43 protein-coding genes (1 of these 43 running past the window's edge) are annotated in these 57671 nt (G+C 40.3%); 27 read left to right on the top strand and 16 right to left on the bottom strand.

Annotation, left to right across the window (positions count from 1 at the left end):
• Positions 1-701: the 3' portion of a DMT family transporter gene (locus tag GPLA_RS04020; RefSeq protein ID WP_007103549.1), read on the top strand. 190 nt of this gene lie to the left of the window's left edge; 701 of the gene's 891 nt are visible here — the last part of the coding sequence; its start codon lies off the left edge, out of view; its stop codon occupies positions 699-701.
• Between the two features lie 13 nt (positions 702-714).
• On the opposite strand, the gene GPLA_RS04015 is transcribed toward GPLA_RS04020, so the two are convergent.
• The gene (locus tag GPLA_RS04015) at positions 715-2139 is read right to left on the bottom strand and encodes a sensor domain-containing diguanylate cyclase (RefSeq protein ID WP_007103548.1); all 1425 of its coding nucleotides are present in this window, start codon (positions 2137-2139) and stop codon (positions 715-717) included.
• 391 nt (positions 2140-2530) lie between these two features.
• On the opposite strand from GPLA_RS04015, the gene glmU reads away from it, so the two are divergent.
• From glmU to GPLA_RS03985, 6 genes are all read left to right on the top strand, one after another.
• On the top strand, positions 2531-3889 hold the full coding sequence (gene glmU, locus GPLA_RS04010; RefSeq protein ID WP_007103547.1) for a bifunctional UDP-N-acetylglucosamine diphosphorylase/glucosamine-1-phosphate N-acetyltransferase GlmU: 1359 nt from the start codon (positions 2531-2533) through the stop codon (positions 3887-3889).
• Positions 3890-4089: 200 nt separating this feature from the next.
• Positions 4090-4869, top strand: coding sequence for a DeoR/GlpR family DNA-binding transcription regulator (locus GPLA_RS04005; protein ID WP_040513875.1), 780 nt, complete (start codon positions 4090-4092; stop codon positions 4867-4869).
• Between the two features lie 3 nt (positions 4870-4872).
• On the top strand, positions 4873-6705 hold the full coding sequence (gene glmS / locus GPLA_RS04000; RefSeq protein WP_007103544.1) for a glutamine--fructose-6-phosphate transaminase (isomerizing): 1833 nt from the start codon (positions 4873-4875) through the stop codon (positions 6703-6705).
• Positions 6706-6880: 175 nt separating this feature from the next.
• A complete protein-coding gene (locus GPLA_RS03995; protein ID WP_007103543.1) occupies positions 6881-7699 on the top strand; it encodes a heteromeric transposase endonuclease subunit TnsA in 819 nt (272 codons plus the stop codon).
• Entirely contained in the window at positions 7686-9764 is a 2079-nt protein-coding gene (locus GPLA_RS03990) for a Mu transposase C-terminal domain-containing protein (RefSeq protein ID WP_007103542.1), read from the top strand. Before GPLA_RS03995 ends, GPLA_RS03990 begins: the two co-directional genes overlap by 14 nt.
• Before the next feature lie 2 nt (positions 9765-9766).
• A complete protein-coding gene (locus GPLA_RS03985) occupies positions 9767-11401 on the top strand; it encodes an AAA family ATPase (protein ID WP_007103541.1) in 1635 nt (544 codons plus the stop codon).
• A 32-nt stretch (positions 11402-11433) separates the two neighbouring features.
• Here GPLA_RS03985 and GPLA_RS03980 read toward each other — a convergent pair whose 3' ends face one another.
• From GPLA_RS03980 to GPLA_RS03935, 10 genes are all read right to left on the bottom strand, one after another.
• Entirely contained in the window at positions 11434-12234 is an 801-nt protein-coding gene (locus GPLA_RS03980; protein WP_007103540.1) for an AbiJ-NTD4 domain-containing protein, read from the bottom strand.
• A complete protein-coding gene (locus tag GPLA_RS03975; protein WP_007103539.1) occupies positions 12235-13410 on the bottom strand; it encodes a GIY-YIG nuclease family protein in 1176 nt (391 codons plus the stop codon).
• 9 nt (positions 13411-13419) lie between these two features.
• Positions 13420-15429: a DEAD/DEAH box helicase gene (locus GPLA_RS03970; RefSeq protein WP_007103538.1), complete on the bottom strand. Its 2010-nt coding sequence runs from the start codon at positions 15427-15429 to the stop codon at positions 13420-13422.
• A complete protein-coding gene (locus GPLA_RS03965) occupies positions 15426-18113 on the bottom strand; it encodes a DNA methyltransferase (protein WP_007103537.1) in 2688 nt (895 codons plus the stop codon). Before GPLA_RS03965 ends, GPLA_RS03970 begins: the two co-directional genes overlap by 4 nt.
• Positions 18114-18127: 14 nt before the next feature.
• Positions 18128-18691, bottom strand: coding sequence for a DUF6933 domain-containing protein (locus GPLA_RS03960; RefSeq protein WP_007103536.1), 564 nt, complete (start codon positions 18689-18691; stop codon positions 18128-18130).
• Complete coding sequence (locus GPLA_RS03955; protein ID WP_007103535.1) at positions 18688-22158, bottom strand: SNF2-related protein; 3471 nt, start codon at positions 22156-22158, stop codon at positions 18688-18690. Before GPLA_RS03955 ends, GPLA_RS03960 begins: the two co-directional genes overlap by 4 nt.
• Positions 22158-23585, bottom strand: coding sequence for an EH signature domain-containing protein (locus GPLA_RS03950; protein ID WP_007103534.1), 1428 nt, complete (start codon positions 23583-23585; stop codon positions 22158-22160). The genes GPLA_RS03955 and GPLA_RS03950 overlap by 1 nt, the downstream gene beginning before the upstream one ends.
• Positions 23586-23612: 27 nt before the next feature.
• Positions 23613-24344 carry an OmpA/MotB family protein gene (locus GPLA_RS03945; protein WP_007103533.1) on the bottom strand — a complete coding sequence of 244 codons (732 nt, stop codon included), beginning with the start codon at positions 24342-24344 and terminating at the stop codon, positions 23613-23615.
• Between the two features lie 3 nt (positions 24345-24347).
• Positions 24348-26426, bottom strand: a complete 2079-nt coding sequence (zorA, locus tag GPLA_RS03940; RefSeq protein ID WP_007103532.1) for an anti-phage ZorAB system protein ZorA — start codon at positions 26424-26426, stop codon at positions 24348-24350.
• Positions 26427-26682: 256 nt separating this feature from the next.
• Positions 26683-27549, bottom strand: coding sequence for a WYL domain-containing protein (locus GPLA_RS03935; protein ID WP_007103531.1), 867 nt, complete (start codon positions 27547-27549; stop codon positions 26683-26685).
• Positions 27550-27719: 170 nt separating this feature from the next.
• Between GPLA_RS03935 and GPLA_RS03930 the strand changes: the two genes are divergently transcribed.
• Positions 27720-28046 carry a hypothetical protein gene (locus tag GPLA_RS03930; RefSeq protein ID WP_007103530.1) on the top strand — a complete coding sequence of 109 codons (327 nt, stop codon included), beginning with the start codon at positions 27720-27722 and terminating at the stop codon, positions 28044-28046.
• A complete protein-coding gene (locus GPLA_RS03925) occupies positions 28039-28254 on the top strand; it encodes a hypothetical protein (RefSeq protein WP_007103529.1) in 216 nt (71 codons plus the stop codon). The genes GPLA_RS03930 and GPLA_RS03925 overlap by 8 nt, the downstream gene beginning before the upstream one ends.
• Positions 28255-28384: 130 nt before the next feature.
• On the opposite strand, the gene GPLA_RS03920 is transcribed toward GPLA_RS03925, so the two are convergent.
• The 4 genes from GPLA_RS03920 to GPLA_RS03905 form a co-directional block, all read right to left on the bottom strand.
• Complete coding sequence (locus GPLA_RS03920; RefSeq protein WP_007103528.1) at positions 28385-29128, bottom strand: hypothetical protein; 744 nt, start codon at positions 29126-29128, stop codon at positions 28385-28387.
• A gap of 10 nt (positions 29129-29138) precedes the next feature.
• The gene (locus GPLA_RS03915) at positions 29139-29390 is read right to left on the bottom strand and encodes a hypothetical protein (RefSeq protein WP_040513874.1); all 252 of its coding nucleotides are present in this window, start codon (positions 29388-29390) and stop codon (positions 29139-29141) included.
• Positions 29391-29767: 377 nt separating this feature from the next.
• Entirely contained in the window at positions 29768-31393 is a 1626-nt protein-coding gene (locus GPLA_RS03910) for a Tn7-like element transposition protein TnsE (RefSeq protein ID WP_040513873.1), read from the bottom strand.
• Entirely contained in the window at positions 31369-32922 is a 1554-nt protein-coding gene (locus GPLA_RS03905) for a TnsD family Tn7-like transposition protein (RefSeq protein WP_007103526.1), read from the bottom strand. Before GPLA_RS03905 ends, GPLA_RS03910 begins: the two co-directional genes overlap by 25 nt.
• A gap of 75 nt (positions 32923-32997) precedes the next feature.
• Here GPLA_RS03905 and GPLA_RS03900 point away from each other — a divergent pair, with 75 nt between their 5' ends.
• From GPLA_RS03900 to GPLA_RS03890, 3 genes are all read left to right on the top strand, one after another.
• Positions 32998-33231 carry a helix-turn-helix domain-containing protein gene (locus GPLA_RS03900; protein WP_007103525.1) on the top strand — a complete coding sequence of 78 codons (234 nt, stop codon included), beginning with the start codon at positions 32998-33000 and terminating at the stop codon, positions 33229-33231.
• Between the two features lie 84 nt (positions 33232-33315).
• A complete protein-coding gene (locus GPLA_RS03895; RefSeq protein ID WP_007103524.1) occupies positions 33316-34881 on the top strand; it encodes an ATP-dependent nuclease in 1566 nt (521 codons plus the stop codon).
• Complete coding sequence (locus GPLA_RS03890) at positions 34866-35891, top strand: DEAD/DEAH box helicase family protein (RefSeq protein ID WP_007103523.1); 1026 nt, start codon at positions 34866-34868, stop codon at positions 35889-35891. Before GPLA_RS03895 ends, GPLA_RS03890 begins: the two co-directional genes overlap by 16 nt.
• A gap of 305 nt (positions 35892-36196) precedes the next feature.
• Here GPLA_RS03890 and GPLA_RS03885 read toward each other — a convergent pair whose 3' ends face one another.
• Entirely contained in the window at positions 36197-37060 is an 864-nt protein-coding gene (locus tag GPLA_RS03885; RefSeq protein WP_007103522.1) for a hypothetical protein, read from the bottom strand.
• 602 nt (positions 37061-37662) lie between these two features.
• On the opposite strand from GPLA_RS03885, the gene hsdR reads away from it, so the two are divergent.
• From hsdR to GPLA_RS03815, 15 genes are all read left to right on the top strand, one after another.
• Entirely contained in the window at positions 37663-41178 is a 3516-nt protein-coding gene (gene hsdR / locus GPLA_RS03880) for a type I restriction-modification system endonuclease (RefSeq protein WP_007103521.1), read from the top strand.
• Between the two features lie 276 nt (positions 41179-41454).
• Positions 41455-42561, top strand: coding sequence for a protein adenylyltransferase Fic (gene fic, locus GPLA_RS03875; RefSeq protein ID WP_007103520.1), 1107 nt, complete (start codon positions 41455-41457; stop codon positions 42559-42561).
• A gap of 70 nt (positions 42562-42631) precedes the next feature.
• Complete coding sequence (locus GPLA_RS03870) at positions 42632-44245, top strand: class I SAM-dependent DNA methyltransferase (RefSeq protein ID WP_007103519.1); 1614 nt, start codon at positions 42632-42634, stop codon at positions 44243-44245.
• A complete protein-coding gene (locus tag GPLA_RS23875; protein ID WP_007103518.1) occupies positions 44245-44721 on the top strand; it encodes a restriction endonuclease subunit S in 477 nt (158 codons plus the stop codon). Before GPLA_RS03870 ends, GPLA_RS23875 begins: the two co-directional genes overlap by 1 nt.
• Before the next feature lie 47 nt (positions 44722-44768).
• Positions 44769-45635, top strand: a complete 867-nt coding sequence (locus GPLA_RS23870) for a restriction endonuclease subunit S (protein WP_007103517.1) — start codon at positions 44769-44771, stop codon at positions 45633-45635.
• Positions 45635-47350, top strand: coding sequence for an AAA family ATPase (locus tag GPLA_RS03860; protein ID WP_007103516.1), 1716 nt, complete (start codon positions 45635-45637; stop codon positions 47348-47350). Before GPLA_RS23870 ends, GPLA_RS03860 begins: the two co-directional genes overlap by 1 nt.
• Positions 47350-48450 carry a hypothetical protein gene (locus GPLA_RS03855; protein ID WP_007103515.1) on the top strand — a complete coding sequence of 367 codons (1101 nt, stop codon included), beginning with the start codon at positions 47350-47352 and terminating at the stop codon, positions 48448-48450. Before GPLA_RS03860 ends, GPLA_RS03855 begins: the two co-directional genes overlap by 1 nt.
• Positions 48451-48591: 141 nt before the next feature.
• Positions 48592-48876: a type II toxin-antitoxin system HigB family toxin gene (locus tag GPLA_RS03850; RefSeq protein ID WP_007103514.1), complete on the top strand. Its 285-nt coding sequence runs from the start codon at positions 48592-48594 to the stop codon at positions 48874-48876.
• 9 nt (positions 48877-48885) lie between these two features.
• Entirely contained in the window at positions 48886-50088 is a 1203-nt protein-coding gene (locus GPLA_RS03845) for an ImmA/IrrE family metallo-endopeptidase (RefSeq protein WP_007103513.1), read from the top strand.
• Between the two features lie 420 nt (positions 50089-50508).
• Positions 50509-51402 carry a TnsA endonuclease N-terminal domain-containing protein gene (locus tag GPLA_RS03840; protein ID WP_226993051.1) on the top strand — a complete coding sequence of 298 codons (894 nt, stop codon included), beginning with the start codon at positions 50509-50511 and terminating at the stop codon, positions 51400-51402.
• 16 nt (positions 51403-51418) lie between these two features.
• Positions 51419-53587 (top strand): Mu transposase C-terminal domain-containing protein, encoded by a 2169-nt coding sequence (locus GPLA_RS03835; protein ID WP_007103511.1) that lies wholly within the window; start codon positions 51419-51421, stop codon positions 53585-53587.
• Positions 53559-55151, top strand: coding sequence for an ATP-binding protein (locus GPLA_RS03830; protein ID WP_007103510.1), 1593 nt, complete (start codon positions 53559-53561; stop codon positions 55149-55151). Before GPLA_RS03835 ends, GPLA_RS03830 begins: the two co-directional genes overlap by 29 nt.
• Positions 55148-56725: a TnsD family Tn7-like transposition protein gene (locus GPLA_RS03825; protein WP_007103509.1), complete on the top strand. Its 1578-nt coding sequence runs from the start codon at positions 55148-55150 to the stop codon at positions 56723-56725. The genes GPLA_RS03830 and GPLA_RS03825 overlap by 4 nt, the downstream gene beginning before the upstream one ends.
• Before the next feature lie 37 nt (positions 56726-56762).
• Positions 56763-57128, top strand: a complete 366-nt coding sequence (locus GPLA_RS24295; protein ID WP_040513871.1) for an antitoxin Xre/MbcA/ParS toxin-binding domain-containing protein — start codon at positions 56763-56765, stop codon at positions 57126-57128.
• 158 nt (positions 57129-57286) lie between these two features.
• Complete coding sequence (locus GPLA_RS03815; RefSeq protein WP_040513870.1) at positions 57287-57649, top strand: hypothetical protein; 363 nt, start codon at positions 57287-57289, stop codon at positions 57647-57649.
• The last annotated feature ends 22 nt before the right edge of the window (positions 57650-57671 follow it).

Raw genomic sequence — 57671 nt, 5'->3', positions numbered from 1 at the left:
GGCGTGGCATTTTAGTCGTAGGGTTAACAAATACCGCCATTCCGTTCTGCTTATTTAGCTACGCGCTGCTGCACATAGGTGCGGGTTATGCCTCGGTGATGAACGCCACGGCTCCCATGTTTGCCGCACTGATAGGACTGTTATGGTTAAAGCAGCGTATTTCAAGCATCGCAGTGATAGGTTTGTCGGTTGGTTTCCTTGGCGTTGCCATACTCAGTGTGGCCCAGTCCGCGGCATTCGATGCCCTATCAATATTGCCCACCTTAGCCACACTTGCAGCGACTGCTTTATATGGTTACGCCGGTTGCTTCACTAAACAATATCTTACGGATGTCAGTCCTATGGCGTTGGCTGCTGGCAGTTTATTTGCTGCCACGTTATGTTTATTACCGCTGAACATATGGTTTATGCCAACATCAGTGCCTTCAACAAGTAGTTGGATTGATGCCATCACGCTTGGCGCATTATGTACCGCATTGGCGTATTTACTGTACTTTCGTTTGATCGCCAACGTCGGCCCAAGTAACGCGCTGACAGTAGCGTATCTGATCCCAGCTTTCGGTATCATGTGGGGCATAGTGCTGTTGCACGAAGAGTTCACGACCTCGATGTGGGCTGGCGTGATACTGGTGATAAGCGGTGTGGTGTTAGCCACAGGTGTTGTTGAAAAGCGCAGGTTAAAAATCAAACCTGCCCAGTAAGTTTGACATTCGGTTAGTGCTCTTCAATAAGCTGTAAACGCACTACATTTCGCCCTTCTCGCTTGGCGGCAAACAAGGCGTCATCAGCAGCCGCAATGACTTCGTTAATAGCCCGAGGAATAGCTGTAAACGAGACTCCAAAACTTGCTGTCATTTGAATCGACATACTGCCAGTTGTTATTGTCATATTCGCTAGGCGATTACGCACCGTTTCAGCCACATCCACAGCTTCATGGGGACCCGTGTTAGGCAGAAGCAATAAAAACTCTTCACCGCCCCATCGTCCTAACACATCACGATCTCTTAACTCTAACTGCAACATAGACGCAATCTGGCGCAACACTATGTCACCGGCTTTACGTCCATGGGTTTCATTGATCGATTTAAAATTATCAAGGTTAATTAACACTAAACTCACTGATGACTTCTTGTATATCAATTCATCAAACGTCAAAGACATACTGGCCCGATTAGGCAACTCCGTTAATACGTCAATCTGACGTGTTTTCTGCATGTCTTTTTTGAAGTAATACAACAAGTTATAAATAATCAAAAACAAACCAAAAATAATTACCAACAAAGTAACAACACTAAAAATAAAGCCACGGCTAATTTCAGTCTGGCGAGACTCAAGGGGGGTCATTAAATATAAGGTCCAGTCAAACGGTTGAATGTTTAACTCTGCGATTAGGAAATCAAATCCGTTAATTTTCACCAACAAGTTATTCAACGAACCTTGTTGTTCTTCTTCTGATAAGTCCTTAAACCAAGGTAAGTCAGTCAAATTGGTGAACTGAGAATTCGCAGCAACCAGCTTAGGATCAGACGATAAGGTAATATTTCGGTCTTGATCGGCAAAAATAAAATCATAGCCGTAAGTCTCTTTATAACGAGCAAATATATCTAAAAAGCTGCGTAAACTCTTGCCTACTCCGAAAAAACCGAGAAAGTGTTGGTCTTCATCGAACACCTTCAAATCGATGTAAAAGTGGGTATCTTCCCATTTACCAATATCCGCGATTTCATTCTGCGCGGAGTCTTTATATTTGAAGTACCAACTTACATCACCCTCGACTAGCTCAGTAGTGGTACCGTCGGAATAATATTGGCGGCGATTTTTTTCGCTCGCGATAAAAAAATTCATCCCAAATTCACGGTGTAATCGCTTTAAACTCGCGAACACAGCGGCTTCATCGATGTCCGGAGCGCCCATTAAATCTTGTAACTCCTTGGCTTTAACCAGAGTTTCAGAAATATGCAGCGGTTTCATCAACTGTTGAACGATCAGTTCTAATGCAGGGGAGTGGGATTGTTGCTGAGCGCGACTTTGCTCCGCTACAATTTTAGATACGCTGAAATGCACCAAAGTCACTATGGATATAACGACAACGACAAAGAGCAGCAAGATACTGCGATGTAAGGTTCGAAAAATATTCACAAACTACCCTGTATAAATAAGCTAATAAACTGCATATTAGGCGCCCTGTTATTCATTAACTGTAGCACTACTAACTAATTGCTCACGGTAAACTAATCACATGTGTTTAACCAACTAAATTTAAAAACTAGCCACACATTTAATCAATAAAATATGCTATTTACTCTACAACCTATCGCTCAGATATAATGGTAGGTAAAATTACCAAAATTCAAACATTATATCCAAGTGTCGCAAGTAAACACACTGTACTTTGTGTTATATAACTTGAATTTGGTTGCATAACCAACAGACTATTTTTTACGTCAATAAGGTTAGAAAGGATCAAGCGCTGGTGTATTTTCCTCGCATCAGTAAAATACACTCCAATTTTAATGAATTAGGATACCCCATGGCATTTTCAGTGGTCATACTCGCAGCAGGTAAAGGGACACGTATGAAGTCTTCCATGCCTAAAGTTTTACATCCCATAGGTGCCAAGCCTATGGTGCAACGCATTATAGATACGGTCAATCAACTGGGTGCCAATTCAATTAATTTAGTTTACGGCCACCAAGCAGAGCAGCTACAACAAGCCCTAGGCCACAACGCCTTGAATTGGTGCTTACAAGCCGAACAGCTGGGCACGGGACATGCTGTGCAACAAGCCGTCCCGTATATGAATGACGATGAAGATGTGCTCATTTTAGTCGGTGATGCACCGCTCATCAAAGTTGATACCCTGCATAATTTGCTACGTGTAAAGAGCCAGTCTGACGTGGCCTTGCTGACAGTAAATGTCACTGATCCTACCGGTATGGGCCGCATTGTTCGCCAAGGTGAAAACGTAACCGCCATTGTTGAACATAAGGATGCTAGCGCTGCTCAGCGCCAAATTCGTGAAATTAATACCGGCATGATGGTATTGAACGGCAAAGATTTAAAACGCTGGCTAACAAACTTAAATAGCAACAATGCCCAAGGCGAATTTTATTTAACCGACGTGATTGAAATGGCGGCCAACGAGGGAAAAGTAATAAAAGCGGCCCAACCCACCAGTGAAATTGAAGTAGAAGGCATTAATAACCGTAAGCAACTGGCCGCTATTGAACGTGCTTTTCAATTTGAACAAGCTGAAGAATTAATGATGAAAGGCGTGAGCTTATTGGACCCCCATCGTTTTGACTTGCGCGGCGACGTGATCGTGGGTCAAGACATCACTATTGATGTGAACGTGGTGATCGAAGGTACCGTCAAAATAGGCTCCAACGTTAAAATTGGCCCCAACTGTATCTTAAAAGACACTGAAATTGCTGATGGCGCAGTGATTGAAGCCAACAGTATGTTAGACCAAGCTGTAGTCGGTGAAAATTGCTCGGTTGGACCATACGCGCGTTTGCGCCCTGGCGCAGTCATGCATGAAAGTGCCCGAGTGGGTAACTTCGTTGAAATGAAAAAAACCGTACTCGGTAAAGGCTCAAAAGCAAATCACTTAACCTATTTAGGAGATACAACTGTCGGTATCGGTGCCAACATTGGCGCTGGCACAATTACCTGTAACTACGACGGTGTAAACAAATCGAAAACGGTTATTGGTGATGGCGCTTTTATTGGTTCCAACAGTGCTTTGGTCGCACCGGTAGTAATAGGTAATATGGCGACGGTCGGCGCAGGTTCGGTGGTAACGAAAACGGTCGCTGATGAAGAACTGGCTATCGCTCGAGCAAAACAACGTAATGTCAGCGGTTGGCAGCGACCTACCAAGCCTTAAACACGGCTTAGCCACTGGCACCCAATCTAGTCACAATGTAATTTAATAAAAACCTCTACCCACAAAGTAGAGGTTTTTTTGTGGTTTAGCTATTGACTGATTCAGCCCCTTTTATTTTATATATTTTGTGGAATAGCTCAGTACACAGGGGATAAAATAATCCCTTTATCTTTCGTTTCGAAACATATATATTTCGAGTTATGCAAAAACGAAACACTCAACAACGTCGCCGCGCCATTATTGATCGCCTTCATGAACACCGTGAAGTCATGGTTGATGAGCTTGCTAAATTATTTTCGACTTCGGAGGTCACGATCCGTAAAGATCTGACCGAGCTTGAAAATAATGGCCTATTACTGCGTAAATTTGGTGGTGCAGTACCCTTACCGCAAGATTCTTCAGAGCTTTCCAGTGAAAAACTCTCGGCGCGAAAAATTGCCATAGCCCAAGCGGCGGCGACACTGATCAAAGATCATAACCGCATTATTATTGACAGTGGCAGTACCACAGCGGCACTTATTCCTGAGCTGGCGAGCAAAATAGGCTTAGTGGTCATGACGAATTCATTGCATGTAGCCAATTCACTGCTAGAGCAAGAAAATGAACAAAAAGTGCTAATGACGGGCGGCACATGGGATCCGCAATCCCATGCGTTTCAGGGAAAAATGGCGGAGCAAGTCCTACGCGCCTACAATTTTGACCAAGCATTTATTGGCGCTGCAGGACTCGACCTCTATAAAGGTACCACCACCTTCAATGAACTCACTCAACTGAGCCAAGTAATGGCAGAGGTTTCTGGTGAGGTGGTCGTCATGGCAGAATCTGAAAAATTACAACGTAAAATTCCCAATATTGAATTGCCCTGGTTGGCCATATCCATATTGGTTACCGATGATTTGATCGCGGATAGCGATAAACAACATATTGAAAAACAGGGCGTAAAGGTCATTTGCGCACAAACTAAAAAAATTGGAGCATAACCTATGTGTGGGATAGTCGGCGCGATTGCAGAGCGCAACGTAGTAGAAATATTGCTAGAAGGCCTGAAACGCTTAGAATACCGTGGATACGATTCCGCAGGCGTGGCATTGCTGGATAGCGACGGCAATTTAACCCGTATCCGTCGCACAGGTAAAGTGAAAGAACTTGCCGATGCCCTGCACAAAGAACCAGTCAAAGGCAGTGTAGGGATTGCCCATACTCGCTGGGCAACTCACGGTGGTGTAACCGAAGCAAATGCACACCCGCATTTCTCCAGTGAACGAGTGGCCGTTGTTCACAACGGCATCATCGAAAATTACCAGCATCTTCGCGCTGAGCTTTCAGCAAAAGGCTACGGTTTTAGCTCTGATACCGATACGGAATCAATCGCTCATCAGGTGCATTACGAGTTAGATCAAGGCGCAGATTTACTGCAAGCCGTACAAACAGCGGTAAGCAAGTTTGAAGGTGCCTATGGAACCGTGATTATCGACAAGCTTGAGCCAGAGCGCATGATAGTTGCACGCTCTGGTAGCCCCTTGGTGATCGGGTTTGGTATTGGCGAGAACTTTATTGCCTCTGACCAAATGGCGCTATTACCCGTCACCCGTCGCTTTATGTACCTTGAAGAAGGCGATGTGGCTGAAGTAACACGCACCAGTGTGATCGTATACGACCAAAGCGGCCAAGTTGTTGAGCGCGACATTATCGAATCGGATATCGAACACGATGCAGGCGACAAAGCCGGTTATCGCCACTACATGCTCAAGGAAATCCACGAGCAACCAAGTGTGGTGCGCAATTGTCTGCAAGGACGCTTAGGTGAACACGACATCAGCCCTAATATCTTTGGTCAAGGTGCCGATGAGGTGCTAGCTAACATCAAGCACGTACAGATCGTCGCTTGCGGTACCAGTTACCATTCAGGCATGACGGCAAAATATTGGTTAGAACAATACGCCAACGTTTCGTGTAACGTTGAAATTGCCTCTGAATTTCGTTATCGCAAATCCTTTGTTCACCCTAATAGTTTATTGGTTACCATTTCTCAATCGGGTGAAACCGCCGATACTCTTGCCGCCTTACGCCTGGCGAAAAGTTTAGGATATAGCTCAAGCTTAACCATTTGCAATGTGCCTGGCTCCTCTTTGGTACGCGAGTCAGATCTTGCATTTATGACCCTTGCAGGTGCTGAAATTGGCGTGGCTTCAACCAAAGCGTTCACTACTCAGCTCACAGGTTTTTTAATGCTAACCTTGGCTTTGGGTAAACATAATGGAATGAGTGACGTAGATCATAAAGCCATAGTAGATGGCTTGCACAGCTTACCCAGTAAATTAGAAGAAACCTTAAGCCTGACACAAGGCATAAAGGATTTAGCAGAAGAATTTGCCGACAAGCATCACAGCCTATTTTTAGGCCGCGGCGATCAATACCCTATCGCAATGGAAGGCGCCTTAAAGCTTAAAGAGATTTCCTATATTCACGCGGAAGCCTATGCTTCAGGCGAGCTTAAACATGGACCGTTAGCGCTGATTGATGATGAGATGCCCGTAATTGTAGTGGCACCTAATAACGAGTTACTCGAAAAGCTAAAATCTAACGTTGAAGAAGTGCGTGCCCGAGGCGGTATCATGTATGTGTTTGCCGATAAAGAAGCTCACTTCCAAAGCGATAAAACCATGCGCGTAATCAATGTGCCCCATTGCGCAGCCGCAATAGCGCCGATTATCTATACCCTACCGTTACAGTTGCTGTCTTATTATGTGGCTATCATCAAAGGAACTGATGTAGACCAACCTAGAAACCTAGCAAAAAGCGTAACGGTTGAATAAGCACACGTTAAATAATATGGGCCATTGTAAGAGCATATTAATATTGGTACCAAGTATATTATATTTGGTACCAACAATATTAATATTGGTACCAAATTTACAAAGTATCGATTAAATTTGGTACCAATTAAAAGTTCCGTTATGCTTACCTATATAGCAAGTAACGAGAACACTTATGTCGCAACAATTCTGGTTCACAAAGGAAGAGATCAAAAAGCGTCAGGAAAGCGGCAGAGGAACAGGGCGCAAACAAGGCTACAAACCATGGATTTACATCCAAGAAATATCCAGCAAAGGAACCAGTTATAGGGTCTTATCACACCGAACTGGACGTGTGGTTCACCTTTTATCCAAGCTCGAATTCTTAACCTTTAGTCTGTTCGATTGGGATGAATCTATTTGTGACATTCGAGAACAGTATCCAATCGATATCGAAACAACCCTAGAAGTCGCTGAAAAAGCAGGTATTAAACACCCGAAGAAGGGCAATAAATATCACGTTTTCACAACAGATATCCTTCTTGATTACGACAATATCCAAAGCAAGCAAAAGGCAATTCAAGTAAAGTACATAAAAGATCTTATGGACAAAAATACTATTCAAAAACTTGAAATTGAGCGGCGCAGTTTTCTTGCTAAAGATATTGAATGGCAATTAATGACAGAGTTAGATATACCTCACACGCAACAGGTAAATATAGAATGGATCTTGGGCGGTAAAGACCTTGAGATAAGCGACGAAATTCATGAGCGAGTTTTTGACTTATGGGACGAAATAGAACACTTACCCAACATAAAGCTAACTAAAGCATGTTCCGATTTTGACAAACGCCATGGACTGATGCCGGGGGAGTCATTGAAAGTAGCTCGAAACTCTTTTAGCTATCGAATTCTCGCGTTTGACATCAAAAAACCATATACAACTCTTCAGTGTAAAGATATTCAATGTATCTCTCGTCAAATAAATACTGGGGGGCTTTATGCTGTTGGTTAACAGCGTTGTTGAATATCAACAACGTTCGCTCCGAGTATTGGCGATAACCCCCGACTATGCTATCTGGATAGATATTCATGCACTTCTAGCAGATCCAGAAGATTTTAACTTTAACGAAATAACTAATGCTTTAAGAAGTAATCAGGCACAACAAATAGAAGATCCGTATCTTTTAGACATCTCTAGAAAGGCAAATAAAAAGGAATTAGCTTGCAGAGACAATCGATGGGAATCCATGAAGTGTGTAGCAAACAACCCATTGCGCTTGTTTAAAAATGAGTGGAGTAACCTCTTTCGTCAGGTAATAAAAAAGTCTAAGTACAAGCCTAGCCGCAAGCATTTTTATAAACTAATGCGCCAATATTTACAACGTGGTCAATGTAAAAATGCACTACTACCTGATTTTCAAAGGATGGGAGCACCAAACCAAACGAGAATTATCACTACGAATAAAGTAGGGCCAAAACGCATTACTTCAGTCGGTATTGGAGTGCCTATAACGGATGATTTAAAACAAATATTTAGACAAGCCATAGACACTTTCTATATGAAAGCCAATCGCATGCCTTGGGTAAAAGTGCACGACAAAGTGACCAAAGCCGTGAGGGAACAGTACCCCAACATATCTAAATACGATATGCCGACCCTACTTCAATTAAAACATTTATTTACAAAAGAGTACAAACCTGAAGAAACGTCAAAAGCACGCAATGCAGATATCACGTTTGAAAAAGACAAAAGGCAATTAACAAGCACTGCCACTGCACAAGTTTTGGGGCCGGGGGATAGATTTGAATTTGATGCCACTATTATCGATTTATATTTGGTAAGTGAAAATGATGCTCAAGCTATTATTGGTCGACCCACACTATTAATTGCCATCGACGTATTTTCTCGTCTTGTGTCGGGGTACTACCTCACTTTCGAACCTCCATCGTATGTAGTAGCAATGATGGCGCTAGCTAACTGCCTAGAAAACAAAGTCGACATTTGTGCATCACTAGGATTAACTATTAAACATGACTCTTGGCCAGCCATAGGCCTACCATCAGCGGTTCTTGCCGACAAAGGGGAGTTATTATCAAATCAAAGTAACACGTTAGTCGATTCTGCAAATGTTCGAATAGAGAACGCGACGGCACGTCGCGGTGACGCTAAGGGCATAGTTGAACGAAAATTTCTGACTTTACAGGCAGAGTTCAAACCATACGCCCCCGGTGTGGTGACCGACGAAACAGCAAAAAAACGTGGCGGAAAAGATTATCGATTAGATGCCGAACTCAATATTCGACAGTTTGAAGAAATCATAGTTTTACTTATCTACAAGCACAACTTGAAGGTAATGAAAAACTATGACGCTGACCCCGATATTCCCATTGACCTTCCTTTCACTCCAAAAGATCTCTGGAATTGGGGAATAGAAAATCGCTCTGGCACTCTAAAATCATTTGATCTTCAAAAATTCAAAATCTTAACTTTGCCAAGAACGAAAGCAACAGTTTCAAACCTAGGCATTAAAGTTAACTCTTTAATCTATACATGCCCAGAAGCATTCGAAAAGGGCTGGTTTCTGCGTGATAAACATCGAACAAGACCCAATTCGGTGCAAATTGCTTTTGACCCAAGAACGACTAATACAATTTATATATTTCCAAGTAGTAGTTCAAATAAATTTTGGAATGCGAATTTAACTGATCGTAGCAGAGCGTATGCTGATATGACTGTTTACGAGGCTAGAAAAGCCATACTGATTCGCAAGCGTCAAGGAGATAAAACGGACAAAGACAACGCAGCTGAGCGCCAAAAAATAGATGACGAAATCGACAAACGATTAACATCGGCTCAGCAACGTTCCAAAAAAACTTCATCCAATAAATCAGATAATGCAAGACTCAAAGAGATTAGAAAAAATAAACTGGAAGCGATAGCCAAAGAGAGGTGCAAACGATCAGTTGGCGAAACAAGCGAAAAGCAAAACACTCCTACGCCTAATAATGTAAAGGCTTTTAAAAAGCAGGATGATTTTTCTTTACCTGATTTAGATGTGGACTTCGACGAGGACTAAACATGATTTATAACAAAATAGTAGCTGTAACAGCTAATTACATTGAGCAGGATTTAGAAGAATATAAAGGGAATCCACTAATTGAAGCATTACCTAGTATTTGGCTTGATGACCTTTCACTAGCAAAGAGATTATCCTCCAGACCATTACATTCAAAAGATGACTTGGATCTACACCCTCGTTTAAGATTGCACGCGATAGCTCGTTTACTAAGTGGAACATTTTTCCATCCTTTACCAAGTCATCTTGATCTAGAAAGAAAACTATCGTTAATGATCCGTACAGGTTACTTAAAGCGAAATCCTGCATTAAATCATGACAAAGTCGCTATTCAAGAAAATTATCTCGCGATGCAAGGTCATCGAGACGATGCTAAATTGTTCCCAACAACCGACCGTTCAGCATTAGGTATGACGCTAATCGGCTGCTCTGGAAGTGGTAAAACAACCGCAATGAAAAGAGTACTGTCAACATACCCCCAGTTAATAGAACACCCAGATTACAATATGTTGCAACAGATTCCCTACGTCGTGGTGGAATGTCCTTATGACGGTGAACTGAGCAGTATGTGCTCAAATTTTTTCCTCGAAATCGATCAGATCGTAGGTACTGACTATCACAAGCGATATAGTCAAGGAATACGGATTGGGCCTAAAACACAATTAAAAACGATGTCACAAATAGCATTAGCTCACTCAGTCGGTTTACTTGTTATCGATGAAATTCAACATTTGAACACTTCAAAATCTGATAGCGAAGAATTACTTAACTTCTTTACTACAATGACAAACGTTTTAGGCATTCCGATATTTTTAATAGGCACTCTAAAAGCAAAAGTTCTTTTTGCAGACGGTCTGAGAGGTGCTAGACGTACTATTGGTTTTGGCAATATGGAATGGGGAATATCTAAAACAGAATATGATTATTTGAACTGGACACGCTTTATAAAACGACTTTGGCGCTTCCAATGGGTCAAAGCTAGGACGAATGAGCCTTCGCCGGAGATAATAGGACATTTGTTCGACCTTTCGCAAGGGATACTAGATATCGCAGTTAAACTCTTTGTGATCGCACAAATTCGAGCCATCGTATCTCGAAAAGAAGAGCTATCAATTCCCCTTTTTGACACTGTCTATGAAGAGGAAGTGAAGAATGTTCACCCAATGCTAGATGCGTTACGTTCTGGGGATAGTGCGCAGATAGCCAAATTTTCAGATTTAACCATGCCAGAAGTTGATGTTGATACAGTGGTAAACAGCATGCCTCAAGACTTGCCTGAAGAAGAAATATCACAGCAAAGAGATAAACCATCAGATAGTCAACTTGAGCTACTACTAAGTCTTCTAGATATCGATTACAAACAGCACGCTTCACAAATTGTTTTGTTAAAGGAACAACATCCAGACATAGATAATAAAACACTGGTCAAACAGTTGGTCACAGAAATTGAATCAAGCAAATCGAGTTATATAAAACGTAAATCTTTATCTAAACAGACTAAATCAAACGTTATTACACCATCACATTGGCACAAACTAGACCATGACGATTTGCGTTATATTCATTCTCAATCACATACCGAGTCTGAGATGCATGCTAATCTGGTCAAAAATGGACTGATAGCATCGATCAAATAGTCACACTTTCAACTGATGATTAGCTTAGGCATTCAGTTAGACTCTGACGACAACAAGAAATGCCCCACAGAAGCGCAAACTCCAACGATAAGTTGCGCTTCAGGTTGTTTAGGCTCTCTTCCTTCACGGATATGCCGCCCAAACTCAGAGGCAAATCCCCATGCTTTTTTGACTGCTTCATCGAGAGGCGGCGGAATTTCAACTTGTCCCCGTTTGAGAATATCACCTAAGTTTGCATTTCGAGCACCAGATACTTCTCTTGCAACGCATTCAAGTGACGCCATAGCGTGTTGAATAGCGCCAGTGGAATCAGGTTTAGGTCGTCTAGATAAGTCCTTTATAGCTTCGTGCAGTTCGTTGCTGGCTGTCTCATTTCCAGACTCCAACTCCTTAGTTCTAGCATCTTTGATGATTACTTCGAACCCTTCAGGGCCCCTCATTTCAATTAAACCGTCAGCTAGCTTCCAGCCTATCCCATTTTCAATGAAATACTCGTTTAACTCCTCACAAAATTCATCTTGACGGTCTTCAAAACATTCAGTGCATAAATATTCGTAAACTCTTTCAATCAAGTCGTAAACCTTGTACCAACGTGCTTCCTCAATCAGGTTTCTTACTTCACAATCTATATTTGGAAATTCACTCCAGTTATCTTGGTTTGGGGCTTTTCTGAGCATTTTGCAAACAATTGGTCGCAATTTCTTTGGCCCAATACCAAGCTCATAACTAAATTGAATAAGGAAGTCTCGCAGCTCTTGAGGTGCATCTTCGCGAATAGTTATTTCTGCTTCTTCAACAGAATGAAAACCATGCCTTTTAGAAAAATCACTCATTTATTTAACCTCTACCAAGCAAACGTCTTTAGGATCATATCTGTATTTCGTTATGTCACCATTTTGCAAAACTTGGATAACTTGTTTAATTAAATCCAAAGGCAGAAAGAACCACTCCTTGGGTTTCACAATATTGCCAAATCTATCTGGTATCTGAATATCTGCCTGCGCTTCTCTAAAAAACGTGTGCAGTAATTTCTCCGTTGCCTGAAGGTTCATGTTGTACAACGTAAACTCTGCCACCACTTCTACATTAGCTAGCAAGTAAGTCGCGTCTTTAGATGCATTTGCTACTCGCTTTTTAACGTCTGAAGTTGTCACTCCAATCTTGTGTAGATAATCACGATGTTTTGTAATGCTGGGATCTTCAGACTTTGATTTTAAAACATAGACAATGCCTGATTTATAGAGTGGTGACTCTTCATTCACAAATAATGGGCCTGCTTCTCTCGGTACTATTGCTCGTGCAGATTTATCTTTGTAAAGCGCTGCACCGAATGAACGCAGCAATAGGTTACTTTCCATACCATTTGAATAAACAACTCTCATACGAGCGTTATGATGCCCTTTCCGCCTCTCATGCTTTTCGCCAATCTCAGCTACATAGGCAATCAAGCCAGACAAGATAAATGCTTGCCCTTTTTGGATTTCGGCAATGCCTTTTATACTTGATGTTTCCAGAGTGCCATCGTCTAGGTCTAACTGCATACGTCTAAATAGTGGCTTGAATTCATCAAAATCCATACATTTTTTGCGAGTCGCCATATCAGTACTGGCAGTTTGACTTTTCGTGCCCACTGCAACGTGTTTAAGGTTAAAAATATCATCGTCGTCGACTAACAAATTACTTGTAAAAACATCATCAAGCGTCAACTCAGTTTCTATATTGGATGCAGCTGAGTTTCCAAGTAAACCTTCGGTATCAAAGGGTGCCAAGGCTTCAAGGGCTTCTGGAGTTGAGCGTAACTTCTTTAATCGTGCAGCTAATTTCGCTTCATGAATGTTGATAGCGTCAGTGTTTGGCTCTCTATCTTTTTGCTCTACAAAATTTTTAAGTTCTTCAAACGTTTCGTAATAAATTGCATAGTGACTAAGCTTTTTAGACTTAGTAACTGACACCTCAAGTAAGTTAAGGGGGTCATTGCTAAAAATATCTTCCAATGTCCTTTTGGCCATAATTATTCCCTAACCTCTCATTTGTTCACGTTTTTTATTCTTCAACCACTCTAACGCTTCGCCTAAGCGACGCTCTAAAGCAACATCGCTTTCGAAGTTTGGTGGGCGACCATAATCTCGCGCAAACTCTTCTATTCTAGGAAATAACGCTACAGCCTCTTCTTCTGTCATGCGAATTTTCTGTGTTGAGGCAACACCATGAACTTTTTGCAATAACTCAGAGGTTAAGCCCTTACTCAGTACGGCATATGCGTGACCAAAAGGATTAACGCTATCGATAAGATCTACAGACAAATCATTAATGTTGATAAATTTTCTCACTAAGCCAACGAAGTTATTAGTGCCGCTTTTTTCATCGTCATCATTATCTGACTGATTTTGGGTATTACCCACCGATGCCATAGCCATAGTAGCAGCAACCCGTTGACGAATCGCCTCTACATCTTCTTCCGATTCATTAGGGTACTTTTCCTCAATTACTCGACGCACAAATACATCTTGTACCAGTTCACCGGGTACATCTTCATTAGCCATAGCCTTGATAACATCAGGGCTTTGACAGACAGCCGCTACCAATTCATCCATTTCCTGTTCAATTATTTGCTTTGCACGCTCAGACTTAGGCTCTTTTAATCCCTTCACTCCAATGACAATTTCTCCCGTCGTTGGATCTTGTTCACCTTTCCCTTTGGAGTCATCACCGTTTTTGGGGATAAATTTGAATTTAGGCGCAAGTGCTTGCTCCATCGCAAGCGATACAGAGATCGCTTTAAGCATTTGGTTGACGGCACTGACTACAAGTTCATCATCACCTCGTGGCTCTGCAATCAGGTTAGTGAATATCGCAACAGGTTTATCTTCATGGTCACGGGTCACACGACCAATAATCTGGATTATTTCAGTGAGAGAGCCTCTGTAACCCACGGTAATAGCATGTTCCGCTGGCGGCCAGTCAAAGCCTTCTTTAGCCATGCCCAGCGCGATAATTACATCTACACGCGCTTGCTGTTGTTTGTCTCTTAGTGAGGTCTGTAATTTATTACGAAAATCTGGATCATCTTCAACTAGGTTTGCTACCAGTAATGTACGTCCATCTTTTGTAACCACAGGATAAAAATTGGTTTCTTCTTCTACATCCTGCATATCACCGATAATATCGATAATGGCATCGACTTCATCATGTTTAGTACCAGCGGTTTCGGGACTCATACGATGCGGAATGTGAATGATAGTTTTTTTAGTTAGGTCGAATATTTTGGGCAATGCCTGTAAATAACTTCCATCGAGCGCACTATAAAAACTGTAATTGATTTTTAGCGTTTTAAGATGCTTATAAGCAGCCATCTGCTCCCAGTAGGTATAAGAAACATGGGTAAAACGGGCTTCATCCTCAATAGACATAATTGCCATATCATCACCACGGAAATAACTCCCAGTCATAGCAATGACATGCGCCTTATCACGCTGGATCACTCTACGCAGAAGTTCGCCTAACTTACTATCTTCGCTAGAGCTGGAATGATGAAATTCATCTATTGCTAACACGCTATTATCAAAAATGGATTCGCCTGCTTCCTGAAAAGCAAAACGCAGAGTTGCATGTGTACACACCAATGCCTTATCGCTACTCTCAAAAAACGCTAAAAGTTTTTTAACTTTGCTTCGCGCACCTGCCCCATGATCTGCTCCGGGGCTACACAAATCCCACTCTGGCTTAACCTGCCAATTAGCAAAAAATCCATGACTAACAAGGTCGGTATTGGCAAAACTAGCGCCAATAGAAACCTCTGGTACAGCCACAATGACTTTTTGCATCTGTTGATTATGTAGCTTGTCTAGACCCAGAAACATCAAGGCGCGTGATTTACCAGAGGCAGGGGGAGATTTTATTAATAAATACTGGGCTTCTCGTTTATCAAAAACACGGCGCTGCATGGGTCGCATGCCCATAGGGTCTGCTAAGACGGGTTTTCTGATTTCATCTAGGTCAATTCTAACTGCGGTTACGTTACTACTCATTGGTCAACTCCTTTTGTCATTTCAACATAGCGTGCAAATAAGTGGGCTAAGCGATCTTCATCAGTTACAAAAGGCTTGTTTTGATAGAAGCTTTCGAGCAGTTCATCATTATCTTGATGTGCTTGTCTGAGATCTTCAGGCATATTTTTTCTGTCATATAACTCAGCGATATTTTTTGGATAATAGCTTTCTCGTATAAGAAGAATTTTTCTTGCAGACTCTATCAAAGATTCTTTTTGACATTGATTTAGTTCGGGAATAGGGAAGGTATGCCAACCCAATGTGCTGCTATATCTGAAGTCAGTTTTCAATCTACCACAAACAGTAGTAATCCAAATATAGTGAATTTTCGAGACAATTACCGAAAAGTGCCAAAGTTGTGCATCGTATATAGCAAGAGCAAGATTTGTCAGGATCGTTGATGAGTTGAAAATTTCAGCTGGTAAGTACGCCCTATTTTCAGATGAAACACTTGGTATGCCTAGAGTTAACTCTGAAGTTCTAGACTCCCTAAACATATGCGGTTTATTAGCCATCTTCCTTGTTCCTAAATCGGGGCTATTTAATCTCATCTCTCGAACAGCTGCTATTCGAGTAGATATTCCTCTGTGGTTTAAGGCAAAGTCCAAATCAGCATCACTGAACCATAGACAATAACGGTGTCCACCATTTATTATTTCTTTGGAACCCACAATTTTCTTTATATATGAATCTAATTCAGGAAAAGAACTAACTAGGTTGTTTTTTTCATCTTCAGATAAAATTAAATTCCCCCCATCTGTTGGTTGATTTCCCTTTTGCATTAATGGCATACGGTTTATCGGTTTTTGCGATGCTTGGATGACAATATTTGGCGCATCCAACAGATATCCATTTATATTTGAAGCATTCTTATAATCATTTTCTTCAAAAATAACTTTAGCGTCATCACTTTGTTGTTGAACGCCAACAATGACGCAAATTACTGCGGCATTGTTCGATGCATTATTACTCCATTTAAAGGATTTGTAGGCAAAAAATATTTCCAGTTCGAAGTCGAAGACAATAGGCCATAGCGTCGCAACTTGACTTCCTTGAGTGATCGAATTTGTAGCTACAAACGCCATTTTCGCATTGAAACTTGATAAAAATTTAGCCCCCTTTAAAAACCAAGCACATACATAATCTAATGTTTTGTAATTTTTTGTATAGGGTGAAAATACAGACTTCATATCCTCTTTTTGCTGAGTATTCATCCATGTTGACCCTAAATATGGAGGGTTGCCGACAAGAAAAATTGGCTGATTATTTACTGAACTACAAAACGCACTCCAATCAACTTGAAGCGAGTTGGCACATAAAATATTACCAGATTCTCGTAATGGTAAAGCTGGAATCTCGGCACCGAAAGCTGCAACAAATCGAGAGTTTTGTTGGTATTCTGCAATCCATAATGCAAGCTTTGCCGTTTCAGCAGCAAAGTCGGCATACTCAATACCGTAGAAATTGGAAAGGGAAATAACTGAGTTGAAGCCGAAGGCCATAGATGCGCCACCTTCAATATCTCTTACTGCATCCATTGCTTGTAATTCAAGTTTACGCAATTCCCTATACGCTATTACCAGAAAGTTACCACTCCCACATGCGGGGTCGAACAAGACTATTTTAGAAAGGCGTTCGAGAAATAAATTTATCAATTTCTTTGAATGGCGAGCCTTTAAAAGGTCATCACGGAGTTCGTTGAGGAATAACGGCTCTAGCGTTTTGAGAATATTTGGTACTGAGGTGTAATGCATGCCCAAACTGCCACGCATTGTTGGGTCAACAATCGCTTGAATACTTGAGCCGAGTATATCGGGGTTGATATGCTTCCAATCGAGTGAGGACGCTTCCAGCAAATAGCGGTAGGCTTTAGGCGTGAACTCTGGAATTAATACATCTCCACTAAACAGTCCACCATTAACGTAGGGGAACTCATTCTGCCACCCTTCGGTTTCTGTTCTTTGTGCATCGTTTAAATCTAAGACACTGTAGATACCTGTAATAACTTCGGTAGCATTCTCACCATTGCTTCCAGCTCTATTTTTCAGCGTTTTAGTAAATATATCCTTAGGGAAAATACCTGTATCTTCTGCAAATAAGCAGAATATAACCTGAGTTATAAAGTGATTGAGCACATGACGCTTATCATCTTCTAACCAGTCTGGATTCTTTTCGATTAATGCATCATAAAGTTTGGCCAGTTTACCTGTAGCCTTAATGTCAACTTCATTCTCTTCTTCACGCCGAAATCCTTCTTGGCCCGTTAATGGCAGAAATAGTTGCGGTTCATCTTTAACCGTCTCAATGGTGCAATCGGTTAATTCATTGTATTTGCGATCAAACACCAAAATATTTGATCCATCATTTACGACAACTAAACGCACCTTGGCTTTCAGTGTTTTATCTGAAGTTTTTACTTGTTCTATGACAGTGTTCAACTCACCTGCTTTGCATGGAACATAGTGCAATTTTTCACGCCACAAAATACCGTTTTCAAAGTCAGACGTATTTGCTTTGGTAGTTCCAAGCCTTTTGGTAGTTGCAGCAGGAGCAAACAAGGCGACCAAGCCTTTTCCATACTCGACAGGTGAAAGGTTCTGTTTTGCTAGTTCTTCTAATCCGTTTTCAATATCAACTATGTTTAATTTTTTTACTGCTGACATACATCAATCCCTGTTCAGTGCCGTTGCGCTGCTTGATTTTTATTAAATAAATTAAGGTTTACTAGTAATTCTGCCATTGCTTTGAATGGCCAGATACAGTCTTTTTGCCCTTTCACATAACATGGACGCTCGCTTAAATCAGCACTAATTCGATAGTGGTTAATGTCTGTAATGTCTGAGCGATTGTGGTAAAAGCCAAAATCAACTTCTTGTGCAATTTGATTCATTGTACCTTGTACCGAACGATTACATACCGTATCAAACTGTAAGGGTTGCAGGTTGTCGGTAGCAATATTGATTAGCTCAGGCTCGATGTCACTTTTCAGTAATGTGTTAATAAACGCATCTTCGAAATGCCAGTTCAAATCAGCCCAATCTTTCTTAACAAGACACGGGATAAATAAGCAAAAGCGTGTCGCATCATGGACTGCAATAAGACACTGCCGCCTTTGAATTGTAATAATGTTGGCATGCCAATTAAGCCATTGAGCCTGAATTCCGATAGCGGTCAAAGGGGTAGGTGCGGTTAACTTTACTGGTAACCTTGCATATAGCTTTTTAGTACAATGTAAGATCATTTTTGCTTATCGTTATTCACGTGGATTACGTAACGTTCTTTCGATAAACGTGTGATTACTTGCCCAAATGTAATTGAGTGGCGTTCACAAAGCTCACCCAACTCGGTTCCATCAATAATGGCGACGTCGAGTTGATTGGCTATATTTCGTGTATTCTTGGCCAATTGAGTAGCATTAGTAATAAACACCTGTTTGGTGATTTCCCTCCCAAGGTTATTGCCATATATAGTTTTTGCATTAGCCACCTCTTGCACAGCTTTATGCCCCTTATACGCTCCCTGTTTATGTTTAGCTTGAATCAATATAGCTTGGCTGCCAGCTGTTATCACACCGTCAGCTCCGAAATCAGAACCTTCTTTTGTTAACCATGCACTATCTGCCTGATATTCACAGAATAATAATTCAACTGTTAATGCTTCAAATTGTTTCCAGCTTAAGCGGCGCATATCGTCAAAAGTGATAATACTTTCTGCGCTTAGCTGATACTTGTCAGCGCCCGCTGGATTTGGCATGACCTCTCCGGGCGTGACGACGGCGTCTTTGAGCATAGATTTTTGCGATAGCAGTCGATGCAAGTTTACATCAAAAGACTCAAATTCGGGATGATGCAAAATAGGCACGTATATATTGACGTCTTTGACTTGGCCTATTCGGAATACTCTGTCAGTGGCCTGCGCTTCTTTTGCTGGGTTCCAGTGGCGCTCAAAATGAATCACATTGTTCGCACCCACTACAGTCAGGCCAACCCCAGCTGCAACGGGTGACATAATAATAATATTAAAACCTTCTTTAGACTCAAAGTCTGCAATCATAGTTTTGCGACTTAATGTGCCTTTTTTCTTCACGACGGCTTTTGCATCACCATTAATTACATGCAATGGCCCTAAACCAAAGTAACTTCCTAAGGCTATACTCAAAAAACGTTGTAAGCGTTTATTAACGGCAAAAATGATGCACTTCTCTTGTCGATTCTGAATATCATTTAAAGCCTCGACAGCTTTTTCTAACTTAGCGGACTCATCAAATAACGTTTTTAATTCGAGTTTTGAAGTTGGTGCGTCTAACCTGCCACCATCAGTCAATCTTGGATGTAAAGAACAGTCTCGCAAACGCATTAATGTGGTGAGTACGTGACTATTTTCGTCCTCTAGTTGGGCTTCAATTGAGCCTTCATACACTTTTTGTTGATATGGCGTCATGATCGCGTGTAGCTTTGGCTCATATTGCCAGTCGGAAGACTCGATCCCTACAAAGATATTTTTTTGTGGCAGTCCTTCTAGATTGTCCTCTTTAATTCGACGCAACATTAATGCACCAACTTTTTCGCGAAGTTGTCGCCCTAGCGTTGCTCGCACTTGAGCAATTTCATCGCCTGCGGCTTGCAAAATGGGAGTGATGTAGCTTTGTCTGAATGTTTGATATGAATCGAGGTAGCCGGGACAGGCCGTGTCCATTAAGCACCAAAAATCTGCCAAACTGTTTTCTACAGGAGTACCTGTTGCGAGCAATTTAAATTTTGCCTTCAACCCTTTAGCTGCACGAGTTTGCAGTGCATTGGGGTTTTTAATATTTTGCGCTTCATCAAAAACAGCGATGCCCCAGTCAATTTGCGATAGTGAAAACTGGTAGTCCCGTAGCGTTTGATAAGTAGTGATGACCATGCGACGAGGTAAATCGAGACGATTTGGCCCATGTTTTTCGCCAAATTTTAAGGAATACCTTGGCTCTAAAGTCTCATCATCGATATTGGATGCTTTTGTCTCCGTGCTACCGTCACGAAACTGCTTTAGATCTCCGTCAGATTGAAGAATAACAATATCCCTAAAAGGCGACTCGTTAAATGTTTCGGTTACTTCGTCTTTCCAATTTTCTAACAGACTAAGCGGAGCCACAATTAGGGTTGGCCGACATGTTTCATCGCTGTCTTCACACAATCGATAGTAATGTTCAATCGCCGATAGTGACATAAAGGTTTTACCCAACCCCATATCGTCAGCCAGCAAAGCTCCATTTACTAACTCTTTGTGCCGTGCCATTTCTTCTAAGCCCAATATCCACTTAACCCCCGTTATTTGATGTGGAAATGGGGTGCGTTTATGGTTACTCCAATCTAGCTTTTCTCTATAAAGCACATCGTTTAGTGCTTCTTGAACCAATTTTGATGGGTTGTCTAATTCATCATCATTAAGTGCTATATCAATTACGATTGGGGTATCATCGATGTCATCAATATTTTCGTTCTCAGGCCGATCCTGTGGCAAAGGCTCTTCCCCAGCTTCTTCTGGTCTTTTAATTTTTTGTTCTAGTTGAGATAAGGTATCTGAAACCTCTGACAGACTACCAATGTCGTAACTTTTGCCTTCAAACTGAATTTCTGTTGCACCAGTAACCTTTGCATCGCTAACTAATTGGGCAAGTTGCTCTAAGTCTTCTTGGGTTTTAACTACTTTGCCCACAGCCGAAATTGGCAGAATTTGTCCAGATGCGTGATTTTGACCAAACCAGTCAATTCCCGATTCGTCAGTTTCACCGAAGTAAGCATGTTTGAATCTAGTTGCACCTTTCACGCGCAAGGCAAAACCCACATCTAAATCTACCAATGATGCGTCTAAAAACGCCCCCGGAGCCTTTAAAAACTGTTCAACTTGGGACTTAGGAATAGTTCTGTTGGTTATTATTTCTTTGGCTGCTTGAGCGGTTTTTTCATTAAAGAGTATTATTTCCTTACCCACTTTTAGGGTGCGACCTGATTCTGACTGGAGTTGTCCCAAAACCCTTTGTAACTTATCGTGTTCGGCTTTCTGCCCCATACTTGGGGTAAGTATCAGGTTACCTGAATGATCTAATTCAGCTTCAACTGCAATTTTATCGGGTACATGTATATCTAATTTGTTGAATTGACCTAAGGTGATTTGAGTACCCAATTTCTGGGCATTTTGTAGGACGTGCAATAACAGCAAGTTATCTGATTCACTTTTTGCCGATGTTAAATAGTGTTGCAAGGCATCGAAAATGCTAAACATGTCTAGTTTTAAAGTATATTTGGTGTCACCAAAAGCAATAATACTGCCATCAACATGATAAGCAGCAGTCATTTTTCCTGAGGGAGATTCTACTTTTATCTTTAGCTGAAAGGACTTACCAGATGTAGTTCCTTTGATATCTGCAACTGCCTTACCTTTCCATCTACTAGGTAAGTTTAATAACTGATGTACGTCCTCATCTAATGAAGCAACAACCTCATGGGGCAAAATAAAACCGTTCGGTATAGTTTCAGCGTTTCCTTCTTCAGCTAGCATTTGTAAGGTAACAAATTGAGCAGTTAAGTACTCATCTGCTTGACCACTCTTAATCTGATTGAATTTATATTCAGGGCAGTAAAAGTCAACACTTTCAGGATTAAATTCAAAATCAAACTTCGCGTCTGACTCTTTCAAGTTGAACAAAGATGAAATCCAGTTTTTCATTAGCCTACTCCGTAAAAGCGTTTGTACTTATTGTAATCACTTGTACTTAGAACATCTGACGCTTTAATTTGAACACCTATGGCCTGTAGCACTTCAATAGAACGCCGCTGCCAACTAAAGTTAGAAGGTGAATGAGTAAAATTATCGTATGCTTCGCAACCGTACTTATACATAGTTTCATTAAGACCAACAGTTAAAGAGCGATACCGTTCTCTTTGGCGACCGAACTTAACGACAGGCGCTGACTCATGTAAATTCCTGTAGAACCATATTTGACAATTATGACTGCCCTCGATCATATGACCATTGGTCAATTCAGCGTAAATGATAGAACGGTCACCATCTTCAACAATGGAATAGTCTGGTATATGTTCAGGTTTGTAGTTTTTACGTATGTACTTGTCAGCTTTTTTGGATAGATAAAGCTTCGTATGTACTATTGTGCCAGCTTCATGCATCCCCTCTAAGAAATGCTTTCTTGAAGGAAACATTCGCATCATGTCATTGTCACGTGAACTTTTCGAGTAATCTTCCAGCGCCTCTAAGAATAATTTGAGATCCAGTTTGGACAACCATCCTTGAACTTTTTTACTCTGTATTTTGGTTAATTGACTCCACCACTTACTATATCTTGGATGACTTTTAGGCACACGTGGGTCACCTGCAATTGCGATCACTGCATTCTGCCAACTCTCATCAACATTCTGAGAGGGCGCGCGATCAATTAGTATCCTCAGTGCAACATGACCTATAAGATCGGATGCATCATAACGACTGTTTGCTACGCTTTTTTTGCTAACTTCTTCGAGCAAGTCGTGGGGTTGATTAACAGGTATGTTTTGTAGCTGTTCAACAAAATAGATTGATTGTGATTGTTTGACAAAGTCTCCTGAAGCATAAAGATCCAACTGCCAATTTTTAACTTGCTGTTCGAAATTAGTTTCTAGCTTTATAGCTTGTTTGGCCAAAAATGTTGGCCCTTCACTACAGAGAATTTTTTCTTCTGCGCTGTGAAATAGTCCTTTGCGTTTACGTTCTTTACAAAGCCAATCACCTATTTCGTTGGGGTCATTTATAGAATTAAAATTGCTAAGAAAGTATTGAAATAGAGATTCCATAAATAAATTGCTACCTGACGGTAGGACTTCGGACACTTTATTGAGTAAGGTTTTATTAATTTTGATGGCACTTCGTAATTGACTATTCGCGGTTAACGCGATTGATAACGCTCTGACATCAAACCTGTCCTCGATTGAAAATAGGTCAAAACAATCTCGCGATAATAGGTTAAACAGTTTACTCCACGCAGCTTCGAATTTTGGATTATCTGTACCAGCTTTTTTAGCAATACTTTTTTGCTCTTTAGTCAGCTGTTCCATGATTAATATATTATTTCTATATACAGAATCACTTAAGAAAAAAGTCATTGATAGCTCCACCAGCTCAAGTAATTTTTAAACATCTTTAGCTTTTTCGTAGTCTTCTATCTTGGGTTTTTTCACCGTGAAGCGGATATCAATTCGGCGATTTTTAGCTCTTTGCTCTTCTGTTTCTTCAGTTAAATCAACTCGTCTTGTATCGGCATAACCACTAACAGAAAAAAGTAACTGATCATTGAAGTTTTTAAGCTCAATTAATTTGGGTTCAACCGGGATCTCTGTTTGCCAGAGCTTCCAAATAGAAACAGCTCGGTCTGCTGAAAGGCCCCAGTTTCCTTTACCTCTATACCAGATCCCCACACTGTCTGTATGACCTTCTACAAATACTGTATCAAGGTACTTCCATCGTTCATTGGTTGTTATAGCTTTATGAAGAGCCATACCTATTGCACGCACTTCAAGCTGAGTAGTCTCATCTTGTGGCAAGGTATCTTTTGCGGATTCAAATGAAAGTGTACCCTCTGGTATCCGCAGTACGGTATCATTTTCCACAATCTCGACGTGAATATTCTGTTTAGCTAATTCTTCCTTAATATCAAATAGGATACTGCTACGAGCTTCTTCGGCTTTCTTAAATTCGGCAATACTAGCGTCAATGTTCTGAGACTTTTGAGTTAACTCAATAATCAGTGCTACAGCGGCAAGTATAAAAATTACCAACAACCCTGACATTAAGTCTGAGAACGACATCCAGTAGGGATTTTCTTCATCTACTTTTGCACTGCCACGTGAAAGGAACCTATCCATTTGTTACCCCAACTTTACTTGCATTTCATCCACTACACTAGAAAGTGCTTTAATGGCGCTATTCATTTGAACATTATAATCAGTCACTGATTGCGACCAAACCCCAAGATGCTTAGCCGTCTGGCCGTTAGCTTGCTGCGAATACTCGTTAAGCATATTCGTCATTTTTTGTCCAAGGTCATCAACTTCATCTTTTAATTCACCGATAAATTCTTTTTGTGTAATTTTTAGACCATTAAACGTTGTCGCTGCGCTTTCAATTAGCTCACTAAGTTGCGTGGTAAGGTCACCAAAACGGGACACATCATCCAACAAGTTATCACGCAAGTTTTCCATTTTTTGGGCAGAAAGTTGATTTTGTTGTGCTAAATCAGCTGTACTCTCTACCGCTGATTTAATAGCCCCAGATAGTTTGTTTCCAGCCTCATTAACATGCGAGCTAAGTATCTTCATACTGTCTGCGGATACTTTTAACTCTGTTGACGATTCTTTCATTGCCTGAGAAGCCTGAGCGCTTGCTTCTACTGAGGAATTAATGCTGTTTTGTAGTGTTTGCCCTTGATTTATAAGTTGTTGAACGGAACTAACTTGGTCAGCTACTGACTTTTCAACAGACCTCAATATTTCATTTGATAAGGTTGAAATAGCTTCAGTTTGTTTTTCAATCCTATCATTTCGGGATGTTTCTAAATCAACGCTTCGCTTCTCTCGCTCATCAAAGGATTCTGTTAATCCCTGAAGCTGAGCTGTCACGAAATTAGTGAGTGTTTCGCCTTGTTTGCGCGAATTGTCTACTAACTCATCGACTTGAGATTTGATAGTAATAACAAGTTCTGCATCACGCTTGGCTGATGCCTCTTCGCGTTTTTGTAAATCCGATGACATATCACCAATTTGATTTTCTACAAATAAAGTTAGTTTTTGGTGAATGGACTCAGACTGGGTAGACAAACTGCTAACCTGATTTGAAATATCTGCAATCAAGGCTTTTTCTCTATCACCAGATTCGGCCTGTGATTTTTGTAGCTGCTCAACAAAGCCTGTCATGGTGGTTTGCATGGCTTCTACTGACTGATTAACTTTGGCAGATACATCGTCAAGTGCTGCACGTTGCTGATTTCCTGCCTGACCAAAGCCATCCATAAAGCTTTCTAGTAGCCCTTCCAGTGCTTTTTGATTACCTTCAGAGGTCTCATCTACAAGCTTGTTAATGGCAGGAGCCATGATTTCAGAAAGGCTAGTTTCGAGACTGGATTGAATACCTTGAGTGGCTGTAATCATAGCTTCTTGCATCTTCTCACCAATTTGCTCCGCTAACCCTTGCAGTACTTCCCTCGACTCTGAGCTATTGTCCGAGATAATTTGCAGTTGTTCTTCTGGCCGAATACGTGGAAATAACCAGTCGACTTTATTTTCAATTTTTCTTATTTTACTGCGAGTTTTCTGCTCTAACCATTTTTCACCGAAGTTGAAAAACACACTTAAAGCAACGCCCCAAACTGAGGTTAAAAATGCAACCTTTGCACCTTCAACAACTCCGGCGACACCATTTTGCATATCTTTAACGTCCACTCCTGCACCGAGTTCAAGCTTCCCTAAACCTAACTGAAGCCCTACAAAAGTTCCTATTACACCAAGAGCTGTGAGAAACCCCGGAACGGCTGCAACCAGTCTATTTTCAGTTACACCACTTGCCAATGTGAAAGAATTAAAGAAATGGCCAGCATCAAGAGTATTTCTAAGTTCTACGGTTTCGCCTCGTTGAACTTCGACTAATGTTTCGTCAAACTCCATCCATAAAAAACCTATATCTTTATCTCGTGTTTTTGCTTCTTTAAGAAGATCTATACGTTTATTTGCTACATTTTCACGTTCAAGGTTTTTCAATAATTTGAAAAGCCAATTCAGACGGCTTCGTGTGCGAAAATATTTGATTAAAAAAACGATTGTTGCGAAGAGAGTAATGGCCCATAAGCTAATAACAAACAAGCTACTTAATTCTAGCCCTGTTTCTGGAGGGAAGTTCAGTTGCGTTAGGTCTGGGAGTAACCATGAAAGTTCGATTTGCTTTTCACTTGCCATTATTTAGTCCTTTTAGTAGTGAAATACATCCAAAGCCATATACTTAACTAACATTTAAATATGTTATTTATTCTTATATCAAGTCTTATTTATCAATGACTTGTATTGTTAGTACTGAGTCTTACATGTCACTTTATATTTTTCATTGTTAATTAAAATTTAATATTTTTTACCGACTTTTAAACTTTAAGATTGATGTTATTGCTCAAAATCCGGTTCTGCATTCTAATTACTGCTAACCTTTAATTTTCCATATTTATTCCTTGTGCCCCGGCGCAATTGCAAGATTCTCAATATCCCGAAGCGTAAAACGATTCTGTAGCCAAAGCTGGTATTCCGCTCCGATTAATGTGCCGCGTTCAGTACAGTCTACATTCCAACGCCTAAGCAGATAGCCTGTCATAGAAGCTCGCACTTCGATTAGTAGTTGGCTGTTTTCCATTCCGTAGTCCATTTCAATTGCGGTTGGGTAATCCACGTTTTTAGGATGCGGCACCAACTGTAGCGGAATTAAACGCTGCCATTCTTTGTCAACTTCCACCAGCTCATGTGCTTCTGGGGTATTTTTAATTGAAACTTTACTAATGCGAGTTAATACAAAATCTCTGAAGCTTTGGCTCTTGCGGTCAAAGGCTCGTATGTGCCAGCGTAAGCCATTGTCTACAATTGAATGAGGCACTAACTCTCTTGCCCCTGAACCACTTGAAAGAGACGTGTAGATAACGTTTACCGCTTTGTTATTGAGAATGGCTTGCACTAACCGCGCTACGATGAAAATGTCAGGTACATTTAGGCTAGAAGGAGACTCTACCGGGAAATGGACATCACCAATCGCATCAAACCCATCTGAAATGTCATTGGCAAGTTTGACCAAGGTACGCTTCGCATCATGTTCAAAAAGAGGAAGAAACTGTTCTGTTTGAAAATACCGTTTTTCACGCGAATCGTAAGAAAGATTTTTGGGAGCAAACTCTTTATATATGTTGAAATCACGAGACGCAGCCGAAAGGCCAACCTCAAAACGGTTAATTAAATCCTGACGATAAATTGAGCCTTTAAACAATAGGCAAAAATCTATGTAAGCGAGGCGTTGTTTTTGGGCAAAACCAAGTTCTTCAAACATCATTCGTACAAATAAAATACAAGTTAAGCCCAGTGTGGTTTATTTTAATGCGGTTGTAAAGTGGTTATATTATCTTACATTTTGAATGATTTTGAGTTTAACCTCTAGGCATGACGACAAATTAATACTGCGCTATACTTTTTCATACTGCTAATCATTGAAGTCTTCAAATGCCATATTGTAAATCTGCGTTGCAGATCAAAGCTACGTCATCAGTTCAAGAGGTACTTTCAGCATTTGCACGCGAGCAATGTAATGCTAATCAAGCTCACCCGATAAATGATCGTCATTTCAACATCGACGGTGGCTTAAACGATCTTCGTGCGATACGACAAGATAATGAGAGTGTTTATGGTTTCTTTTGCCGCTATAAGCGTGATTTAAACAGGACAGAAGCCAAACTCCAAGCATTTGCTGAAAACCATGATGTTGAGTGTCAATTGCTTGATGTAGAGGACATTAGGAAACAAAGATATAGTGAGCTTAATTATGATTGATGACATAGATATATTGACACTCAGTGAAGAAATCGAACGTGATAGTCAATCAGGCGCATTGCGTAAAAAGTTGCTAAAAAAAGGCGAAACACTTTATGGTGTAGCCCCTGATTTTCCCGACTATATTGAGCGAGAAACACTTGACGGTGTGTCTCTGGGTCACTGGGAGAATGGTGCTTTTGTAGCTGAAATATGCTTAATTGAATAATACGAACTCAATCAAACATATGGTGTATACAGAGCTTTATCAAACCTGACAGACTACTTCGTGCCTATTTAGCGGTTCATCGTGAACTAACAGCCGAACGATCACTTTTGTTGTTTAGCGGACGGTAATGTTAGTTGCCATCCTGCTGACTTGACTTGTTAGGAGGTGGCAATTCAAGGCCAATAATTTCTGACAATCCAAGTTGATCTTTATTTGAATCAATAGCTCTAATAAAAGATGCTATCCTGATACCAAACCAATTTGTAAAGACCTTTTTTACAATTAGATGCTCATCTTCAACTTTATATATTAGTTGAACATCACCTATATATTTGCTTTCTAGCGTTTTAACAATGTGTGAACTGAGGTAGCTGACGAACTCTGACTGTAGCCCTGTTTGTTTCTCTTTGTTTTGCAGCTCAATCATGACTTCATCTATAGATAAATAACTCTTCCTGTAGACGGTATCAAAAGTAGTTAAGTATGTAGTGAATAGCTCGCTAAAGTGAGAGGTTCTTTTCTCTTGGAATAACTCGTCTTCATCAATTGTTCTTAGCAGTGCTTGAAGATATGCACTCTCAACCCTTTCGTTAGAATATTTTAGGGCCCAAGAGCTATTGAATTGATAAAGCTGAATGGCCCTATCTCGAATTCTTGATAAATCACTAGTTTCCGTTTTACCTTTTGCTACGAGAAGGTTTTTGTTGGTCGTGATTCTAACTACAAAATAGTAATAAGATATTGCAAATCCAAGGATAGCAATAACGACGGTCAGGTTTTTATTGGCCTCAAAACTTATAAGAAGTGAGCCTAATAACGTAGCGGCTAACCATGAAAGCGATGTAACTTTGATTCTATTTATAAATGTATCCACAGCTTACCCCCTAATGGCTTTCTTTATGCAGCTTTATTACATCGAAAAGGAAGAGAATTCCAAATGCTGCGAATGCAAGAATAGCCCCTAAAGAATGAATATTCGCAATCCACTCTCCAGCCCAACCATCTATTTCTAAAACCTTTGTTAATAATTTAAATAACCACAAAAATACCCATAGGAGAGCAGATATAATTACATCTGTAACCATTTTTATGAGGTACGGCCTAAGCGAAGTCCATATCTCTTGCACTAATTCCATTTATAGCCTCCTAACAATTTAATATCGATCCAATGGGTCGTTTTTAACCATAGTGCCATGATTGTAAAGTTTCCGAAAGTGACATTAGGCCATGGCTCCAAAGAATTGGAGCTAATTACGTTTAGGACAAAAAAGCGCGATTGGGTCATTTTCCTGAATATATGAGAAACTTATAATTTATGTAAATACAAACAGGCGTCTTATCCTAATTAATCAACAAAAAAGATAGTCGGCTATCGCACTGAAAGCAGAGTTTTGTTTCTAGTCTAGGTGACGCCTGCCTCTCGCCCATAGTAGTCTATAGGAGTTTAAACCTATCGATTAAAAATGAGATACTAAATGAGAGCGAATAGATAACTTACTTAAATTGCATTACTTCACAATTTTTGAATTTTCTCTTTGGTTTTTTCAACCCACCTATCAATCGCGTCATCATCTACTTTTCTTACCCAATAATATGGAGGGTGGTTAGCATTTTGTGTACTAATATTATTTTTCTTAAAGGAGTTCCTTGGCCAACGTAACGATTTGATAACTAATTCGTCAAGAATAGTTTCAGCTTTAGCCCTTGCGTCATCCAGATGGGTGAATTTAAAAATTAACGTTGAAAGACTTTTTTTGCTGCCTGAGGTTGGAAAATCACTCTGGTCGACATCAATTAGGGTAATTGTTTCAAAATTTTCAGATGGGCTAGTCAGGTGAGCTACTGCGGCTTTTCTTGTACCAGTACCGTCTTTCTTCATATGTGATTTGAAGCCCTTAATTTTTCGTAATTTTTGTATTCTAAGTTCAGCTAATGTCAAATCTGACTCTTCGCATAGTTTTTTTAACATCGACCTAAAATTATCAAATATATTTTTATCATCCCCATCATCTTCTGTAGTTGCAACAAAAATTGCGGCACTTGCAGAACCTAATAGTGTCGGAAGATCTGTATTTATCAGTTCTGAGCCACTCACCTCTGCTTCGCCGGTTTCATTTATGATTCGAACTTTCCCCTTCGATGATTTAGTTCTAGCTGAACGATTTGGTGAAAGGGAAAACGTGCCAATTCCATGAGAAGAAATAATTTTAGTTTGCGAAAAACTACTAGCCCCTTGTTCATCGTCAATGATGAACTCACCCGCAACCTCTAGTTTTTCTTCATTTAACGTTGATTGAGAAACAGCTAATTTTGCCCATTTCTGACTAATAAATTCAATGTCTAAAGGAAGTGTGTGCGGAATACCTGTAATGCCCTTAATCTCGTTAGCGACATATAGATTTTGGCCTTGATAAGTTGAAATATGCTCTGACAGCATCATTTCCATTTTTGCCCCTTTTAAACTAGGCAAATTAAAACCAAAATTCCACCAAGTAACTTCACACCCACCTACCTTTGAAGTTTTTTGTTTCAATCGAAAGTTTTCATGAACTGAGAGAAATGAATTCAAGGCAGACGAGTCACAAAGAGTATAGGCGAGTTGTGTTGCGTTAAAACATTTTTCAAATTGCCCTTTAGACAATTGCGCTGAATCCATTACTTCAATCATCAAGTTACTTTGAGATACGTTTGATCTCCTAAAATCAACATTTAACGCTACTGGTGACTGTGCATAACCAAACATTTTATTATTTTGAAAAAACAAACTTCTAGCAAGTTCAAGTTGAGGTATAGCTAACCACATGTCCTTTTTCTGCAACAGAAAATATTTTTCACTTCTATTTACCCCATTGATTGGATTAAGAGCAAGTTCCTTTCCACTTTTGACAGCTTTAACATTACTCCAATTAGTTCTTGTTAGTGCCGTTTTACCTTTGGCATCACTAATGTCTGGTACATTATAAAAACGACCAACACAGAGATCAGGTATAAGGGATGCTAGAACAGATTTTTTCTTTGATTTACTGAATCTAACTTGGATATACCATTCACTATTACCAAAAAACCTGAAAATTCCACCGATGTAGAGCAATTGATCATTTTCTTCAACGCCCTTTATTTTATATGCTCTATCAACCAATTATGACACCAAACACCTACTTTAATGACTGTAGATGATATGTCTCTTTGAGTATTGATTCTAGCACTTCGATAAAGTTGCCAAGGTTCAACGCGACTTTTTTTACTAACTAGTTTAAGGGTAACTTGGGTAAGTCGTCTGCATTGATACTCCTCTACCGTTTCATTATAGCTATCAAGAAAAGCCGCACACTTAGGCAATCGGTATAGATTGTGTTCAATACTTGCTGAATTAGATAATTGTAAGAGAAACCATCTTTTTGAGCGTCTTGGGGAGTAGATATCATCTACACTATTTAAAATAGTAAATAGCTGCTTTACTGTTGAAATATCTCTTTTACACCAATTTACTCGGCAGTTTTTATTCTCTCTGACGATTCTGTTTTGAGCATTTATTTCAAGTAACCAAGTCTTATCATTGCGATAAAGTTTGGTGTAAAGGTTGTAACTTTCAGTATTTAGATATCTAGCCTTTTTTGGCCCGTACTGCTTTACCAGAGTAAACCATGACTGTTTTAGGTCACGAATTTCAGAGGTATTTATTGGTAGATTAACCACTTGAGGCAAGCTTTGACTCGCGTTTTTAAGCTTGCTTACGGCCAACAGAGCACCCCACCATTTCTCAATATCACCATTAAAAAAAGGTAATCCAGCAATAATATGATATGGATATTGATGTTGTTTACGATGCTTCCGAAAAATATATGCGATTCTTGTATCAAAATCCTGATCTCCGAATCCTCGATCAACTAGCCACTGTCGTTTCCAAAATTGTCTGACAAATGATGCAACAGCTAACTGATCAATCGAACTTCTTTTATTGAAATTATGTTCATACGCAATAGACCGATAGAAATCAGTTAATTTGTCGAATGAGATATTAAGCTTATGACTAGATGAAATGATTTTTGTAGCGGCCTTTGATATGAGCTGCTCTTGCCGTTCAGCCTTGTTTGTTTCAACATTATATTGATCAAAGACTACATCTACTAACGGAATAAATGCGTGTCTAGAAAAATCATGGATTAACATATTTGTAGATTGGAATGTCAATCCATGAATAGGACAGCATGTAGTAAATATTCCAAACCAACGTCTGTCCCAAAATGGTTCGCCGTGCATGGCTAACTGGTCTTTCACGCACTCTGAACAATATCTCATATAAGAAAAAGTTTTCAACATACACGCAGCTAACCCAGCAGCAGTGGTATAGGTATTATTTACAGAGCTGAGCATTTCATTCTTAATTTTGTTTCTTATATTTTCAGGACTTAGGCCTGTATATAACGGATATAAAGTGTGATTTTCAATAATATCTAACCCGGAACACTTCATTTTCGGTCGAATATTAGCAATGGCAGCCTCAAGACCATTGGGTATTTCAGGTGAAGCGAAAATCGTACGCTTATCAAATACATCAAATAGCAATTGCTTATCGGTCAACACCCCACACCGCACTTTATATCTAGCTAATCCGCTATAGAAAAGTTCGTGTTCATATAGTTTTGGAAAAAAAGGTAATGTTGTCACAATTCCCCAATTTCGGGACAAATGATTTTGTCATCATAATGGGGACATGAGTTTTTGTCACGTTTTTGGGGACAAATGTTTAAATCAACAAATCATCAAGACTATTTAAAGCTGATTGCATGGCTAAAAAGATCGCGTCTTGAGAAGGGCCTCACGGTCAGGCAGTTGGGTGAGTTACTCGACGAACCATTCCAGTTTGTGAGTAAAATCGAAAATGGGCAGCGAAACTTGTCAGTTCATGAATACGTGCAGTATTGTGAGGCGTTGGGAATTGAAGTTGAGGGTGGACTTAAAATTCTAAGAAAATAATAATTAAATCGAAACTGTAATATTTGGTTCGCTAAATAAACACAATTACAAACTTACGTAATGAACAACCAAGGAATGGAATGTATGCCGCACATCATAAAAGTAAAACTTAAAAATTTTAAAAAATTCAAGGTGTATGAACTTAATTTTGTCCCTGATAGAAATATTCTGATTGGAGATAATGAGGCTGGGAAAAGCTCAATATTAACAGCTATAGAGCTTGTACTAAGTGGAAGTAAGGCGAAAGTAGAAAGTTTTGGAATTGAGGCATTATTGAATGCCGATGTTGTCACTGAATTTCTAGCTGGCGATAAAAAAATTGAAAATCTTCCTCATCTACACATTGAACTATTTCTAAATGATACTGGTAACCATGACTTGAATGGTAGATGTAACAGTGAAAATAACCTTGCCGATGGACTTCAATTAATCTGTGAGCCAAACGAAGATCTGAGTAAAGAAATAGGTCAAATACTGGAAACCGAAGGTAATAACTTTCCATTTGAGTTTTACATCGCTAAGTTTATTTCATTTAGTGGTGAGGCATACACTGGATATCGAAAGTTTTTGCGCTATTTATCCTTAGATAGCACTCAAATTAATAGTGAATATGCGAACAGTCAATATATAAAAGCAATGTATGAAGCTACTGTAGAACAACCTCTGCGCTACAGTTTAAAGAATCAATATAGACAGCAAAAAACTACATTTAAGGACAATAACCTCAAATTAATTAATGATGAATTGGATGATTATGATTTCACAATTCGTTCTGATTCTAAGTACAACTTAGAAAGCGATCTGACTCTTACAGAAGATGGCATCCCTATTGAATACCGAGGTAAAGGTAAGCAGTGTTTTATTAAAACCGCATTTGCACTTAGGGATCGAGCTGAAGACAAAACACTTGATGTATTACTCTTGGAAGAACCAGAAAATCACCTTAGTCATACAAGTATGTCGAAACTAATAAATCAGGTGGAAAATGCTCACAACAACCAAATAATAATTGCCACTCATAGCAGTTTAATTTGTTCGAGGTTGGATTTGAGAAAGTCTATTTTACTAAATAGTTCAGCCAATGTACCGGCTACACTTTCTGATTTGACTGATGGAACTGCAAAATTTTTTGTCAAAGCCCCTAACCACAACATTCTGGAACTCGTTCTCTCTGAGAAAGTCATCTTAGTTGAGGGTGATGCCGAGTATATTCTTATGGAGTGTTTATACAAACTAGTCACGGGACATTTACCAGTAGAGGATGGCGTACACATAATATCAGTTGGAGGCACTAGCTTTAAGCGGTATATGGAAGTTTCAAAGCTCCTTAATATTAGAACCGCTGTGATTCGTGACAATGACAAAGACTACCAAAAACACTGCATCGAAAACTACGCAGACCATCTTGCAGATTGTATATCTGTATTTGCAGATGAAAATAACATGAGATACACCTTTGAAGTGTGTATGTATTTAGACAACAAAGTAGTCTGTGACGGTTTATTTTCAGGAGGAAGGACTCGGTTGCCTCCTCAAGATTATATGTTAAATAACAAAACAACATCAGCATTCAAGTTACTTGATGAAAAAGCCGACGAAATAAATGTTCCCCCTTATATTAGAGGTGCTATTGAATGGATAAACGAGTAGCACTTGCGGTAGCAGGATCAGGCAAAACACAGCATATCATTGATAAACTTGATTTAGACAGTCGGGCATTGATAGTAACCTACACTGTAAACAACGCAGCTAACCTTCGAAAAAGAATTTTAAAGAAGTTTGGTTTTGTTCCAGAAGGCATTCGCGTTTATACCTATTTTTCTTTCCTTATTTCATTTTGCTTGCGCCCAATAGCTGGCAATGAAATAAAAATCAAAGGAGTTTGTTATGATATCCCTCCCAAATATGCCACGCGAAATTCCCCCCAACATTATCTAACCAAAAACGATCGCATCTATCACAGTAGAATTTCAAAACTGATTATTGACTGCGACGGCATCTCTGATGTATCAAACAGAATAGAAAAATATTTTGATTTATTTTGTGTAGACGAAGTCCAAGACTTTGCTGCCAACGATTTTAACCTTCTGTGTGAATTGGCTAAGACAAGAATTGAAATATTACTGGTAGGTGACTTTTTTCAACATACTTTTGATACAAGTAGAGATGGAAATACTAGAAAGAATCTCCACTCTGACTATAAAAGCTACTTGGGTTGTATTGAAAAAGCAGGATACAAGCTTGATTTAACCACGCTTTCTCATAGCTTTAGATGCAGTCCAACAATTTGTAAATTTGTAACCGATGAAATCGGTATTCCAATACAATCACACCGTGATGATGAAGTAACCATAGAAATTTTAGAAGGTGCGCGTATCAAAGAAGTATTTTTTGACGACGCTGTAATTAAACTTTTTTTTAAGGAAAGTAACAAATACGTTGGTTGGACTGATAACTGGGGCAACACAAAAGGTCTAGATGACTTTAAAGATGTCTGTGTTGTTCTGAATGCTACAACATTAAAAGCCTTCGAGAATAAAGCCTTAAAAGGTCTCGCTCCTTCTACGGCAAATAAATTATACGTAGCGTGTACTAGAGCAAAACGAAATTTATATTTCGTATCACAGAAAGAGCTAGTGAAATATCAAAACAAAATCTAGAGTAAAATTAAAGCTGAAATGAAGAAGATTAACGCGCCAACATCATCGCTATGTGTCTCCAGATGAATATGAAATCATGTATTCACAGGGCAAGCTAAGTGTCTACAAAACTGAGGGAAGATCAACCTTTACTCGAAAAGAGTAATCTACAGATAAGATTATTATCTCTTAACTGGGGTAGGCGAATCCTTTAAACCAAGTCAGTTATTTAAAATACCCTATTTCTAATGAAAGAGGTGAGAACCAAATATATACCAAGTGATCTACTACTTTATGGTAAAAGGCAGATCACTTTTTGTTAATAATTAACTAAATTGAATACGTATCCCCGAGTCAACATTGTTTGATGAGGGAGGTTGAAGCTTCCCGCCGTCCTCAAGAAGTTTATCTACCAATTTTAACACTAAATGCTTCATTCTTTGATTCACTTCAGTGTTGTCTACTAAATCAAATAATGGGCAGTCGTTCACCGAGCAAAACAGAAAAAATGGCTCATAACCAAGGTTTTTAAATTGCTCACTTATCTGTCGCGCAAATAACAGCATGAATTCTGCGAAATATTCTATTGGGATAGATTTTGTATCATCATCATCTTCATAAATGAGTGAATACAATTCAACAATTTTTATGAAAACGTTCTGGTTTTCTATTGTGAAATAGGCATAAATTTTTTGCTGAAAAAATGATGATTCTAGCCATAAATTTACTGGCCTCATTCTTAACCTATGTAGAACATTCGCCGCACCATTGTCCACATGGCCAATAATTAACGCTAGCTGTTCTGTAGTGTCATTTTCTAGATAAAAATTTTCTTGAAGTGAACGAATCTGATTGTCTTCTATCCTTTTTAGATTTTTATTTATTATGTGTTCTAACAGACAATTTGGAGGGCAAGTCGCTGTATCAAAATATAGTTTCAAATTTTGAGAATGGAGATCAAATAGCTCCCACATAAATTTGTAATCGGCGTCAGGAAGTGAAAATAGTGGGAGTAACCCAGTGCGTGGAATATATGTTTTACCTGCACTTTTTATTAAACGATTCCATGATTTTTGGTTATAAATTTTAGCAACGAGATCTTGTGACTGGCATAGGTTCAGTTGTGAGTTTTCAGTTAAATAATGGGCGTGATCAAATAGATCGTTTAATGGCGGGTAATTAGTCCTCATTGCAATTTTCTCCTACAGATTGGGTTTCATATAACATTATCAGTACCGACAATTTAAATTTGAACCCATAATGTATAGTAGAAATCAAACATACTGTAGTTGACAAACAACATAAAAAGTGTTATAAAACATAATCTTATGATTTATAAGGCTTTATTTTTTTATAAAAAAAATCTATTCGTTAGCAGTACCAAATGAGTTTAATAATAAAGACTATATTTGACCAAACGTTAACTGATTAATAAAATTGGTACCAATATTAATATACTTTTGGTACCAATATTAATATCCACTTACAGCCATGTGCGTTCTAATTAAAGTTTGAAACTTAGAATTAAAGTTTGAAACTTGGAATTAAAGTTTGGAACTGGAGTGGTATTCAAATAATGTTGGAACTTCTCAGATAAAGATGGAAAGTGACCCCGTTCTTAATAGAGGTCACTTTTCCCCATAAAGGTCAATTACTTAAAAAGATGTGTTTTTACTTAGTCACTGATACGATGGCAAGGTTGGTTAAGATTTAACTCTACTTTTTCATCAAGAAAAAGTGCAGCAATACAAAATAATCTAAGTTGATTCATGGACACGGAGAGTATTTTATTTTGGCGAAGAACATCACATCGAATTTTACTTTCCTTGAAGAGCATGACCCGATTTTTTTTCAGCTAGCTGTTAATGCTGAGCAGGCTTTCGCTGCTGATCCTAATACCACCTTAATCAAACTACGCCAACTCGGTGAAGCCTTTGCTCAAGAAGTTGCCGCTCGTTGTGGTGTTGTATTTGATGACTCAACTTCACAATCAGACTTACTCTACAAAATTCATCGTGAAATTGGTTTTGAGCCACAGATAAAAGAATTGTTTTATACCCTCAGAGTCGAAGGCAACAAAGCGACTCATCAATTTAAAACCAAACACAAAGAAGCCATGGATGGTCTAAAAGTAGCGCGCAATCTGGCTATTTGGTTTCATCGTTCTTTTGCTAAAAATACTGACAACTTTAAACCTGGCTCCTTTACTGCTCCGCCGGACCCAAGTGCGCAACTTAGCGCCTTACAGAATCAGATTCAGCAATTATCCAGCCAATTGTCAGAGGCCAACCAACAACTTGAATCAGACCAAAAGCTCAATCAACTGATTAGTTTAGAAAAGGAAGAATATGCAGTACTTGCTGAGCAAATGGATAAAGAGTCCAAAACGTATCAGCAACAGTTGGCCTTGCATGAACGACAGCAATCACAACAAACTCAAGAGTTTGAAAGCAAAATAGCCACGCTGCAACAACAGCTGGAAAGCGCTCCAACAAAGCAGCGAGAAGAAACTAAGAAGCAGCAAAAGATTTATAGCGCTCAATTACGTAAAACCAGTAAGGCTTTGTACGTAAATGAAGAAGTCACCCGTATAGTGATTGACCAGCATCTAGTCGAAGCGGGTTGGCAGGCAGATACGCAAAGCTTAACTTACCAAAACGGAATAAGACCTCAAAAAGGCAAAAACTTGGCTATTGCCGAATGGCCCACTGAGCTCAAAGGTAAAAAAGGCTATGCAGATTACGTCCTATTTTGCGGTTTAACCCCCATTGCCATTGTTGAAGCCAAAAGAGAAAATACCAATGTGGCAGGTAAAATCACTCAAGCTGAGCGCTATTCCAAGGGCTTTCACAATACTGCAAAGATGATCCCAGCATGGGAATTACAAGGTTTAACGGTAGCATGGCCATTTGCAGAAGATGGCCATTATCATGTGCCCTTTGTTTACTCATGCAATGGTCGTCCGTTTGTTAAGCAATTGGCAGAACACTCAGGGACATGGTTTCGTGATACCCGAGCGCATAGCAATCTAGCCAAACCTCTAAGCAACTTTCATAGCCCACAGGGTTTGCTAGATAAACTCACACGCAGTAAAGACAAAGCCGAACAACAGTTAAATCAGGAAGGTTTTGCCTACCTTAAACTGCGTGATTATCAAGAAGAGGCGATAAAAGAAGTTGAGAGCGCCTTAAAACATGATCAGCAAAGCTGTTTATTAGCGATGGCAACCGGTACGGGTAAAACACGTACCATTCTTGGCTTAATGTATCGTTTTCTAAAAGCAGAGCGCTTTAAGCGTATCTTGTTTCTAGTCGACCGAACAGCATTGGGACAACAAGCGATTGATACATTTAAAGAAGCGCCGCTTGAACAAAACCAAACTCTGTCAAAAATTTATAACATAGCACTACTAGGTGATATGGCTGCTGAGGCAGAAACGCGAATACAAGTTGCCACAGTTCAAGCGATGGTTAAGCGGGTTTTTATGTCAGACAACCCACCCACAGTTGATCGATTCGATTGCATAATTGTCGATGAAGCCCATAGGGGTTATACCCTTGACCAAGATATGACCGAAGGTGAATTAGCCACCCGCGATGCTAATCAGTATTTGTCGACTTATCGCCGAGTATTAGATTATTTCGATGCTGTCAAAATAGGCTTAACAGCCACCCCAGCCAAACATACCAGCGAAGTATTTGGTAAACCTGTGTATACCTATTCTTATCGCGAAGCGGTTGCAGATGATTGGCTGATTGATCATGAACCGCCTATACGTTACGAAACCCTGCTTACTCAAAAAGGCATTAAGTTTGAAAAAGGGGCGGTAGTTAGCAGTATTAATACCGACACCGGTGAAGTAGAAACAGACGAGCTCGAAGATGAGCTCAATTTTGAGGTGGATGCGTTTAACCGCCGCGTTATTAACGAAAACTTTAATAAGGTTATTTGCACCCAACTAGCCATGGAAATCGATCCCTTTAGCGACGAGAAAACCATGATTTTCTGCGCCACCGACCTACACGCAGATATGGTAAAGCGACTTTTGGACGAGGCATTTAAAGAGCTTTACAACGGAGAATACAACCAAGCTGCGGTTGCCAAAATTACCGGCCAGAGTGATAAGGTCAGTCAACTTATTCGCCAATATAAAAATGAACATTATCCCAATATTGCCATTACCGTTGACCTGCTAACTACTGGCATAGATGTACCCACAATATGCAACCTAGTATTTATGCGCCGAGTGAAGTCACGCATTTTATATGAGCAAATGATTGGCCGCGCCACTCGCCGTTGTGATGGAATCGGTAAAACAGTGTTCCGTATTTATGACCCCGTCGATATTTATGCTGCCTTGCAAGCCATCAATACCATGAAACCCTTAGTCAAAGACCCAAACGTCACCCTTGAACAATTAATGGATGAACTGACTGACCCAGAGCATTTAGATAAGGCACTCAACAGCCCCGGTGAACAAAAGGGAGAAACACAAGCTGATGTAATACTTAACCAGCTCAGTCAAAAAGTCATGCGGGTACTACGCAAGGCGCATAAAAAAGCGGAATTCAAACCACAACTCAAACAAAAACTCGATGAGTTAGAAGGTTTATGGGGGGTTGAACCGAAAACCTTGCATAAACACCTGCGTGAACTCGGCCCGCAACAAGCTAATCATTTTGTGCAGCAACATACTGGCTTGCTTAATCAATTAGCTGAGGTATCAGCTTTGCTTGGTAGCGAATACAGACCGGTTATTTCAGAGCATGCAGATGAAATTCAAAACCGAAGCCAAAGCTATGATAATTATGCCAGACCAGAAGATTACCTCGACAGCTTTAACCAGTTTATAAAAGACCAGCTAAATCAGTCGATAGCGTTAGCTGTTGTGGTCAATAAACCCCGTGACCTAAGCCGTGAACAACTTAAAGAAATTAAGTTATTACTCGATAGTGCTGGGTATTCCGAAGCAAAGTTACAAAGTGCTGTACGTAATCAAACCAATCAGGACATTGCCGCCAGTATCATTGGGCATATTCGCCGGGCGGCCTTAGGCGAGGCACTCATCCCTTTTGAACAGCGGGTTGCCAAAGCCATGCAAAACATTTACAGCCAACACAATTGGCTGCCTGCCCAGCGTAAATGGCTAGAACGCTTAGCAAAACAACTTACCCACGAAGTGATTATCGACCGTGATTTTGTTAATCAACGTTTTGCCGAACATGGTGGTGCCAAACAATTAGACAAAGTATTGGTAAATCAGCTGGACGTGGTATTGGATGAACTTAGTGATGCAATGTGGGCCTAGGCCGCTAACTAGACGAATAAAAAATGCAAAGACAACAAGTCCAATTCTCTATACATAAGAAACACAACGTGTATAAAAAATCTCAAACTCTATATGCATAGTGTTAATCATGTACATGAAAATGAATTTTATAAACATGTTAAGCCTTCATGTCGATAACATCGACATCAGCGCAAGTCGTGTCGAAAAAAACGTCTTTTATCGACATAATGACTTTACCTGTCGAGCTCATCGACATATACTCACTTCATGTCGAAAAAGTAGAATAAACTAAACATGACTTGGCAAGCCGATATACCCTTTAATCAACTTCCGCCATTGCCACCCGCAGCAGAGGTGGTGGATTCTATTGCTGTGCTTAAAGCCTGTATTCCGGCACGTGCCGCCTTGGCCGAACTTAAACAGGCTGGGGCATTATTACCTAACCAAGGCTTGTTAATTAATCTATTGCCCTTGTTAGAAGCAAAAGACAGTTCCGAGATTGAAAACATTATCACCACGTCAGACAAGTTATTTCAACATGCTCAGGAAGATAGTCAGGCCGACCCTGCCACTAAAGAAGCGTTGCGTTATCGCACCGCTTTATATGAGAGTTTTACCCGATTAAAAGAGCGGCCTTTGTGCACCAATACCGCAATTGAGGTATGTAGTACCTTAAAAGGCACGCAAATGGATGTGCGCAAAGTGCCCGGTACTGTTATTGCCAACCCTAGTCGCGGTGAGATTATTTACACGCCGCCAGTGGGTGAAAAAGAGATCCGTGATTTACTCAGTAATTGGGAGCAATTTCTGCATGAAGACGACAGTCTAGATCCGCTGATTAAAATGACCATTAGTCATTATCAGTTTGAAGCCATTCACCCTTTTTATGATGGCAACGGCCGAACTGGTCGTATATTGAATGTTCTGTATTTGATCGAGCAAGACTTGTTAACCCTGCCAATCTTGTATTTAAGTCGCTACATTGTGCAGCACAAAGCCGACTATTACGCTTTGTTAAATGGCGTCACCAAAGACGGTGACTGGCAAGCATGGATCATATACATGTTGACGGGCGTGACCGAGATGGCTAATTGGACTACGGCTAAAATAGCCGCGGTTAAAGCGTTGATTGAACATACCAGCGAGTTTATTAGGCAAAACTTACCAAAAATGTATAGCTTCGAATTAGTACAAATCATTTTCGAGCAACCCTATTGCCGCATTGCCAATTTGGTAGATAAAGACATTGCCAAACGGCAAACCGCATCGGTCTACCTTAAACAACTGGTAGATATTGGTGTATTACAAGAACAACAAGTGGGTAAAGAAAAACTCTTTGTGCATCCCAAACTGATGCAATTAATGACCCTAGACAGCAACAAATTTGAACCTTACGCCTGATTTATCTGGCATAGAATTTACCTGGCTTCAACTTATCAGACACGGCTAAACTTAATAATTAGGAACACCCATGACCAACAACAGTATCGTGCAAAAACTATGGAATTTATGTGATGTATTGCGCGACGACGGCATTAACTACAGCGACTACGTAACTGAATTAGTATTACTGCTGTTTATTAAAATGGTACACGAAAACACCGAAGCTGAGACCTTAGATAAACACACCTTACCCGAGGGCTGCCGGTGGACAGACTTGAGCAGTAAATCAGGCATTAATCTGCTTAACGACTACAAAGCTATTCTACTTGCTTTATCCACCGGCAAGCGCACGACTGTAGTAAAAGCTGAAAAACCAAGTGGCGAAGATAAAGTTGAAGAGGTTATCGTACATGAAGACCCTCTCATCAGTGCCATTTATGCCGACGCCCAAACCCGATTACGTGAGCCGCGCCATTTAGAGCAGATGATTAAAACCCTCGATCAAATCGATTGGTTCAGTGTACAAAAAGACGGTTTAGGTGATTTATACGAAGGCTTATTAGAGAAAAATGCAAACGAAACCAAATCGGGCGCTGGCCAGTATTTTACACCCCGAGACTTAATAGATTCGATCGTCAGATGCATTAAACCTCAGGCTGGCGAAGTAGTGCAAGACCCAGCAGCAGGTACTGCCGGTTTCTTAATTGCTGCTGACCAGTACATCAAAGACCATACTGATGATTTATATAACTTAAGCGACAAAGATAAAAATTTTCAAAAGAACAAAGCCTTTATTGGTGTAGAACTGGTGCCTTCAACCCGCCGTTTAGCCTTAATGAACTGCTTATTACATGGCATGGAAGGTGACGACGAAGGTGTGGTGCATTTGGGCAATGCCTTGGGGCAAGTAGGTGCAAGCTTAGCCAAAGCCGATGTTATTTTGGCCAACCCGCCTTTTGGCACCAGCAAAGGTGGCGATGCAAGCATCACCCGCGACGATCTCACTTACGATACGTCAAACAAACAGCTGGCCTTTTTGCAGCACATTTACCGAAACTTAAAACCCGGTGGCCGTGCAGCTGTAGTATTACCCGACAACGTATTATTTGAGGCCGGGAGAGGAGCCGAAATTCGACGCGATTTAATGAACAAGTGCAACTTACACACTATATTACGCCTACCTACCGGAATTTTTTACGCCGCTGGAGTGAAAACTAATGTGCTGTTTTTCACTAAAGGCAGCACCACCGACAAGTTACAAGACAAAAACTGCACCCAAAACGTGTGGGTCTATGACTTGCGTACCAATATGCCAAATTTTGGTAAACGCACGCCCTTTGGAGAGCAACACCTTAAACCGTTTGAAGATGTGTTCGGTGATAAGGCCGACGGCACTACCAAAAGAGCCGAAGGTGAATACAGTTTTGGTGCTGAACAAATCAGTGTTGATAAAACGAAAGTAGCAGAGAACCAAGGCGTGGATGACAAACTCGTCCACAGCCGTTGGCGCTGTTTTGCCCGAGACTGGATTGCCAATACCAAAGGCGACTCACTGGATATTTCTTGGCTTAAAGATAAAGACAGTGTTGATGCTTCTGACTTGCCAGAGCCGGATGTGTTGGCAAAAGAAGCCAAAGACGAATTAACCGCTGCCTTAGGTGAGCTAGCTGAGTTATTGGCAGCGTTGCAAGGGGCGAATTGATGAGCGAAGTTAATTTTCCTAAAGAATGGGTATTAACTAAAATAATTGATATTGCGGATGTTAACCCCAAAAAATTAGATGCTGAGCCAGAGACATTATCTGGTTTTATACCGATGACGCATGCCCCTACAAATTTTAATGGGATCTTATGTTTTGATGAAAAACCATGGGGTGAGATTAAAAAATCATATACCAACTTTAAAGATGATGACGTCATTGTAGCTAAAGTAACTCCATGTTTCGAAAATGGAAAAGCCGCTATTGTTCGAGGATTACCAAATGGTATTGGAGCTGGAAGCTCTGAGTTTTATGTTCTTCGGCCAGCGATTAAAGAAGTTTCAACACGATTTTTGTTTTCTATCGTAAAGTCCCATAAATTTTTACAAGAAGGTGCCGCGAACATGACTGGTGCGGTGGGCTTGCGTCGCGTACCTCGTGCATTTATTGAGGCATTTCCTGTCGGACTCCCCCCCTAGCTGAACAAAAAATCATAGCCGATAAACTCGATACCCTGCTGGCGCAGGTGGAAACCACCAAAGCCCGCCTCGACCGAATCCCACAAATCCTAAAAACCTTCCGCCAATCCGTCCTCGCTGCCGCCGTGAGTGGTAAGTTGACCGAGGAGTGGCGGGATAACCAAAATATAAATATTGAATCATGGGTAGATGGCACTTTAGGTGATTTTGTTGAAAAACCTACTTATGGTTCATCTTCAAAATCAAAGCCAGAAGGAACTGTACCTGTTTTAAGAATGGGTAATTTGCAAGACGGTAAGTTGGACTGGACAAATCTTGTTTATACGTCTGATCCTGTAGAGATTGATAAATACAAACTTTTGCCTGGTGACGTACTTTTCAATCGAACGAATAGCCCTGAGTTAGTTGGTAAGACGTCAATTTATCGAGGGGAGAGAGAAGCAATTTATGCTGGTTATTTAATACGCATCCTGTGCAAAAAAAACTTGAATGCTGAGTATCTGAATTACCTCTTGAATAGCCCAGACGCTAAAGATTACTGCTATCGAGTCAAGTCAGACGGTGTCAGCCAATCAAATATCAATGCCCAAAAATTGAAGGCATTTCCTCTCAGTATTCCAACATCAACTGAACAAATCGAGATCGTCCGCCGTGTCGAACAACTCTTCGCCCACGCCGATAAAATAGAACAACAAGTACAAGCAGCCCAGCAGCGGGTTAACAACCTCACTCAATCTATTTTAGCTAAAGCATTTTGCGGTGAACTCACAGCCGATTGGCGCGCCGCCAACTCTGAGCTAATCAGTGGCGATAACAGCGCCGAAGTTTTGCTTGCAAAAATCAAATCCAAGCGTGAAGCTCTTGCTAATAAAAAGATGCCCAAGAAGAAAACAGCTGCAAGGAGAAAAGTTTGATGCGTTTGCTGTCACTGACTCTGAACGGGCAATATAAAGGTTTGAAAGACCAAACTTTTAGCTTTGATAATGCACAAGGCAATATTATTGCATTTATCGGTATTAATGGTTCTGGTAAATCTCAACTATTAGAACTGATTGCAGAAAGTTTTGGTTATTTAGAACGATTTCTGCGCAGTGATTTCAAGTGCCGCAATTGGTTTTCAAATTTGGCGATTGAGCTTCGCTATACTAATCAGGCTTACGACTCTGAAGAACACGCCAACACCTATGCTGTTCAAATCGACCAACAGGGAATCATCAAACTCTATCGTGATGGCACCTTAGTCGATATTGATTCACGTGAACATTCAGGCATAGAGGAAGAAATACTGCCAAGTCAGATTATAGGTTATTCGTCCGGTCTAAATGAAAACCTACAACGCGCCTTTATGAAAAATAACATCCAGTATTTGGATGTGATGAACGTAAAGCGTCAATGGGAACAGCGATTCGCCGCAATTAATGCTGCGAAAAATGAAAAAGGTAAGCACCTGACTGAATCGGACATCGAATTGCTTGAACGTCAATTTAGAGAAGCTTACCACTATTATCAAACTCGTCATTCCGCGTTATTTCCAATCTTACCTAAAGATTCATCACTGTCGGATAACGCCGATATTGGTTTAAGATCAACAGTCTTACCTCGCCTTAAGTATTTTGATCAGGATACCACCGCACTTATGCTGGCGAGCATGGGTATGCTTGCAGATGTCCAGCAGCAATCTATCTGGCAAGGAAAACAGCGCTTCAATAAAATTCATTCGGTGACACTACGTTATGATTTACGTAAATTCACGCATGATGCCGGTGCTTTGTTAGATATAGCTAAATTGATAAAATGTTTGGCCAACATACCCTCTTGCCACTTCCAAACGTTACCGAGAGTGAGCAAAACCTCTGAAGATTTTTTTAACCAATTTGAATTGGACTACTTAGCAGGCGAAATCACTATAGATTTTAGCGATAGCCGTGTTCAGAGCATTTTGGAAAACAGTTTTTTTACACCACAAGTGTTATTCGAAAAGCTTTACCGTTTACAACTGCTGGCGGCGGACTTTTGGCAAGTCGAAACCAAACGTCAACTAAGACAAGATAATTTCGATCGTTCGGTAAAACGACCACAAAAATGGAAATCACCAATTATTGTTTTGTCTCTCAAGTTAACAGATAGGCAGCAATGCATTGAATTTGATGATTTATCCGACGGTGAAGCGCAACTGATTCAAATTTTATCCATGGCCTCAATTTACAAAGACAGTAGAGTATTGTTTTTACTTGATGAACCTGAAACTCACCTTAATCCGTCTTGGCGCACCTACTTTCATTCATTCGTTGAACATACGATTGGTATAGACAATGAGAAAGCTCAGCTATTTATCTCTACCCATTCGCCTTTTATGGTTTCTTCGCTCAAGCGAAATAATGTGTATCAATTCCGCCGTAGCGATGATGGTTTAATTGAAATGAAAGTGGCGCAAAATGAAACTTATGGTGCATCATTTGATGTGTTGATTAAGGACTTATTTGACCTGCGCTCATTGATATCACAAAGTGTAATTGATGAAATTCGTGAGCAGCTAAAACAAGGCGATGACCACGCCAAAGACTGGGTTGAAGAAAATCTTGGCTTATCAGCTGAAAAAGCTTATTTAATAAGGAAGTTAAGCCAATAATGTTGTTTTGTTTAGCACCCAACACACCAAAATTTGAAGTATTTAGATTACTAAATGCAGAACTTTTACATTTTATCAAGCAATCTGTTATTACCAATGCCTTTGGTCGAGTACTTTTTACACATAGCGCTATTGGGGATGCCTGTTGGGCAAATACTCCGACTCGTGATAAATACGAAGTGTTATTCAACGCCTTGCAAGCGGCTGGTCATGATCCAAAACAGCAATTATTTGAGGTGATGAGGGACAACCAAGATCTTCAAATATTCTTTCAAAATCCTCAAAGAAATTTGTTCGACTTTATGAATAAGCCTTGTCGAGAATCCTTGAAATCATTGTGTACTCACTTATATTGCGCAACCAAAGATTTAGTGCCTATTGTCACAGCATCTGGTGGTATAAAGATCACAGATCACTTTAATGACTATCGAGCACAGCTAGTAAACGGAAACATATGCAAAGCGTGCGGTATGAAAGAGCTTGCAGCATTTAGAGCTGCTGTCACTGACGGTGAACAGTGGCGTGCCGACTATGACCACCAGTTATGCAAATCGAAATATCCCATCTTTTCAGTACATCCAGATAATCTTATTCCACTTTGCGATGTTTGTAATCAGGATGCAAAAAAAGCTAAAGACTTGTTTAAGCACAAGAATGGCACAGATCGATTAGCGTTTTATCCCTTTACCGAAGATGCGCAGGGTTTAATTGAGATCGAAATTGAAAACTTACGTGACCCAGAGCCTACCATAAAAGTAAATTGGAACACGCTGGACGGAGTATTACTGGACAAGCTTAATACATGGGATGAAGTATACGAAATTCGAAGCCGTGTAGAGGGTCAATTTCGATCTCTTGAAGCAATCATAGAAGACGAGCTTCGTCCGAGAGATGCAGCCCACCTTGTAAGCAGAATAAGCGATGAAGCACGACCTAATACTGTTGATACTTTGAAACGAAAAGAGTGGAAGTTTTGGTATCAGAAATTATTTAGTCAGTTACAACAGATTAGAGTTCCTGATGTTGAAGCTTTTTGGGCAAAGCAGGTGTTTACACAAAATCAAGCAGAAAGCGGTGCCGATTTTATTTTAAATGACTGATAAACAAAGCTGTTTGTGGTATTGATTTTAAGCGTAGGTATAAACTCAGCATGGTTTATTGGAACAGTATCTGTTGCGACAATTAGCTTCCCTTTTCGGAAATAATAACTATAATTCCCTTTTAGGGAACTTCGAGGTTTAATGAAAGTCTTAGGAAGAGACAAACTCTTAAAGTTTAGTCAAAAGCATGCGAATGTAAAAGCGGCGCTAGATGCTTGGTTCGATGAGGCAACAAAATCTGAGTGGAAAACGACTCAAGACATTAAGAATCGATATAGCAGCGCAGATTTTCTAGCAGGCAATAAAGTTATCTTTAATATCAAAGGTAATCATTATCGACTGGTTGTAAGAGTTAAATATAAAAATGGCATTGCTGTTGTTGAGTGGGTTGGAACCCATGCGCAGTACGACAAGCAACGCTTTTAGGAAGGGAACATGAAAAACATTAAGATAATTAAATCTAAACAAGATCATGAACAAGCGTTAGCCCGACTTGTGAGTTTGATGGATCTTGATCTTGAGCCTAACTCTCCTGAATCAGACGAGCTAGAGGTTCTAGCTCTTTTAATTGAAAAGTATGAACAGGAAACGTTCCCAATTGATCCACCTGAACCTATTGAAGCAATAAAGTTTCGAATGGAGCAACAGGGGTTAATTAAAAAAGACTTAATTCCTTACATAGGGTCAGCACCTAAGGTTACCGAAGTACTAAATGGCACACGTAACCTTAGTCTAAATATGATCCGTAAGTTGCATGAAGGATTAGGTATCTCACTAGATTTATTGATTAAAGAGCCTGCACATCAAAGAGCGATATCTAGCGATGTCAATTGGGAAGCATTCCCTATTACCGAAATGCGATCTCGTGGTTATTTTGATGGATTCAGTGGTTCTGCCAGAGACTTGAAAGAATACTGTGCCGAGACATTAACCTCGTTTATCTCATCCGTCCCGAATGGTTTTAAGCTGGCACCAGCATTGCTAAGAACTTCAGCACACTTGCGTACTAACGACAAAGAAACAGACCAATATGCTTTGTGGGCTTGGCAAATAAGAGTTTTGAAAAAAGCACAGGACGTTACACTTACAAATAAATATTTGAAGCATACGGTTAACCAAGCATGGATGCGAAAACTTGCTCAACTTTCATGGTCTGAGCAAGGGCCTGTCTTAGCTAAAGAGTATCTCAACAAGCATGGGATCCACCTTATTATTGAACCTCACTTACCTAAGACTTATCTCGATGGTGCCGTGTGTTTAGCTCATAAAGGTAACCCAGTTGTTGCGCTGACACTCAGGCACGACAGGTTAGATAACTTTTGGTTTTCACTAATGCACGAACTAGCACATATCGCTTTGCATCTGGATAAAACAGAACAATGGTTTCTGGATGATCTTGATGCTCAAGGTGGAGATCAAGTTGAACAAGAAGCAGATGCATTGGCTCAAGAAGCGTTAATTCCAAAAGAGAAGTGGAATGCCGATTCAATAAAAGATGCCACTAGCGTTCGACTTGCTTCTTCTGAGATTGGGATAACACCATGTATTGTTGCAGGAAGAGCGAGATATGAATCTGGTGACCATAGACTGTTTGGAAAACTGTTTAGAGAAAAGGTAAGACGCTTCTTTATTGAGTAATGGTCTGCCATGAATACACCGCCCTGATAAACGTTCCCGATATTGCTATCCGCTCACACCGATATTTACGTTGAAATATTCCTCTTCAATTATCATTTGAATTGGGGGAAAGTCTCAAATCATGATTTTTGTGTTTTTTTTAATCAACCTTGAGACTATCGAAAAATAATTTAGATCTTTTTTTGATCTTTTTCAGTCCTCTAAAAAAATGTTCATTTTCCACCTTTTAGCCTCGCTAATTTTCACAACTTTCTCCGCTAGCTGAAAATATTATCCCATACAACACAGGGATTTAGATCAATATCGTTATTGAAAATCGTAGAAAGCTCACTCTTATCAACAGTGAAAACGAAAAGCTAAAAAACCTAAATCCTACAACAAAAATGTTAAATAACAAGGAGTTATAGACAGAATTTAGTTTTGATCTTTGAAGGATCTGTGTTTATATTTCTGTCGTCCGCTGAAGGAACAGCACAAGTTTCAGAACTTTATTTTCTAACAATATCAGGAGATCGAATCATGGGAAGATATGATCAAAATTCAAAAGTATATGACAAGTGGCTCAAGGAAGGTCGAGGCCAAGGTCGTGGCAGAGATTATAAACCATGGCTTATGGTTTATAACGTCCCCTCGCATGGCCGTTCTCATAGAGTATATTCACATACATCAGAGCGGGTCGTTCATTGCTTATCCGATCTCGAGTTATCAGTATTTCTGCAACTTGAGTGGTCTAAAAGTGTGAGCGATATACGAGAGCAGTTTCCCCTCTCTCTTGATTCGACATTAGAAATTGCCGAGCGTATTGGCGCAAAGCATCCCGCAATACGCGGCGAAAAGATGATGTTGACGACCGATTTTCTAGCAACCGTTTCAGACCCAACCTCACCACTTTTAGCGATTCAAGTTAAGCCTTCAAGCGAATTAGGAAAGCCTCGCGTACGAGAAATAATCGCGCTTGAACAGGCTTTTTGGCAAGAATCTAAGGTACATTTTCAGGTGTTGACTGAAGGTTCACTAAACAGGATAAAAATCGAGAATATTAAGTGGTTACACCCCTTGATGACAAACGATGCTGTAACAGATGCTCAATTAGAAACTGCTGGATTTTGGAAATCAATTCTCAAACGAAAAAACGACAGTAACTTGATTCGAGTGGCGTCTCAAATTGACAAACAGCGCGAAAAGCAAGGGGGAACAAGTCTATCTGAACTACGGCTGTTGTTCGCTACGCGATTAGCAAAATTTGATATGAGTATCCCCTTTTTTAAGAATCGGGCTTGCGACGTTGTTTTTAAAAGTAATTTAGCGCCGTAAGGCAGAGGTAATTATTATGTCTTCGCTAGCGTTAATGCACCAAGCAGCCCCCATTTTTGTTAAAAATGATGTCATAAAATGGCAGGAGAAAAATTTTAGAGTAATCAAAGTCAATTTAGCTCACACCTTTTTATTTGAACTAGATACTAACAACGGCATTCCGATCCCATTTGCTACAAATGAGCTTGAATACTCCTTTAGAAGCGGTGAGGTAGTCCTTCTTGAAGAGCATAAATATCATGCTCTTCCCGCTTCTCTTAATTCTCGTGAAAAGTCTCATATAGAGATGACTGAGCGGTACGAGATCATCAAATCTATTGTTGAATCTGAAGATGCATTGGATTCTTCAGAACGTGGACGATTGATTACTATTGAGATGATGCGACGAAATATTTCGAAAGTAAAAATCTACCGGATTCTCCGAGCATATTGGACGTTTGGCCAATGCATCGAAGCGGTTTCAACTCACTATCACAAATGTGGAGCAAAAGGTAAGCGGCGACAGTTCACCGATCAAAAGCCAGGGCGTAAACGTCACGATGGCAAAAAACAAAACGCGATCCGCACCGAATTACACATGCAATTTATGCATAACGCGATCACAGCGTTTCACTTTGCTAAGAAGTATTCGCTTACGAAAACATATCGACGTTTTGTTACTTATTGCAAAGATGATGATAGTTACACCAGCGACGATAACATACCTTCGATCGATAGCTTGCGTCATTTACTTCAAAATCACTACTCAATCGAACATGCTTCTTCCAAGCGCTATGGCAATCGCGTTTATATGAAAGATATGCGAACGCTAAATGGAACAGCTACAGTTTCTGCTTATGGCCCAGGCGCACGATATGAGTTAGATGCTACTGTTGTCGATGTTCATATTGTTTGTAGTCATGATAGAACTCGAGTGCTAGGAAGGCCGATTCTTTACATCGTTATTGATTTATTTTCGCGATTAATCGTAGGCTTTTACATCGGTTTTTATTCGCCGTCATTTCGTACTGCAACGATTTCTCTGCTTTCCGCCTTACAAGATAAAACTCACCTTCTTGAGAAATACAGTATATCTAAAAGCGTCTGCTCAAGTTGGCCGGGAGTCGAATTGCCAGACGCACTGATATCTGACAAAGCAGAGTTGTTCGGTTTAAACGGAAGCCATCTTGCAGAAACGACCAGTATGCGGATTGAAAATACAGCCAGTGGACGCTCGGACGCCAAAGGAGTCGTTGAGCGTCATTTTGGTGTGATTCAAGATGCCTTCGAAGGCGATTTTGACGGAAAATCGTCAAAACCTGGTGCAAAAAAATCAGGCGCAATTGATGGTCGTTTGACTGCTACTTTAACATTTGATGATCTTCAAGAAATCATTGTTTCTGAAATTATCCTCAGAAATAATTGTCACGTGATGACAAACTATGATTGCGAGCAAGATATGCCCGACGATATGCCACTGACTCCCATAAACGTTTGGAATTGGGGTATTGAAAATCGAACGGGATGCTTTCAGAGTTTTGACGAAGAGAGACTGAAAATTGCGGTATTACCGCGGGGACAAGCAACAGTAAGTCGCGAAGGCATTCGGTACAAAGGGCTCTTTTATACATCTGTAGCGCTAGAAAAACTGGGGTGGTTTGTACGCATTAAAAATAACACTGCTAGACCCCAAAGTGTGAAAGTTCTCTACGATCCGATGCTTGTTAATCAAATTTACGTCATCATCCCAAATTCAAACCAACCACCGGTTGCTTGCAATATTAAATCGAAATCCAGAGCCTATTTAAATGACTCATTTATACAAGTCGAAAAACGTATCGCGACAAGAAAAGAGACTAACGTTGTCCATAAAGCGCTCGAAGAGGAAGAGAAACGTAAGCTAGAAGAAAAAACTATCGCTATAAGTCAACGTGCAAAAAAGGAAAAGAAACGTTTAGATAAAAAGACAATTGCACAAACCAAGCGCGAAATTTCGAAAAACCGAGATTCAGCTCGAGAAGATGAGCGGAAAAATATTGTAATGGAATATTCTCCTGTGGAACAGCAGGATACCCATTTGGGTAATGAATATCAGGGATACACGGCAACTCAGGATGAGTTTGCTAATCCCGAACTAAACAAATTATTTAACTTAAACAACGACAAGGAAGTCGACGATGGAACAAATGGAATTGATGATGACTAGCAAAATCGAAGGCAGTGTAACGGCTGTATACAAGGAAACAGGCGTGCCGAGTTATGAAGGTAACCCGCTGATCGAATGTTTACCTAAGTTGGGGGAAATCAGGGAGGTACTAGATAAACTCAGTTGTTATCCTTCTTCTGTGCTGCGCTCTTCACCCGCTTACACTCGAGCGGCTGAGATGATTGCTGAGATATCGAATATGTTTATCGCGCTGCCACAACACTACGAATTAGCCGAGTTTATCGACAGTAAGATAAAACAGGGATACATTTCTAGAAACCCTCGCTTAAAATTAAGCGCTCAGATGTTGCAGTCTAATTATGAAGATATGCTCAAGGGCAGTGTTATCCCCACAAACCAGAGCGCCTGCAATTACAAAGCCCCGGTAGCAGCTGCCATCTACGGTCCACCTGGTACCGGAAAATCGATATCAGAACAACGAGTACTGTCCCTCTATCCACAGGTAATCGTTCATGACACGCTCGGAATTACGCAGATAACGTATTTGTATATTAATTTTCCGCACAATAGCAGCCTCAAGGTATTGTGCAAAAACTTCTTTGATGCTTTAAACATAGCTTTGAAAAAACCCGACACAGTTTGGTTAGAGCGCCGTGAAAGCGTGGAGTCGATGTTAGCCAAAATACAAGCTGCCGTTGTGAGATTCAATATTGGTATTCTAATTATTGATGAGTTTCAAAGTTGGCGTTCAAAGACAAAAGATTCAGACCTTGTTATTGGTTTTTTAGTGTCTCTCATTAACACAGTGAAGCTTCCGGTGGTTTTCAGTGGCACTCCAGCTGCAAAAGGACGTCTAGAGTCTAATCTCGCTCTAGCGCGCCGAGTCATTGGTTTTGATGAGTGGGATCCACTGAAAACGCAAAGTGATAGCAATTCGGAGAGTAAACAACTCTGGGCGTATTTCAGCCAAAAACTTTGGCAGTATCAGTACCTAAATAGACCATCAGTGCCACTTTCGCCTGAAATCAGTGATGTTTGGTTTGATTGTTCGCAGGGAATTTTAGACATTGCTATTAAGCTTTATATTCAAGTACAACTAAGAGCGATAAAAAGCCAAAAAGAAGAAATTTCGGTCGAACTATTTCACCGCGTTTATCAAGATGATTTCAAACCGATTCATCCGATAATGAACGCTTTACGCTCGAAAAATCCTGAGCTCATTGCTGAATATGCTGATCTACCACAACCGCAAATTGTTCTAAAGATTGCATCGCTCAACAAGTCGATTATTGAAAGCAATAAGGCGTCGGTTATCGAAACCATGGAGCCAGTTGTTCAAGCACTGTTGGATTGCTTAATCCAATGCGGCTACGAAAAAAAGGTCGCTCAACCCGCCGTTGAAGCCGTGTTTTCTGAGCATCCTAGTTTGAACAAAAAATCACTACTACCGCTGGTCATTAAGCTATTAGCCGATGCAGATAAGAACCACATTACTCCATCTAAGAGAGTAAAAAAATCTAAAAAACAGTGTATTCCACCGCAATTTGATGAGACGTCACAGAGCAACCACTTTTCGAAATTAGTTGGCGAAAATACAGAGTGAGCCAACTGTCTTGCAATACTGACTTAACACCTCTGCCGGATGAGCTGCTTTACAGTTTTCAAGCTCGGATAGGTTTGCATGGGGCTATTTTAAGCCCCAAATCGCTTATTGAAAGACTGTATAACAATCGAAAAATAGCGGCCTCGTTGGTTTACTCTAGTCATCTTGAAACGCTTGCTGATGCGCTAAACCACGTTAACGCTAATGACTTGATAAATAGACACACCTTGTTCCCTCTCGCTGCTCCTTTTATACCTGCGGAGCGATGCTTACAGTGCATTACGAGAATGAAATCAGACAACGGATTAGGCCTGCATCTGGCATCAGGATACGCAGCTAGTAAAATACCTAAACTTAAAGAGCTTCGATATTGCCCAGCCTGTTTAGAAGCGCAAATCAAGCAATTCGGTGAGCCATACTGGATGCGCAGCCAACAAATTATAGGCACTGATGTATGCGTTTTTCATGAATGTACATTAGAGTCGATAGCAAATATAAAAAAAGGGCAACATCGTCATTCATTTCTTCCTGCAACGACGCGCCATCGTTGCACAGCAAGGCCTGCTCACATTCAGCCTAGTGATAGATTAGTTAGTAAAGCATGCGAACAATTATTATCGAATACCGACCTTCCCTCACCAGAGCTTGGACAGTGGACAAATTACTACAAACATTTAGCCCGTAATCTTGATGCCACCAAAGGAATATATGTCGATTTCGAAACGCTAAAATCGATGGTGAGTGACTATTGGAGCCCGGAGTGGTTAAAGCGATATAATTTATCTTTAAGCGATACACAGAGTAACTGGCTTCATTCTATCTTTAGAAAGCACAGAAAAACGTTTTCGTATCTCGAGCATATCGTTGTTAACGCGGCGCTTTTAAAAGGCCAATTCAACATAGTTGATTGTATTAACAACGCTGCTATCCAAGCTAAATCACTTCGCAAGTATGACTCGGTATCAACTGTTGTAATGCTACCCACTGCACTTTTAAATGAATACAAAGCAAATTGGTTGCGTTGTCTGCAAACTCAATCGCCTAAATTTGCTCGGGCTTCTCACCCTGCCCTTTATACCCGTATCTATCGCGCTGATCGGCAGTGGCTAATAGCCACAAATAAGCAATATAGAGTCAAGCGACCTGCCCCAAGTGACAACGTTGACTGGGAAAAAAGAGACGTAAATACCACCAAGTCTCTCTTTCGTGTCATATATAGTAGTGAGGATGATTTATCACGCCCACGAGCTTCCAAGCGCTGGTTAATGTATCAATTGCCCAATACTTCGACCGTAGAAAAATACATTCGCAAGATGCCGCTGACTTTATTATTTTTGAATCGCTATGCGGAATCTGTCACTGAATATCAAATACGCAGAATTACGTACCAATTATTAACTAACCCCCACCGTCATATAACTCGCAAATGGTTTCTCATGAGAGCAGCCGGTTTATCGAATGAGCGTTTGACTCCAATGACGAATCAGTTCTTGAACAGCATTGGCTCTTCACAATTCGGTTTAGATTTATTTTTCCAGAGTAAAATCAAAAATAACAGAAAGGGGCCAATTTAATGAATAGCCTGGGAGAAACGCCTGGCGAGAGGTTTATATGAGCATCGATACGGCCCCAAAAGCGATAATTGACTATAGCTTTACGTCTCAGTCGATCAGAAAGTTAGCGGCTGACTACGGCATATCTCTAAAAACACTCGCCAGTATCATTGGGTGCACTGCGACGAAGATTTACAATAAACCGATCAGGCTTCCTAAAGCGCCGTCGCGACGCCTTTTGCAACTAACCGATTTAATGTACCTAGCGACGAACTACTTTGGCTCGGTAAGTAGGGCAAAAAAATGGTTCGTTGAATACAATTTGGGTTTAGACGCCAAACCGCTCCAGTTATGCCAAACGGAGGAAGGCATCAAGAGAGTCGAAAACTCTATTTTTAGACTTGCGACTGGAATGACGGCCTGATTATTGAAGTAGGCTGGTGCCTGTAAACTTCGAGAACTGCGATCAAGAAGAAACTAAGCCGTTTCAAAATTATGTGTGACGATTCAATCTTTAAACTTGCTATCAAATTACTGAATGATAAGTGACCGAGAATATGAAAGATAAACTGGAACAGACTGATGGATAACAAGAGTAAGGTTGCTGTCACCGTAGCTATAAACACATTGCTTGATCGATGGGGCTTAACCGCGTCAGAAAAGACCGCAATTCTTGGTTTCGCATCAGATGCGGACCTCGACGACTTTATTAACTCACCTTCAACGTTGAACTTCTCTCCGCCTTTGGAACAACGTTTATCGCTCATTCTCAATATTCACGCAGAACTCAGGCTCATTTTCTCTAACCCAATGAACGTTTACGGTTTCATGACCATGATAAATAACAGTTCGCCGTTTTTGGGGAAGAAGCCGATTGAGCTAGCATCGCAAAGTTTAGAAGGTCTTAATGCTGTTTACAAAGCTATATCGTTTATAGGTAGATAGCACTAACTTAAACAATCATTAT

The organism is Paraglaciecola polaris LMG 21857 (assembly GCF_000315055.1).
In the GTDB taxonomy this organism is placed as follows: domain Bacteria; phylum Pseudomonadota; class Gammaproteobacteria; order Enterobacterales; family Alteromonadaceae; genus Paraglaciecola; species Paraglaciecola polaris.
Note: the sequence above shows the minus strand (reverse complement) of the source record. Positions and strands in the feature narration are given on the sequence as shown.

Excerpts from the sequence above, each read along its gene's own strand:
- glmU (WP_007103547.1), top strand. The coding sequence starts at position 2,531 with ATGGCATTTTCAGTGGTCATACTCGCAGCAGGTAAAGGGACACGTATG.
- GPLA_RS04005 (WP_040513875.1), top strand. The coding sequence starts at position 4,090 with ATGCAAAAACGAAACACTCAACAACGTCGCCGCGCCATTATTGATCGC.
- glmS (WP_007103544.1), top strand. The coding sequence starts at position 4,873 with ATGTGTGGGATAGTCGGCGCGATTGCAGAGCGCAACGTAGTAGAAATA.
- GPLA_RS03995 (WP_007103543.1), top strand. The coding sequence starts at position 6,881 with ATGTCGCAACAATTCTGGTTCACAAAGGAAGAGATCAAAAAGCGTCAG.
- GPLA_RS03990 (WP_007103542.1), top strand. The coding sequence starts at position 7,686 with ATGCTGTTGGTTAACAGCGTTGTTGAATATCAACAACGTTCGCTCCGA.
- GPLA_RS03985 (WP_007103541.1), top strand. The coding sequence starts at position 9,767 with ATGATTTATAACAAAATAGTAGCTGTAACAGCTAATTACATTGAGCAG.
- GPLA_RS03980 (WP_007103540.1), bottom strand. The coding sequence starts at position 12,234 with ATGAGTGATTTTTCTAAAAGGCATGGTTTTCATTCTGTTGAAGAAGCA.
- GPLA_RS03975 (WP_007103539.1), bottom strand. The coding sequence starts at position 13,410 with ATGGCCAAAAGGACATTGGAAGATATTTTTAGCAATGACCCCCTTAAC.
- GPLA_RS03970 (WP_007103538.1), bottom strand. The coding sequence starts at position 15,429 with ATGAGTAGTAACGTAACCGCAGTTAGAATTGACCTAGATGAAATCAGA.
- GPLA_RS03965 (WP_007103537.1), bottom strand. The coding sequence starts at position 18,113 with ATGTCAGCAGTAAAAAAATTAAACATAGTTGATATTGAAAACGGATTA.
- GPLA_RS03960 (WP_007103536.1), bottom strand. The coding sequence starts at position 18,691 with ATGATCTTACATTGTACTAAAAAGCTATATGCAAGGTTACCAGTAAAG.
- GPLA_RS03955 (WP_007103535.1), bottom strand. The coding sequence starts at position 22,158 with ATGAAAAACTGGATTTCATCTTTGTTCAACTTGAAAGAGTCAGACGCG.
- GPLA_RS03950 (WP_007103534.1), bottom strand. The coding sequence starts at position 23,585 with ATGACTTTTTTCTTAAGTGATTCTGTATATAGAAATAATATATTAATC.
- GPLA_RS03945 (WP_007103533.1), bottom strand. The coding sequence starts at position 24,344 with ATGGATAGGTTCCTTTCACGTGGCAGTGCAAAAGTAGATGAAGAAAAT.
- zorA (WP_007103532.1), bottom strand. The coding sequence starts at position 26,426 with ATGGCAAGTGAAAAGCAAATCGAACTTTCATGGTTACTCCCAGACCTA.
- GPLA_RS03935 (WP_007103531.1), bottom strand. The coding sequence starts at position 27,549 with ATGTTTGAAGAACTTGGTTTTGCCCAAAAACAACGCCTCGCTTACATA.
- GPLA_RS03930 (WP_007103530.1), top strand. The coding sequence starts at position 27,720 with ATGCCATATTGTAAATCTGCGTTGCAGATCAAAGCTACGTCATCAGTT.
- GPLA_RS03925 (WP_007103529.1), top strand. The coding sequence starts at position 28,039 with ATGATTGATGACATAGATATATTGACACTCAGTGAAGAAATCGAACGT.
- GPLA_RS03915 (WP_040513874.1), bottom strand. The coding sequence starts at position 29,390 with ATGGAATTAGTGCAAGAGATATGGACTTCGCTTAGGCCGTACCTCATA.
- GPLA_RS03900 (WP_007103525.1), top strand. The coding sequence starts at position 32,998 with ATGTTTAAATCAACAAATCATCAAGACTATTTAAAGCTGATTGCATGG.
- GPLA_RS03895 (WP_007103524.1), top strand. The coding sequence starts at position 33,316 with ATGCCGCACATCATAAAAGTAAAACTTAAAAATTTTAAAAAATTCAAG.
- GPLA_RS03890 (WP_007103523.1), top strand. The coding sequence starts at position 34,866 with ATGGATAAACGAGTAGCACTTGCGGTAGCAGGATCAGGCAAAACACAG.
- GPLA_RS03885 (WP_007103522.1), bottom strand. The coding sequence starts at position 37,060 with ATGAGGACTAATTACCCGCCATTAAACGATCTATTTGATCACGCCCAT.
- fic (WP_007103520.1), top strand. The coding sequence starts at position 41,455 with ATGACTTGGCAAGCCGATATACCCTTTAATCAACTTCCGCCATTGCCA.
- GPLA_RS03870 (WP_007103519.1), top strand. The coding sequence starts at position 42,632 with ATGACCAACAACAGTATCGTGCAAAAACTATGGAATTTATGTGATGTA.
- GPLA_RS23875 (WP_007103518.1), top strand. The coding sequence starts at position 44,245 with ATGAGCGAAGTTAATTTTCCTAAAGAATGGGTATTAACTAAAATAATT.
- GPLA_RS03860 (WP_007103516.1), top strand. The coding sequence starts at position 45,635 with ATGCGTTTGCTGTCACTGACTCTGAACGGGCAATATAAAGGTTTGAAA.
- GPLA_RS03855 (WP_007103515.1), top strand. The coding sequence starts at position 47,350 with ATGTTGTTTTGTTTAGCACCCAACACACCAAAATTTGAAGTATTTAGA.
- GPLA_RS03850 (WP_007103514.1), top strand. The coding sequence starts at position 48,592 with ATGAAAGTCTTAGGAAGAGACAAACTCTTAAAGTTTAGTCAAAAGCAT.
- GPLA_RS03845 (WP_007103513.1), top strand. The coding sequence starts at position 48,886 with ATGAAAAACATTAAGATAATTAAATCTAAACAAGATCATGAACAAGCG.
- GPLA_RS03835 (WP_007103511.1), top strand. The coding sequence starts at position 51,419 with ATGTCTTCGCTAGCGTTAATGCACCAAGCAGCCCCCATTTTTGTTAAA.
- GPLA_RS03830 (WP_007103510.1), top strand. The coding sequence starts at position 53,559 with ATGGAACAAATGGAATTGATGATGACTAGCAAAATCGAAGGCAGTGTA.
- GPLA_RS24295 (WP_040513871.1), top strand. The coding sequence starts at position 56,763 with ATGAGCATCGATACGGCCCCAAAAGCGATAATTGACTATAGCTTTACG.
- GPLA_RS03815 (WP_040513870.1), top strand. The coding sequence starts at position 57,287 with ATGGATAACAAGAGTAAGGTTGCTGTCACCGTAGCTATAAACACATTG.